The sequence below is a fragment of the Lentzea pudingi genome (genome assembly GCF_014646255.1).
Lineage (GTDB): Bacteria > Actinomycetota > Actinomycetes > Mycobacteriales > Pseudonocardiaceae > Lentzea > Lentzea pudingi.
Genome location: NZ_BMNC01000020.1, coordinates 54538 through 109694 on the forward strand (window position 1 = coordinate 54538; position 55157 = coordinate 109694).

Here is a 55157-nt window from a genome sequence, read left to right on the forward strand (position 1 = left end):
GTGGAACTTCATGGTCCGCGGCCGCGAGGACGTCGTGGGCCTCGACTCGTCGGTCATCCTGCCGCGTGACGTGTGGGTCGCCTCCGGTCACGTCGAGGCGTTCGTCGACCCGCTCGTCGAGTGCGAGTCGTGCCACAAGCGGTTCCGCGCCGACACGCTGTCCGAGGAGTACGCGGAGCGCACCGGCAAGGAGGTCGCCGAGGGCGACGTCTCCGACGTGCCGTGCCCCAACTGCGGCGTGCGCGGCACCTACACCGAGCCGAAGATGTTCAACGGGCTCTTGAAGACGCACCTCGGTCCGATCGAGACCGAGGAGGGCCTGCACTACCTGCGCCCCGAGACGGCGCAGGGCATCTTCACGAACTTCCTGAACGTGCAGACGACCTCCCGCAAGAAGCCGCCGTTCGGCATCGGCCAGATCGGCAAGTCGTTCCGCAACGAGATCACGCCGGGCAACTTCATCTTCCGCACCCGCGAGTTCGAGCAGATGGAGATGGAGTTCTTCGTCGAGCCGGGCACGGACGAGGAATGGCACCAGTACTGGATCGACGAGCGCACCCGCTGGTACACGGACCTGGGCATCTCCAAGGAGAACCTGCGCCACTACGAGCACCCGAAGGAAAAGCTGTCGCACTACTCGAAGCGGACGGTCGACGTCGAGTACCGCTTCCAGTTCGGCGGCCAGGAGTGGGGTGAGCTCGAGGGCATCGCGAACCGCACCGACTTCGACCTCACGACGCACTCGAACCACTCGGGCGTCGACCTGTCGTACTTCGACCAGGCCACGAACTCGCGCTTCAAGCCGTTCGTCATCGAACCGGCGGCCGGTGTCGGCCGCCCGATGATGGCGTTCCTGCTGGAGGCCTACACCGAGGACGAGGCCCCGAACGCCAAGGGCGGCGTGGACAAGCGCGTCGTGCTCAAGCTCGACAGGCGGCTGGCCCCGGTCAAGGTCGCGGTGCTGCCGCTGTCGCGCAACGCCGACCTGTCGCCCAAGGCCCGCGACCTCGCGACGGCCCTGCGCCGCAACTGGAACGTCGACTTCGACGACGCCGGCGCCATCGGCCGCCGCTACCGCCGCCAGGACGAGATCGGCACGCCGTTCTGCGTGACGGTCGACTTCGACACGCTCACCGACCTCGCCGTGACGGTGCGGGAGCGCGACACGATGTCGCAGGAGCGCGTGGCGATGGACCAGCTGGAGTCGTACCTGGCGGCCCGCCTCGTCGGCTGCTAGTCCTTCGAAGGTTCGCGCCCGGCGGTGTTCCGCCGGGCCCGTTTTCGTTCCCGAGGCAACAGAACGCCGTGTTCTCGCGTGAAGAGGACATGAGTGCACAGCGACTGACGCGGATCGGGGTTCCGCTCGCCGTCGCGGGGGCCGTGCTGCTGGCCGGGATGATCGCCGTGGCGCTGACCCTGCCGGTGAAGGGGATCGCGACCTGGTACGTGTGGGTGGCCGTCGCGGCGGTGGCGTTGGGGCCGCTCTGGATCGGGCTGGTCTTCAGCAGGTCGAACGAGCACCAGGTGGGGGCACGCTTCGCGCGTCCCGCGACCATCTCGGTGGTGCTGGCCGTTCTGGCCGGCGCGAACGTGTGGGACCGCTACCTGACGCATCCGGAGACGCCGTTCACCGTGAGCACGGTGGCGTACTGCGTGATCGCGGTTGTGTCGGTGGTGCTGACCGTGGCGGCGTTGCCGGCGCTCGGCCCCCGGCTCACGCCGGAGGAGTTGCGGACGAGGCCCGTCGACGTCCGCGAGCTGCACCGGTGGGGCAGGGGCGCCGCGGTGGCCGGAGCCCTGTCCGGCGTGGGGCTCGTGGTGGCGTCACCGCCTGGCGGCCCGTTGCCCGTCGTCCTCGGCCTGGTCGTGGCCGGCTGCGCGGTGGTCGCGGGGGTGCTGCTGACGCGGGTCGCGGACCTGCGCACCGGCTACCGCGGTCACCTCGTGCTGGCCGCTCTGCTGGTGGTCGTGCTGGTCAGCGCGGTCTTGGCGGGGCCGGTCGGGTACCTCGTGCTGACCTCGTCCGTGGTCGGGGGGATCTCGTACGGGGTGCTGTTCCTCGTCGCGCTGTTCGTCTTCCTGTCGTGCGGCGGCAGGCTCGCCAAGCTGCTGGGGCAGCACGGCGTCCTGCGGCCAGGTGCGGAGGTGGTGGCCCGGTGAGCGCGCAGGAGGTCAGGCAGCTCGGTGTCGTGCTCGTGGCGGCCGGGCCGGGGCTGGCGCTCGCCGCGTTCGTCGCGGGGATGACCCTGCCGCTGTACGACTTCCTCCGCGTCCTGCTTGCCGGGGAGGGAGTCCTGGCAGCACTCGGGTGTGCGGCCGTGGGAGTGGCCGTGATCAAGGTGCCGGACCTGTCCCGACTGGTCAAGGTGCTCCGCTTCGGGAGCATCGTCCCGTTCGTCACGGGCTTCATCGCCCTGGAGACCCTCTACACGGACTTTCCCGAGGCGGACGGCCTGCTGACGAGCCTGAGCTCGGTCGTCTTCACGGTGGCCGTGGTCGCGTCGACGGGGGCCGTGATGTTCGTCGTGGCGCAGGTGGACCGGAACACGCGGGGAAGCGGCCTGCCGGAGACCTTCATCCCTGGTTCGTAGTCACGAGCAACATCGTGCGGCGTTCTCGCGTGTCCAAGACATGACGGGGGAACGTGGACAGGCGGCGGCAGGGGTGGTGCTGCTCGTCTGGGTGGTGGTGTTCGCGGCGGTGGCCGACGTGGCGAACCCGCGGGTGCTGCTGGCGTCCGCGGTGAGCGGCGGGCTGGTGTGCGCGTGCGCGGCGGTGGGCGGGGTCGTGGCGACACGGGTGACCGGTGAGGAGTCGGCTGCCCGGCTGCGACACGTGTTCGTGGTGCTGGAAGGGGCCGCGTTGGTGCTCTTCTTCCCGTTCTGCTGGTTCGGCTTCGGCGTCGAACCCGTCGGGAGGCCGGGCACCTTCGCGGCGGGGGCCGTGCTGGTGCTCGCGGTGCCGGTGGTCGCGGCGCTGGTGATCGTCGTGAGGCGGAGCTTCGTCGTGCACGAACTCGTGCCGGACACCGGTGGGGGCGCGCCGGTCCAGCGGATCCGGGTGCTCGCCACGGTGCTGGTCACGGTCGGGCTCGCGCTGTCGGCCGGCGTGGTGGCGGTGGCGGCGGTCGCGACCGAGCACCAGGTGGTCCTGCTGGTCGTCGGCCTGCTGGTGACGTTGATGCCGGTGCTGCTCGGGGTGCGGTTGATGGATGTGGCAGACGTGCACTCGGCTCGCCGGCGCAACGCCGGCAACTATGTCGTCGTCCCCGCCGCGGCCGGGATCGCCGTGTTCGACTTCTCGGCCACGACGGGGCCCGCGGGGACGTTGTTCGGGGTGATGGCGTTCGGGGCCGTGGTGCTGCTCGTGATCGCGATCCTCGTGCTGCGCGACTTCACCGGCGAGTGGGACCGGCCGTGGCGCGACGCGGGGAAGGTCAGCCGTTGACGCCCAGCTTCCCGAGGACGGCCGTGGCGACGGCGTTGATCGACTGCCGGGCCGTGGTCCACGAACCCGTCGGGCTCGTGGTGAGGACGGCGACGGCGTAGCGGTTGTCGAGCACGCCCGCGCTGTGCAGGTAGACGTCGCTCGGCAGGTAGTACATCCAGCCCTGCTTGGCGTAGACGCCGGTGATGCCGAGCAGGCCGAACGCCTGGTCGAAGCCGTCGGCGGCGGTGGCGGGGGCGGACGACAGCGCCGCGACGACCGCGTCGCGCTCCGGCGAGCCGAGGATGTAGTGGTAGAGCCGCACCATGTCGTTCGCGGTGATGACGACTTCTCCCCACTGTGAGGGGTCGTCAGGGGCGGTGAGTACCTGTAAGTCCTGCTTCGGCGGCCACGCGGCCGATGGCGTCCATGCCGTCGAACCTCGTCCACAGCACGTCCATGGCGTTGTCGTCGCTCACGCTCAACGCGCGGTGGATCAGGTCCTGGTCCTCGTCGGACAATTGCTGCTGCAACGCGTCCACGGCGAGGATCAGCTTCGACAGCGACGCCGAGTAGAACGGCTTGTCACCCTGCTCCGACACGACCTGGTCCGTCCGCAGGTCCAGCACCGCGATGCCGACGTCGGACGCGCCGCCCGCAGCGGCGACAGCCGATACATCAGCGGCTGACATATCGGCTATCGCCGAACTGGTGTCCGACGTATCAGCGTCTCCGGGATCCAGCGAGCCCTCTCCGGTGTCCAGCACGTCGGGGCCACGCGAGATATCAGCCGCGGGCTTGCCGTGCGCGAGACACGGCGACGCCTCCGGCACGACGAAGACGGCCGCCACGAAGAAGAGGATCAGAGCCCAGCGCACACGTCAAAGGTCCGTCTCACAGGAGCCTGGTGTCGAGCTTTTCCTCCTGTGCGGTTGCTGAAGAATCGTCCCTGACCACCACGTATGCGCCGGAACCGGGACGTTCCGTCACCGCCTCGACGAGTTCGGTGCCCCGATAGAGCAACCCGACGCCGTCGTCGGTGCAGTACGTCGCCGGCAGCACGCCGGAGGCCACCGCCTCGTGGATCTTCGGGCGGCGCTGCTCCTCCGAGTCGTAGTGCACGCCGTTGCCGTAGGGCAGGAACCCCAGGCCGTTCGTGACGATCCGGAGGTCCGGGCCGAACGAGTCCGTCGCGCCACCCGCGTGCCAGCAGATCGAGCCCGCCGACACGCCGCTGAGCACCACGCCCGCCTCCCACGCCGTGCGGAAGACGGCGCCGAGGCCGTGCACTTCCCACACCGCGAGCAGGTTCGCCACCGAGCCGCCGCCCACCCAGATGACGTCGTGGGACAGCACGTAGTCCTCGAGGTCGTCGGTCGGCGGCATCGTGAAGAGGTTCAGCACCGACACGTCGACGCCCGCGACCCTGCCCGCCTCCGCCATGTTCGCGTTCATCGCCCGCTGGTCGCCCCCGGCCGTGCCGACGTGGCACAGGCGCGGCGCCCGGCCCTCGACCCCGGACAGGTCCAGGGCGAAGTGGATCAGCTTGTCGAACTCGGCGAAGGTCCGGCGCCCAGAGCGCAGACCTCCCGACGTGGCGAGGATGGTGGGCTGCTCAGCAGGCATGACGATGATCCTCGCAGGGGCGTCAACGCGACAGCCGTCCGTCTGGGACCATGCATGGTGTGCGCACCACGCCCCTGAAGCCACTCGCCAGGATTCGCCGAGTCGTGCTGCGCCTCGTCTTCGGGGCGTTGGTCATCGGCGTGCTCGTGGGCGCCGGTACGGCGTTCCGCGTGTGGCAGGTCGCGCGCGTGGACGACTGGACGAAGGCCGACATGGCGGTCGTGCTCGGCGCCGCGCAGTACAACGGCGTGCCGTCCGACGTGCTCGCGGCCCGGCTGGAGCACGCGCTCGGCCTCTACCAGGAGGGTGTCGTCAGCTACATCGCGACGACCGGCGGCCGCCAGCCCGGTGACAACTTCACCGAGGGCCAGGTCGGCAAGTTGTGGCTGGTCGAGCGCGGTGTGCCGGAGGACAGGGTGCTGCAGGTCGGCGAGGGCGCGGACACGCTCGGGTCGCTGCGCGCCGTCGCCTCGGTGGCCAAGGAGCGCGACCTGAAGACCGCCGTGATCGTCAGCGACCCGTGGCACTCGCTGCGCGCCCGCACGATGGCCGAGGACGCCGGTCTGCACGCGTGGACGTCCCCGACCCGCAGCGGCCCGAACGTGCAGACGCGACAGACGCAGTGGTTCTACATCAAGCGCGAGACCGGAGCCTTGCTCTACTACCGCCTGATGAAGGCGCACGCCGGCGTGTTCGAGGAGCTCAACCTCCCTAAAATCGGCTGATGGGATACACCGGCCACGACGCGGAGCGCCTGCTCCCCGAAGACCCGAAGAGCGCCGCGCTGCCGGGTGCCCGCACCGACACGCGCACGCCGTTCTCCCGTGACCGGGCCCGCGTGCTGCACTCCGCGGCGTTGCGCAGGCTCGCCGGCAAGACCCAGGTCGTCGGTCCCGGCGAGGGCTCGGAGGTCACCGGCGTGCCGCGCACGCGCCTCACGCACTCGCTGGAGGTCGCGCAGATCGGCCGCGGCATCGGTGAGGAACTGGGTTGCGACCCGGACATCGTCGACACAGCCGGACTCGCGCACGACATCGGGCATCCGCCGTTCGGGCACAACGGCGAGAGGGCGTTGAACGAGCTCGCCGGTCCGTGCGGCGGCTTCGAGGGCAACGCGCAGACGTTCCGCATCCTCGCGCGCCTCGAACCGAAGACAGCGCACGGGCTGAACCTCACGCGCGCGGTGCTCGACGCGTCGACGAAGTACCCGTGGACGCGCACGCCGGGCACGGTGAAGTTCGGTGTGTACGACGACGACCTCGAGGTGTTCGAGTGGATGCGTGCGGGTGCGCCGGAGCGTGAGCGGTGCATCGAGGCGCAGGTGATGGACTGGTCCGACGACGTGGCGTACTCCGTGCACGACGTCGAGGACGGCGTGCTGGCCCACCGCATCAGCCTCGGCGCGCTGGCCCGTCCCGACGAACGCGGCGCCATCGCATCGCTCGCCGCGAAGACGTTCTCCGACGAGTCCGTCGCGACGCTCGAGGCCACCGCCGAGGAACTGCTGAAGCTGCCGGTGATCGCGTACTGGACGGACCGCGAGTACGACGGCTCGCTCGGCGCGCAGGTGGCGTTGAAGAACCTCACCAGCGAACTGGTCGGCCGCTTCGCCTCCGCCGCCGTCACCGCGACCAGGGCCGTGCACGGCGACGGCGCGCTGACGAGGTACAACGCCGCGCTGGAGGTCCCGAAGCAGGTCGCGGCGGAAGTGGCGCTGCTCAAGGCGATGGCCGTCCGGTACGTGATGAGCGACCCGGCGCGCCTGGCCATGCAGGCGACGCAACGCGACCTGATCACCGACCTGGTGGGCCGTCTGCTGGAACGCCCCACGCTGCTCGACCCCGCGTTCCGCCCGGTGTTCGCGGCCGCTTCGTCCTACGCCGCACGGCTTCGCGTCGTCGTCGACCAGGTCGCGCTGCTCACCGACGCACAGGCCGTGGCCTGGCACCGCGCATCGGCGTAGCTTCGATGCCATGGCGGACGAGTCGAGACCGCCGGGCCGACCGTGGCCGTGGCGGAGACCGAGCAGGGAAGCCGTGCCCGTGGGCTTCGACGACCAGGGGGACGACGACGGTTCGGCCGGTGTGCGCGAACCGAGACACCCCAAGCCTTTCGGGCCGATGGGAGGAGCGGGAGAACGGCCCGTCCCGGACGATCCGATCGTGATGGCACTGCCAGATCCGAGGCAATGAGGAGTTTCTGTGACCGATCAGGCCGACTTCGCCCTCAACCTGCACCGCGTCGCCGTACCTGATCCGTCCTCGAACGCGTGCTGGTCACCGTTCTCGGTGGCCAGCGCGCTCGCGCTGGCCCGGGAAGCGGCCCGCGGCGAGACCCGTGCCGAACTCGACGGGCTGCTGGCCGGGTTCGACGCCTCGGACTCGCTCGACGTCCCCGAACTCGCTGTCGCCAACACGCTGTGGGCCGACGACGACCTCACGATCGACCCCGGCTTCTCGCTCGCCGGTTCGGTGCGGCGCACCGCCTTCTCCGATCCCGCGACCGTCCGCAAGCTCGTCAACACCGACGTCGCCGAGACCACCCGCGGCCTCATCACCGAACTGCTGACGGACCCACCGCCCGCCGACGCCGCCGCGATCATCGTGAACGCGCTGTACCTCAAGGTCGGCTGGCTGAACCCGTTCACCGACACCGCGCGGAAGCCGTTCCACGCGCCCGGCGGCGACGTGGACGTGCCGACGATGACGGTCACCGAGAAGTTCCGCTACGCCCGCCACGACGGCTGGCAGACGATCGTGCTGCCCGCCGACTCCGGCGTCGAGACCGTGATCCTGCTGCCGGACGAGTCGCTGGAGCAGCCGCTGCCGGCGTCCGTGCTCACCGCCTCGGCCTCCACCCGGCTCGAGCTCTCGCTGCCCCGGGTGGACGTGCGGGCGCGGTTCGCCCTCAAGAACACGTTGCGGCGGTTGGGAGTCGAGCGCATGTTCGCCCGCGACGCCGACTTCTCCGGCCTCTCGCCGGACGAGCGGATGTTCGTCGACGACGTGGTGCACGAGGCCGTGCTGCGGCTGGACGAGCAGGGCCTCGAGGGCGCGGCGGCCACCGCCGTCACGTTCCGCACGGTGTCGTTCGAGATCCCGGCGGACCCGGTGGTGGTGAAGGTGGATCGGCCGTTCCTGCTGGCCGTCCGGCACGCGCGGTCCGGGGCGATCTACTTCCTCGCGCAGGTGGCCCGTCCGTGATCGACTTCGCGCTGGACCTGCACCGCGTGGCCGTACCCGATCCTGAGGTGAACGCGTGCTGGTCGCCCGGCGGCGACGTCGAGGTGCCGACCATGAAGCCGGCGGCCAGGCTCGACCACGCCAGGACGAGAGGTGCGGGACGGAGGTACTCGAAGGACCCGATCGTCGTGGAGGTCGACCGGCCGTTCCTGCTCGCCGTCCGCCACGCCCGCTCGAAGGCGGTCTTCTTCTTCGCGCAGATCGTCCGTGACCGCGGCGGCAGCGAGCCACTGCCCACAGTGGACGTTGCGGTCGCGGGGAAGGTTGCTCATCCGTAACCACTTCCGGGCACCATTCGCCCTGTAGGGCGGGCGTTTCGCACGGCGTGATCATGATCATGGCTTTACCGTTCCAGTCATGACCCAGCACGGTGCCGGCGAGCAGCTCGTCGTGCTCGCCGCGGCGGGCGCCACGCAGATCACGTGCTTCAGCGGCGTCACCGTCCCCGTCCTGCTCAGAACCGAGTGCTACGCGAAGGCGCTGGCCAGGGCGCTGGGCTTCGCGCCGACGCCGGACCTGCAGCGGGTCGGCGTGCTGCCGCAGTGCGTGTTCTTCATCCACGAGTACGCGCTGCGCACCGTGGTCGGCGGTGACCGGTTGATGGAGGACCAGGTCCTGCACCTGCTGTTCCACGCGGCGTCGATCAGGATCGTGCCGGCCAGCGCGGGCGGGGCGGCGGCGGTCGGGCTCGACTACGCGCTCATCCAGTACGAGCACGAGCCGCCGCTGGTCTACCTCGCCAACTGGACGCTGGCCAGCGACGAGGCGACCGTGGAACGGGCCGTGGCCGTCTTCCAGCGCATGCACGCCGTCGCGCTCGACAACGAGAAGTCCCGTGACGTGCTCATGGAATATGTGGCCGTGTACGACCGCTAAGGCGTGTTGCGGCGCAGGAACAGCCGCATCCCGTCCTCGCCGGGCAGCGCGCACAGCAGCAGTTTGACGTTCTGGTGCCGCACCGGAACCGCACACGAGTCGCCTGCCAGCAGCGTTCCCGCCAGGAGGCCGGCCGACTCGTGGTCGATGTCCAGCACGAAGTCGTTGCTCATGGATGGACCCTATGAGCAGAGCGCCTCGCGCCCCAGTCACCCAAAGGTGTTGTCACGTTCCGGCGGGCTGCCTCGTCCACAGGGCATGACGAGGATCAAGGGAGTCACGAAGAAGGACGCGGGCCTGCTGCTGAAGGCCGTCTACTGGTTCGCGCGGCGGCAGTTCGGCGCGGTGCCGGAGCCGGTCACGGTGATGGCGCACCACCCGAAGCTGCTGATGGCGAGCGGCCGGCACGAGCTGGCGGTCAAGAAGGCGATCCACGGTCCGTTGTTCGAACTGTGCGTCTACCGGACGGCGGTGAAGCTCGGCTGCTCGTGGTGCGTGGACTTCGGCGCCATGCTGATGAAGCACGATGGCCTCGATATCGAACGCCTCAAGCACATCGACTCCTACGCCACCTCGCCGCTGTTCACCGACCTCGAACGCAAGGCACTCGCCTACGCCGACGCCATGACCGAGACGCCCGTCACCGTCACCGATGAGCAGGTCGCCGAGCTGGAGGAGCTGCTGGGGCGCAAGGAACTCGTCGCGCTGACCTACCAGGTCGCGCTGGAGAACCAGCGGGCGCGGTTCAACAGCGCGTTCGACATCAAGGACCAGGGTTTCACCAGTGGCGACGCCTGCCGCGTACCGATGGCCCAGACGCTCCGTTCGCGTACGCAGGCCGAGCAGGAAGGCTAGAGTTCCCCGGCGAAACACCAAGCCATGCACACCTGGGGAGCAACGCCATGCCGGTCGACCGGTTCAAGTCCACCTGGGAGGACCTCGGGCGGGAGGACCCGCTGTGGGCGGTCCTCACCGATCCGGACCGCCGGCACGGCGGGTGGGAGCTCGACGAGTTCCTCGCGACCGGGGTCAAGCCCATCGCGGCGGTGCGCGAGCTCGTCGAGAAGAACGGGCTGTCTTTCGGGGAACGGGTGATCGACCTCGGGTGCGGCGCCGGACGCCTGTCCAACGCGCTCGCCGCGCACGCGCACGAGGTCGTGGGGGTCGACGTCGCGCAGTCGATGGTCGACGAGGCGAACCGGATCAACCGGATCCCCGACCGGGTCAGCTTCGTCGCGTACGACGGATATCGGCTGCCCTTCGCCGACGAGTCGTTCGACTCCGCGCTCAGCCTCATCTCGCTGCAGCACTCGCCGCCCGCCCTGCAGCTCGCGGCGCTGGTCGAGCTGCAGCGGGTCGTCCGGCCGGGCGGGGTGCTCGTGTTCCAGCTGCCCTGCCGGCCCACCAGGCGCGACGAGCTGACGGCGGAGGGCATGCGGGCCGGCATCGAGCTGGTCGACGTGCCCACTCCCGTCGGTGCCGGTCAGGCCGTGACGGTGCGGGTGCGGCTCACCAACGTCAGCGCGCACACCTGGCCGTCCGGTCAGCAGATCAGGCTCGGCAACCACTGGCTCCGCGGCGACGAGCCGGTCACCTGGGACGACGGGCGCACCGACCTGCCGCACGACCTCGCGCCCGGTGCCGCCGTCGAGCTGGCGCTGGAGGTCGTCGCACCGCAGGAGACCGGGGAGCACCACCTCGAACTGGACGTCGTGCAGGAAGGCGTCACCTGGTGGGCCGCGGTCGGCAGCACGCCGGTCCGGACCGGCGTGGTCGTGGTGCCGGAGGCCGTCGCCGTCGAGGCCGCGCCCGAGCGGGAGATCGTCATCGAGGCCCGGCAGGCGCCCCACGAGCGCAAGGACGGCGGCATCGAGATGTTCGGCGTCGACTCGAACCTCGTGCGGCTGCTCTTCACGCACTGCGGCTCGCAGGTCGTCGACATCGTGCCCGACGACATGGCCGGCGACGACTGGGAGAGCTTCACCTACGTGATCCGCCGCGGCGAGTCGATCTGACGTGGAGAAGATCGCACTGACAGGTGCGCAGGAGACCATGCTCGCCACGCTCTACGGCCGGGCGCTCGACAGCGAGCGCCCGGCGTCCGTGCTGCGCGACACCGAGGCCAGGCGTGCCGTGGACCGCATCGACTACGACTTCGCCAAGACCGGGATGAACACGACCAGCGCGGTCGGCGTCGCCATCCGCGGCAGGGTGCTGGACGACTGGACGCGCGAGTTCCTGCGGCGCACCCCGTCCTGCACGGTGCTGCACCTGGCCTGCGGGCTCGACACCCGCGTGCATCGGATCGAACGGCCGGACAGCGTGCGGTGGGTCGACGTCGACATGCCGGACGTCGTCGCGTTGCGGCACAAGCTCTTGCCCGAGCCGCGAGGTGACTACCGGCTGGTGGCGTCGTCGGTCACCGAGGACGCGTGGCTCGCCGAGGTGCCCGCCGATCGCCCGGTGGTGGCGGTGTTCGAGGGCCTGTCGATGTACCTGACGCAGGCCGAGGGGCACGCGTTGATCAGCAGGATCACCAGCAGGTTCGCGAGCGGTGAGCTGTTGTTCGACGTCTACGGCTCGTGGGGGATCAAGCTGCAGAAGCTCGTGCCGGCCGTGCGCAACGCCGGCGCGACGTTGCACTGGGGCGTCGACGATCCGCGTGAGATCGAGGCGCTGCGCGCCGGACTGACCACTGTGGACCAATGGCGCAGCGTGGACCTGCCGCACCTGGACGCGTTGCCCAGGTCCGGCAGGATCCAGATGAAGGTCGTCAGCGCGATCCCGAAGCTCCGCGACGTCGGGAAGCTGCTGCGACTGCGTTGGTGAGCTCTGGGGTGGTAGGTCAGATGTCCAGGACGAAGTCGAACTTGGCGGTGTAGCGGTTGCCGACGAGCGGGCCGAGCTCCACCTCGCACTCGCGGTCGAGGTAGGCGTCCCGCCGGTTCAGGTAGGGCACGTTCATCCCGTACGCCCTGAGGTTGTCCGGGAAGAACAGCTGCGTGGTGAGGATCCGGCCGCCGCGCGGCTGGGCCTTGACGTGGATGTGCGGTGTGCGGCCCGGGTAGTCCTTGGGCACGATCGTCTCCAGCACGTACGCGCCGGAGGCGTTGGTGAACTGGTGGCCGCGCATCTTGAACGTGGTGTTGTCGTACACACCCCGGTCGTCGGACTGCCAGAAGTCCAGCAGCGCGTTGGGGATCGGCTTGCACTTCATCGTGTAGACGAACCCGGTGATGCTGAGCACGATCCCGGTGACGCCGGGCGTGCGCAGGTTGGTGCGCTGCGGGGAGTTCCGCTTGAAGTAGGGACCCTCGATGTTCGACGGGGTGTCGTCGTCATCGACGCAGGTCGGGGTCAGGGGGAGAGGCGCGCTGCGCGCCGTGGTGGTGCCGGCGGCGGTCAGTGCGACCACTGCGGCCGCACCGGTCGCCAGGAACGCCCGGCGTGAGGGGATGTCGTGTTCGGGCATGGTTCGAACTCCGGTGGTCGCGACCCGCGGCAGGGGGCTTGGGCAGCGCGTCGGACGTTAGCCCCGAAACGATCCCGGCTCCAGTTACGGTCCAGACCAATAACGCGTCAGAACACGACGTGCGTGAGCTTGTCCGGGTTCGCGATGTCGTAGATGGCCGCGACCTTGCCGTCGTGCACCGTGAACGCCGTCACACGTGACGTCACTTCGCCGTACGCCGGCATGAGCACACCGATGTCGCCGTTGACGAACATCGGCCGGTGCTCCTCCGGGTAGCCGTACTTGCGCATCAGGCCGAGGAAGAAGCGAGCGACCTTGTCCGCGCCGGAGACCGTGTTGACCGCGGTGCGCACCTTGCCGCCGCCGTCGCCGATCAACACCGCGTCCGGGTGCAGCAACGCGAGCACGCTGTCCAGGTCCCCGCTCGCCATGGCCCGCAGGAACTCCTCCAGCACCTCCCGCTGCTCGGCCAGCGCGGCGCGGGGTGGCGGCTCGGCGTCGGCGACGGCCTTGCGGGCGCGGGAGGCGTGCTTGCGCGCGGCGGCCTCCGAGACCTGCAGCACGTCGGCGATCTCGTTGAACGGCAAGGAGAACGCGTCGTGCAGCACGAACGCGACGCGCTGGTCGGGCGTGAGCCGGTCGAGCACGACGAGGGCGGCCATCCGCACCCCGTCGGCCTGCACGACGCTCGCCAGCGGGTCGTCCTCGCCGGTCGTGAGCAGCGGTTCCGGCAGCCACGAGCCGACGTAGGTCTCCCGGCGCACGGCGGCGGAGCGCAGCCGGTCGAGGCAGATGCGGCTGACGACGGTCGTGAGCCAGCCGCGCGCGTCCTGCACCCCCTCGGCCTTCGCGAACCGGGGCCACGCCTCCTGCACGGCGTCCTCGGCGTCGGCGAAGCTGCCGGTCAGCCGGTAGGCGACACCGATGAGGTGCGTCCGGTGGAGTCCGAAGACGTCGGCGGTGGTCACGGTCGGCAGTTTGCCAGGGGATTAGACTCGGGCGTGTGGCAGGACGCATCAGGGAGAGCGACATCGCATTGGTGCGTGAGCGCAGCCGCATCGACGAGATCGTCGGCGACCACGTTTCGCTGAAACGGGCCGGCGGAGGCGCGCTCAAGGGGTTGTGCCCGTTCCACGACGAGAAGTCGCCGTCGTTCAACGTGCGCCCGTCGCACGGCACCTACCACTGCTTCGGCTGTGGCGAGGGCGGCGACGTGATCTCCTTCGTGACCAAGATCGAGCACCTGTCGTTCGTGGAGGCCGTCGAGCGGCTCGCGGACCGGGCGGGCATCCAGCTCGTCTACGAGGGCGGCGGCGCCACGATCCAGCGCGACCGCGGCACTCGCAGCAGGCTCATCGAGGCGCACAAGGCCGCCGCCGAGTACTACGCCGAGCAGCTCGCGACGCCGGAGGCGCAGCAGGCGCGCGAGTTCCTGGCCGAGCGCGGGTTCGACGAGGCCGCGGCGCGCCAGTTCGGCTGCGGGTTCGCCCCCGGCGGCTGGGACAAGCTGACGAAGCACCTGCTCGGGCGCGGGTTCGAGCTGCAGGAGCTGATCAAGTCGCAGCTCACCAAGGAAGGCCGCCAGGGGCCGATCGACCGGTTCCACCGGCGGTTGCTGTGGCCGATCAAGGAGATCAGCGGCGACGTCGTCGGGTTCGGCGCGCGGCGGATCTTCGACGACGACCCGATCCAGGCGAAGTACCTCAACACCAGCGAGTCGATCATCTACAAGAAGTCGCAGGTGCTGTTCGGCCTCGACCAGGCCAAGCGCGAGATCGCCAAGCGCAAGCAGGCGGTCATCGTCGAGGGCTACACCGACGTGATGGCGATGCACCTCGCGGGCGTGCCGACGGCCGTCGCGTCCTGTGGCACGGCGTTCGGCACGGACCACATGAACGTGCTGCGCAGGCTGCTGATCGACGACGACGTGAACGGCGAGGTCATCTTCACCTTCGACGGCGACGAGGCGGGCCAGAAGGCCGCGCTGAAGGCGTTCGAGGGGGAACAGCACTTCTCCGCGCAGACCTACATCGCGGTCGCGCCCGACGGCATGGACCCGTGCGAGCTGCGGCAGGCCAAGGGCGACGTGGCGGTGCGCGACCTGGTGGCGCGGCGCACCCCGTTGATCGAGTTCGCGATCAAGGCCCAGCTCAAGGCATACGACCTCGACTCCGTCGACGGCCGCGTCGAGGCGCTGAAGAAGATGGTGCCGTTCGTCGGGCAGATCAAGGACAGGGCCAAGCGCGACGGCTACGCGACGCGCCTCGCCTGGTGGGTGGGCTGGGACGACGAGGCGATGGTCGTGCGCCGGGTGCGTCAGGTCTCGAGCGGCAAGGGGCCGGTCGCCACCCCCCAGCGGGCCGACCCGAACCAGATGGCGCTGGGCGTGGAGGTCGACGGCCCGGCCCGGCCGAACCCGCGCGACCCGAAACTGATCTTCGAGCGCGAGGTGCTCAAGATCGCGCTGCGGCTGCCCGAGTACGCGGGGCCGTTGTACGACTCGCTGCCGGACGAGTCCTTCACGGACCCGGCGTACGTGGCGCTGCACAGGGCCATCCGCGAGGCCGGTGGCGCGTCCTGCGGGCTCGAGGGCTCCGCGTACCTCGACGCGATCTCGCAGGGGTGTTCGCACGCGTCGGTGCGGTCCGTGATGACCGAGCTCGCCGTGGAACCGTTGGCCGTCAAGCAGAACGACGAGTTCCGCTACGTGTCGATGGTGATCGCGCGGCTGCAGGAGGTCCAGGTCGGCAAGCAGGTCGAGGACGTCAAGTCACGTCTGCGGCGGCTGTCCCCGATCAAGGACGCCGACGAGTACCGGGCGCTGTGGGGCGACCTGGTGGCGCTGGAGGAGTACCGCAAGGCGCTCCTGCAGCAGAGCGCGGGAGTGCTGTAGTGGGGTTGTTCCGGCGGTTGTTCGGCAACGGTGCGCCGGACGGGTTCACGGGCGTGCTCGAACCGGAGGAGACGGTGATCGCGCACGCGGCCGTGCAGTCCGGCGGGCACCTGGTGGTGACGTCGTTCGGGCTGTGGGTGCCGGGTGCCGAGCCGCGTCGGATCGGCTGGCACCTGGTCAGCAAGGCGAAGTGGGAAGGCGCGCTGCGGTTGGTGGAGGCCGCGGAGGTGTCCACCGAAGGGCCCGTCGTCCTGCTCGAAGACCTTCCCGCACACCGGTTCGCGCTCGAGAACCCGGAACGCGTCCTGCGGGCGATCAGCCAGCGCGTCGAGGGGTCGATCCGTGCGCGGGAACGCGTCGAGTCGCCCGGTGTGTGGATCCTGCAGCGCAAGATCCCCGGCCAGGACGGCGTGGTGTGGCAGGCGCGCGGCGACGCCGGCGTCGACCTGGCGTCCGTGCGCGAGGCCGTGCGGCCGTTCGCCGCGAGGCTTGCGGGCTAGCAGTACGCGTGTACTGTTAGGCGTATGTGGGATCCGGCGCAGTACCTGGCCTTCGCCGATCACCGGGCGAGGCCGTTCTACGAACTCGTGGGGCGCGTGCGGGCTGCTGAGCCACGTCGCGTCGTGGACGTGGGCTGCGGGCCAGGCAACCTGACCTCGTCGCTGGCGCAGCGGTGGCCCTCGGCCGTGGTCGAGGCGTTCGACTCGTCGCCGGAGATGGTCGAGGCGGCGCGCACGGCCGGTGTCGACGCCCGCGTGGACGACGTGACGACGTGGAAACCGTTGCCGGACACCGATGTCGTGGTGTCCAACGCCGTCCTGCAGTGGGTCGCGGAACATCCTGCGATCGTGTCTGGATGGCTTTCGGCGCTGCCCGCCGGCGCGTGGCTCGCGTTCCAGGTCCCCGGCAACTACGCGGACCCGTCGCACCGCCTGATCCGTGAGGTGGCGGGCGAGGGGTTGGCGCACGTCTTCCGTGCGGACAAGCCGGTTCTGGACCCCGTGGAGTACGCGGACCTGCTCGGCGACTGCTCCACTGTGGACGTCTGGGAGACGACGTACGTGCAACGGCTGTCCGGCGAGGACCCGGTGCTCGAATGGGTGATGGGCACGGCTTTGCGGCCCGTGCGGGCGGCACTGTCCTCAACGGACTGGGACGCCTACGTGGCGGAACTGGCGCCGCGGCTGCGCGAGGCGTACCCGCAGCGAGCCGACGGCACCACTTGGTTCCCTTTCAGGCGGATCTTCGCGGTCGCCCGGGTGTGAAGCCCGTCACGTCCGCGGCATCGTCGCGGGCGGCGTGAAGGTCTTGCCGTTCTTCTCCTCCTGATGCTTCCAGGGAGCCTTCTCGGCCGCCTTGCCCGCGGCATCCGCGGCCTTACCTGCGGCATCAGTGGCCAGATCCTTGGCCTGGACAGCGGCTTCGAACGCCTTGTCCTTCGCCTGGGCCGCCGTCTTGCGCACCGTCGGGTTCGCGGTGAAGCGGTGCCAGAGGCGCACGATCTGCTCGTAGCGCTCCCGTCCGGCCTTCGCGCCGAGCACGTAGCCGATCGCCGCACCCGCCAAGATGCCCTTCATGTGGCGTCTCCTCTCGCATCGTGCCTGGTCAGAGCCTATCAAGCCGCCAAGTGGGGGGTGCTTGCAAAACCCCTTTCGCGACTCATGTAGAGTTACCCACTGTCAGGAGGAACCAAGCCTGACAGGGCAGAACAACAGAACATTCCCCCATAGCTCAATTGGCAGAGCATGCGACTGTTAATCGCAGGGTTACTGGTTCGAGTCCAGTTGGGGGAGCTACCACTCAGACCCTAGTCCACCGGACTGGGGTCTTTTGCTTTGTGCGGGTGTGCGTTCAGCTTGAGGGCATGGCCCGCTTCGCGAACCTCCGCCGCATCTCGTCGCTCGACCCCGTGGCCGACCACGAGGAGATCATGCGCATCTCGGCCGGCCTGGAGTTTCCGTGGGACTACCAGAAGTCGCTGGAGATGGCGTTGTTCCGCACGTACTGCGTCCCGACGATCTCGGGCCTGCTGGAACGCACCGGGGAGTTCGAACGGCGCCCGCAGAAGCGCTACGACGACACCGCGATCCTGATGGCCGAGCTCGTCGAGCACGGCTACGACTCACCGCGCGGCCGCGAGGCGCTGCGCGTGGTCAACCGCCAGCACGGCCGTTACGACATCTCGAACGACGACATGCTCTACGTCCTCTCGACGTTCATCTTCGACCCGATCGAGTGGCTTTTGCGGTACGGCTGGCGTCCGCTGACCCGCACCGAACAACTGGCGGGCTTCCACTTCTACCGCGCGGTCGGCGCCCGCATGGGCATCCGCGAGATCCCGTCGGACTACGACGAGTTCCTGGCCTTCAAGACGGCCTACGAACAGGAGCACTTCGTGTTCGCGCCGTCGAACCGACGCATCGGCCAGTACACCCTCGACCTCTTCTGCTCCTGGTACCCGTCCGCGGTCCGCCCCGCGGTCGCACGGGCCGTGGTCGCGATGCTGGACCCGGCGATGGTGCGGGCGTTCGGGTTCGCGAAGCCGCGTGCGTGGGTGAGCGCCGCGGGCAGGCGTGCGTTGCGCCTGAGGGCTTTCGTCGTGCGCCGGCTACCGGTGCGCAAGACCCTGAAGCTCACGAGCGCCCCGAACCGCACCTACCCGGGCTATCCGCGCGGCTACCGGCCGTCGGACCTGGGCGCGACCTCCAGCACGGCCCGCTGACCGTTGAGCACGAAGCCCATGGCCTTCAGGAACTCCCTGCCGGGCTCGAAGCCGTCGAGCCGCACGTGCACCCGCGTGACGTCCGGGAAGCGCTCGGCCAGAGCCCTCGCCATCTCCCGCCCGATACCCCACCGCCGCAGGTCCTTCGGCACCAGGAAGAAGCCGATGCTCGCCTCACCCGGCGCGGGGTGGTGCAGCACGAGGTCGACGAACCCGATCATGCCCTCCGCCTGCGCGACCAGCAGGTGTTTCTGCTCGAACGCGGCCCCCTCCGGCAACGCGTAGAAGAGGCTCTGCACGTCACCGGGCCCGGACGGATGCCCGGTGGCGGCCTGGAACCAGTCGTCGCAGTCGGCGAACAACGCCAGCACCCCGGGCTCGTCCGCCGGGCTGAAGTCGCGGAGGGTCAAACGCACGCGTCCACCCTATGTGTCGCTCGCCACGGGGGTGCGCAAGGCCCGTTCGGCGTGATCGGTATCCTCCACCACGCAGCGTTAGCGGGTCGGGGTCCGCTGCTGCGAGGGGGCAGTAGCTCAACCGGTCAGAGCAGCAGACTCATAATCTGTCAGGTTGTCGGTTCGAATCCGACCTGCCCCACCAGATCACTCGGTGTGCGGACCGCTCCGCCCGGCTCGGCGAGCCGGAAGCGCGAGCCCTCTTCGCCCAAATCGAGTGCAGCCGCCCCTTCTCGCTGCGTACTGTGCGCGAGACGAAAAAAGGGGGGTGCGGCATGACGAAGCTGAACCAGATCATCGCGGTGGAGAAGAGTGTCAAGGGAGGCACGCTTCGGGACCTCACCGACGCGCACCACGGGCTGCAGAAGCCCGCGTTGCTGGCCGGCATCTCCCGGACGTACCAGCCGAAGGACGAGGACGGCGAGGTGTTGCCGCCGGAGTCCACCCGTGTGCAGGTGAAGGCCGAGGACGTGCTGCGGCGGACCGCCACCGTGATGGCCCGGCTCTTCGACGTGACGGCGACCAAGGACTGGGCCAACTGCGTCGCGAAGGCCGATGTCGTGGTCGACGGGCAGACGGTGTTGCGCGACGTGCCCGTGTCGTACCTGCTGTTCCTCGAGAAGCAGCTGACGGATCTGCACACCTTCGTGAAGAAGCTGCCTCTGCTGGACGCCGCCGAGGACTGGAACTTCGACGAGTCCGCCGACTACTGGCGCACCGAGCAGGTCCGGACGATCCGCACCAAGAAGGTGCCGCGCAACCACGTCAAGGCCGAGGCCACGGAGAAGCACCCGGCGCAGGTCGAGGTGTACTACGAGGACATCCCGGTGGGGTACTGGACCACGGTGAAGTTCTCCGGTGCGCTGCCGGCCCGGCGGGTCAACGAGCTCGTCGACCGGGTGGAGAAGCTGCAGCACGCGGTGAAGTTCGCCCGCGAGGAGGCCAACAACATGGAGATCACCGACCAGCGCGTCGGTGACGTGGTCTTCGACTACCTGTTCCGCTAGGTCCAAAGACTCCCCCGCTGGAGCGCGGGGGAAGCGTTCCCGACACGGGAGCGCGAAAGCTGAAACTGAACGTCAGCCTGAACCACTCGGTCACAAGTGGGGGTTCGATTCCCTCTCCCGGCACCACCTCGCCGGGATAGCCCAAACGGCAGAGGCAGCCGAGATCAAGCTCAGACTCTCGCTCCAGCTTCAGCATCACCGCCGAACACCAGATCGCCCGGGAACGGACAAGACTCGCCGAGGTGCAGGTTCGAATCCTGCTGGCCGCTCTGCTCGTGCGGCCGTAGCTCAACGGAAGAGCGCGGCGACCTAAGGACTGATCCGTCCCTTAAAAGTCGCTGGTGTGCGCAAATGGGCGGACCAACGGGGCCCTGGACTGGACATGTCCGGGGCCCCACCTCCTTCTAGGCCCGCAGGCCTTCGGCGTAGATCGACAGGAAGCGCCGCCACTGGTCGGGGGAGTCGCGGATGACCTGGGCCATCGCCCTCGTCAGCGTGGCCAGGTCGGCGATCGAGTAGTCGGCGCGCAGCACGCCCGCCGCCAGGGCGCGGCCGATCAGGACTTCCGCGTGGCCGGCGCCCCGGTGGCAGGCCGCGACCACCTGCGGGGCGTCCGGCAGGGCTCGGGTCAGCACGTCGTTGAGGCCGCGGTCCTCCGCCTGCAACGCGTAGAGGTCTTCGAGGTAGCCGGCGAACGCCTGCCACGGGTCCTGCTCGGCGAGGGCCTTCTCGCCGATGACGTCCAGTGCGGCGAGGCGTTGCGGGAAGATCGACGCCACGAAGTCGTCGCGGGTCGGGAAGTGCTTGTACAGCGTGCCGATGCTGACTTCCGCGCGCCGCGCGATGTGTTCCAGGGGGACGTCGAGGCCGCGTTCCGCGAACAGCTCCGTGGCTGCTGCCAGCAGCTTGTCCCGGTTGCGTGCCGCGTCCGCACGCAGGGGCCTCGACGCGGTGACCATGCGCGGGATCCTACTCGGGCGTTAAGTCGAGGGTGACCTCAACTTTTGTGGTAGCGTCGGCGGGCGTAAGTCGAGGGGTGCCTCGAATTAGTGTTCGGAAGGTGGAAGTCATGTCTCCCAAGGTGGTTGTGCTCGGGGTCGGGCCCGGGCTCGGCATGTCCATCGCGCACCGGTTCGGGCGTGAGGGCTACGACGTCGCGCTGATCTCCCGCAGCGCCCGGCGGCACGAGGAGTACCTGGAGCAACTGGTGGGGGTCGAGGCACGGGCGTTCGCCGTCGACGTGCGCGACCGGGTGCGGCTGATGTCCACTTTGGACTCGATCGGCCCGGTCGACGTCGTGTACTACGGGCCTGGCGCCACCGACCTGAGCGAAGCGCCGGAGGACATCACGGTCACTACGGCAGCCGACGCGCGCGTCGCCCTGGAGTGGCTCTACCCGGCGATCGACGTCGTGCAACACGTGCTGCCGTCGGTGACGGAACGCGGTGGTGGCCTGTTGTTCGCCGGTGGGCTGAGCGCGGTGCGGCCCATGCCGATGCTCGGCGCGCTGGCGCTGTCCGCCGCCGCGCTGCGGAACTACGCGCTGACGCTCAACGCGGCGTTGGCCGACAAGGGTGTCTACGCGGGCACGCTCACCATCGGCGGTCTGGTCGAACGCGGTGACATCCACCAGGCGGTGCGGGCGCACCCTGAACGGTTCGGGGAGGTGCGGACGCTGAACCCGGACGACATCGCCGAGACCGCGTGGCAGATGGTCGTGAAGCGGGACCGTGCCGAGGAGGTGTTCTCGGTGCTCTAGAGGTACGAACCCGGGGTGTGACCGAGCGAGCGGCGGGACACGTCGATGAACGCGCTCGCGGTGGCGAACCCGCATTGCGGCGCGACGGCGGTGACGGGCTGGCCCTCGGCGAGCCTGGGCGCTTCGCTCTTCGATGCGGGCTCGAGCCCCGATGACTACCGTGGGGCGGGTGCGAGTGGCTACCTGGAACGTGAACTCCGTCAAGCAACGCGTACCCCGCCTGCTGCCGTGGCTGGATCAGCGGCAGCCGGACGTCGTGTGCCTGCAGGAGACCAAACTGGCCGACGACGCCTTCACCACGTTGCTGGGCGACGCCCTGAAGGAACGCGGCTACGAGTTCGCCCTGTTCGGTGAGACGCAGTGGAACGGCGTTGCCCTTCTCTCCCGTGTGGGCCTTGAAGACGTCGCCGTAGGTGTGGCCGGCGCACCGGGCTTCCCACACGTCGAGGCACGCGCCGTAGCCGCGACGTGTGGCGGCGTGCGCGTCCACTCGCTGTACGTGCCCAACGGCCGTGAGCCGGAGTCGGACCACTACAAGTACAAGCTGGAGTGGCTGGCCGCCCTGCGCGATGTGCTGGACGCCGGTCCCGAGGACGCGCTGGTGTGCGGTGACATCAACATCGCGCCGGCCGACGCCGACCTGTTCGACCCCGAGGCCTACGTCGGCCACACCCACGTCACCGAGCCGGAACGCGCCGCGTTGCAGGCCATCGAGGCGTTGGGGTTCCACGACGTCGTGCGCGATCGGTGGCCGAACGAACGCATCTTCAGCTACTGGGACTACCGCGCCGGCATGTTCCATCGTGATCTCGGTATGCGCATCGACCTGATCCTCGCGTCGAGTTCCGTCGCGCCGCGGACCAAGGCGGCGTGGATCGACCGGCATGCGCGCAAGGGGACCGGGCCGAGCGATCACGCGCCGGTGATCGTGGACCTGGACGAGGCGCCGGACGGGGACATCGGGCCCGTGGTGCCGCCGCCGTCGTCGCCGGGCGCGAAGAAGAAGGTCAAGCTTCCGCAGGCGAAGTAGCGGGTGGCCGCAGCGTCACGGTGAACGCCGCGCCGCCCTCGGGCGCGGGCCCGGCCACGATCGTCCCACCCATCCGCGTCACCAGCCCGTGCACGAGCGCGAGCCCCACGCCGGTCCCCACCGGCCGGGACTCCTGGTACCGCGCGTGCAGCACGCCGCGGTCGAACGCCACGGCGTAGTCCTCCGCGGCCAGCCCCGGCCCGCCGTCGCGGACCTCCAGGACGGCGGACAGGGCGAGCACGACCGGATGGCCGGCCGGGGTGACGCGCAAGGCGTTCTCCATCAGGCCGTCGATGACCTGACGCAGGCGCCGGGCGTCCGCGCGGACCACCGGTGAGGCCGAGACCTCCAGCGTGAAGTGCACTCCTCGGGCGTGGCAGCGGGCGTGCCACACCTCGGCGGCCGAGCGGACGACGGGCTCCAGGGCGACGGTGGCCATGTCCAGGCGGAAGTCGTCAGCGCCCAGGCGGGCGAGGTCGAGCAGGTCGCTGACCAGGCGGTCCAGCCGACGGGCCTCGTCCAGGATCACGGTGCCGACCGGGGCCACCTGTGCGCCGGAGACGACGCCGTCCGCCAGGGACTCGGCGAAGCCCGTCACGGCGGTGAGCGGCGTGCGGAGTTCGTGGGAGACGGAGAGCAGGAAGTCGCGTTGCCGGGATTCGCTGCGTTGCAAGGCATCTGCCAGCGAGTTCACCGCCTGGCCCACCTCGGCCAGTTCGTGCGTGCCGGAGATGGGGACGCGCAGGTCCCGGCGCCCGGCGCTCATCGAGTGGGCGACCGACGCCACCCGGCGCAGCGGGCGGGCCAGGAACGAGCCCAGGGCCAGGCCGGCGAGGACGGCCACGCCGAGGCCGACGCCCAGGGCGGCCATGACGTTGCGGATCAGCTTGCGGTAGGTGCCGGTGGTCTCGGTCTCCTGGACCAGGGCGAAGCCGCCCGCCCCCGACGGACGGGCCTCCACGTTCAGACGGCCGCTCGCCCCGGACACCGCGGAACCCGACAACACCTTGCGGTAGTCGACGGCGCGCACCGCTCGCACGGCCGCGCGGTCGGAGCCCGTGACGTCGCCGGACGCGGTGATCCGGACGATCGCGATGTCCTGGCCCTCCAGGATCTGCTCGACGCGGTTGTTCGAGATCTGGCCCGCCACCACGTCCGCCTGCGAACGCAGGAACTCGCGGCTCACCTGCTGCGACGTCGAGAGCACCAGGCGGATCGACACGAAACCCGCCACGGCCACCGCCACGAACGCGACTCCCAGGCACAGCAACGCGATCCGTCCCGCGAGGTTCACGACGCGTCCGCCGAGTAGCCGACGCCGCGCACTGTCCGAATTGGACTCAATGCGCCGAACTTGGCGCGTAGCTGGGCTATGTGAACATCAACGGTTCGTGTGCCTGCCACGGACGAGTAGCCCCACACCGCGGACAGCAGCTGCTCGCGCGAGAACACCTGCCGTGGGTTCTTCATCAGATGGGAAAGCAACCCGAACTCCGTCGACGTCAACGAGACCTCTGAATCACCGGCGAACGCACGCCGTTCGCCAACATCGAGCCGTACGGAACCCACCTGCAGAACATCCGACACGGCGCCAGAAGAGCGACGCAGGACCGTCCGCACGCGCAGAGCCAGTTCGCGCGGGCTGAAGGGCTTGGTGATGTAGTCGTCGGCGCCCAGTTCCAACCCGAGCAGGCGGTCCACCTCGTCGTCACGGGCCGTCACGAACAGCACCGGCGTCCAGTCGCCGGCCGCGCGCATCGCCCGGCACACCTCGATGCCGTTCAGCACGGGCAGGCCGACGTCCAGCACCACCGCCACCGGCGACAGCGAGCGGACCGCGGCCAGTGCCGCGTCCCCCGAGGACTCCAGGTGCACGCCGAAGCCGTCGCGCCGCAGGTACAGCGCCACCAGTTCGGCGATCGCCGGTTCGTCCTCCACGACGAGCACCAGGCCACGTTCCACGCGTTCACCCCGGCTGGTTGAGGTCCGACTCGATGCTGCTCAGCGTTGATTCCACATCATCGAGGTCCGACGCCGGAGCCTCACCCCGGCACGCCGTCAGAGCGAACAGCAGGACGACGGCGGCGGCCCACCTCACTTCGATCCGCAGTGCTCGGACTTGAACTTCGCGACCCGCTCGCCGGACTTCGCCAGCTTCACGAGCTGGGCGTCGCGCAGCTTCAGCCGCGCGTCCAGCACGTCCGCGCGCGCCGTGTTGCCGTTCTTGCGGGCGTCCGCGGCCTTCTGCTCGATCCACTTCTTCGAGCCCAGCGTCTCCGCGGTGCCGTTGATCTTGTCCGTCAGCGCCTTGACCTTGGCCTCGACCCGCGGCACCCGCTGTGAGCAGATCTTCTGCACCTTCTCCGGGCTGATCGTGATCGGTTCCTGTGCCGACGCGGTCCCCGCACCCAGCAGCAGCATCCCGAGCACGAGCCCACCGATTCGCGAAATGTCCATGGCACAGAACGATGACCGGCCACGGTCAGAACGAGGTCCGCCGAATGTTCGGGTTCTGCAAAGATCAGTGCCGGGACGTCAGCGCCTCGACGTCAGCGCAGGGCGATCCCGTGCAGTGCCGCCACCTGCACCATCGGGCGCATCCGGTCCCACACCCGCTCCGACCGCAGCTCCTCCGCCGCGTTCACCGCCCGCATCCCGACGGCCCGGCCCTGGTCGAGGTCGCCGTCGAGGAAGTGGCACGAGGCCAGCGAGATCAGGCAGAACGTCCAGCTGCGCGCCATCGCCGGCCCGAAGCCCTCGATCGCCGACAGCAACGCGGGAACGGCCACCCGCGTGTCGCCGAGCTCCGTGTGGACCATGCCGGTCATCGCCGTCAGGTCGGTCTCGTCGTGGAACCGCGCCCAGTCCGGCACATGTGCCAGGTCCGCGCACGCGAACGAGTCCTTCGCCTTCCCCAACGCGCGCAACGCCTCGGCGGATCGAGCCTGACGGGCGTACGCCCACGCCTCGTTCGAATACATGATGCTCGCCGCCAACGGTGCGAAAGCGCCCCTTCTGAAATAAGCCAGCGCATCACCCGGTGCGCCGTGATGCAGGTGCACGCGCCCACGCCGATAGACGATGTTGGTCGTCAGGTCTTCGTCGTGACGCGCGAATTCCAGCGCGCGGTCGAAATGGTGGTACGCCGCTCCCACCTGGCCGCTGTCGAACGACGTCCACCCGGCGAGGTTGTGCAGGTCCGCGACCGCGGACAACAGGCGTGCCCGCACGGCGTCCGACGCTTCGGCGGCCAGCAGCTGCTGCGCCCAGTAGATCCGCACGACGACGGCGTCGCGGCACGCCCCTCCGCCGTACCGGTAGTCCACCGAACGCAACGACCGGGTCTGCGCCTCCAGCTGTTCGACATCGCTCGCACCGATGCGGCTGGAGTGCGGGGGAGGGAAGTACGCAGGATCCGCCATGGAATACACCTCTGCGCCGCCGTTGGAATCCGAGCGTAGGGCTCCGGAGAGCGGCTGAGAAGGGGTTCTTCCTCGGCTGGAATTCGGCGGAAACGGCGATTGAGCAGGTATTAATGCGGGTATGCACGGCCGGGTCCAGGCAGCAGGCTCTACTCATGAGGCGACGCACGCACCTGCGGCTGGTGACCTCCTCCGAAGTCGAGGACACGACTCTGACAGCGGTTCTCAAGGCCGAGGACCTGGCCCAGCCACTAGGCCTCGACCCTTGTTCACGGGTGACATGCGCCCTGCACCGGTGCTGGCTGCACCAGTGCGTGGACGCGGTGGACGCGGCCTCGGACCGCCAGGTCCACAGGGCTTATCGCACGAGTCTGGCGGCGACGCACGGCCAGTAGAGCGGTCCGGTAGAACGACCCGAAAGCGTTAAGTCTGGTGGGTGAAGACAGCAGCCTCTGAGACGTAGCTCGGAGGCCGCTGGCTGTCCTCCGGCACGTCGAGCAACGCCCAGATGATGTGCCGCCCACCTCCGGCCGGCGTCTCACCCATCGTGAAGTTGCAGACGGCGATCGACGCGACGTTGCGGCGCATGATGTGCCACTGCTTGAGGTCGAAGCGTGCGGTCGTGCGCACCGCAACGGACAACTTGTCCCCACGCATGCGCAGCAGCAGCGCCATGGGGCTGTCGTCCTCGATGTGCGACACGAGTTCCACGGCCACCTGCGGCGCGACGTCGAGCATCGACTGGACGCCCCACCGCTCGCAGGCGCGTTCGGTGATCCGCTCGGCAACGTGCGGCAGGCAGCGGCACGTCGGCAGCGGCGCGTCCACCCGGTCCTCGTGCTTGTGCCGCACCACCGCGGCCACGGCGGCCGAGGTCGTCGAGTGCAGCGGGATGTGCCGGGGCAGGCCGCGCGACTCCAGCGTCGAACGCAGCTCGTGATCACTGACGACGAGGCTCAGCGAGATGCCCGGCCACCGCGCCGCGGACAGCCACACGACGTCGAACAGCACCAGCAACGCGGGGGACTCCGCGACCAGCTCGTCGAGCTCCACCACCACGCCGACGAGCTCCTTGGTGGCGTAGTCGAGCAACACGTCCTGCGCGCGCATGTACGTCGTCCAGTCGAGGCGTCCGCTGAACCGGACGACGACCACGCCGTTCTGCTCCCGGACGTCCACGCCGAGGCTGTCGCAGGCCATGAGTCCCCCTCTCGCAGGCGTGTGCCAAGCCTTCAAGGTTGGAGTGGTGACCGCGTGCTCCCTAGGGGGTAACTACCCGTGTTTCGCCATTGGTGCCTCCGGGGGACCGCGTTGCAGCGGGAGATCGCGCGCACCTAGGGTGCCGCTGTGGGCGGTTCGCTTTCCCCAGGTCGCAAAGGTAATTTGCCTGCTGACACAACTACTTTCGTCGGCCGCAGGCACGACGTCACCGAGGTGCGGAGACTGCTGGCCGAGTCCCGCCTGGTCACCCTGACGGGTGTCGGTGGCGTCGGGAAGACGCGGCTGGCGTTGCGTGCTGCCGCCGAGACGAGCAGGGCGTTCCGCGACGGGGTGTGGTTCGTCGAACTGGGCGGCGTCACCGACCCGGAACTGGTCGTGCACACGGTCCTCGAACAGCTGGGCGTCCACGACGACACCGTCCGCATGCACCGCACCGTCCTGGTGGAACACCTGCGCGACCGGCAGATGCTGATGGTCCTCGACAACTGCGAGCACGTCGTCGAGGAGACCGCCGACCTGGTGGGAGCGTTGCTGCGCGGGGTCCGGGGTCTGCGCGTGCTCGTCACCAGCCGCGAACGCCTGGGCGTCGACGGCGAACACCTCTGGCAGGTCACGCCGCTGCCGCAGGACCCGGCGCTCGCGCTGTTCGCCGAACGCGCCGCCGCCGTCGAACCCGGTTTCGTCCTCGACGCGCACAACCACGCCAAGGTCAGTCAGATCGTCACGCTGCTCGGCGGGATTCCGCTGGCCATCGAACTGGCCGCCGTGCGCATGCGCGTGCTCAGCCTCGACCACCTGTCGTCCAGATTGGACAACACCTTCCGGGTGCTCGTGGAGGGCAAGCGCGGTGGCGACCCGCGCCACCAGACGCTGCACGCCGCCGTGGACTGGAGCTTCCACCTCTGCACGCGGTCCGAGCAGGTCCTGTGGGCACGGGCGTCGGTGTTCTCGGGCACGTTCGACCTGGAGGCGGCGGAACGGGTCTGCTCCGGCGACAGCGTCGCGGCCGAGGAGGTCATGCACTCGCTGATGGGGCTGGTCGACAAGTCCGTGGTGGTGTCCGAGCAGCAGCCGTCCGGCACCCGGTTCCGGCTGCTGGAGCCGTTGCGGCAGTACGGCCTGGAGAAGCTGCGCGAGGCCGGCCGTGAACAGGTGACGCGCGAACGGCACCGCGACCACTTCATCGACTGGGCCGAGCGCCGCGAGAAGGAGTGGTTCGGCCCCGCCCAGCCGCAGATCTTCAGCCTCACTCGCCTGGAGCACGCGAACCTGCGCTCCGCCCTGGACTTCTGCTTCGACCACGACGGCGACCACTGCGTGCACCTGGCCAGCACGCTGTGGTTCTACTGGGCGGGCTGCGGCATGCTCGGCGAGGGCAGGCACTGGCTCGACCGGGCCGTGGCGAGCGCGAAACCGGGCCCGTCACGCGCCAAGGCGCTGTGGGTCAACGGCTACGTCTCGACACTGCAGGGAGACCTGCCCGCGTCGACGCGGATGCTGGACGAGTGCCTCGAGTACGCGGTCGAGTCCGGTGACGGGGCCGCGCTCGCCTACGCCACCCACCGCATCGCCTGCACGCACCTGATCGGTGACGACCTCGACCTCGCGGACAGCGGGTTCGAGGAGGCCATGCGCCTGTACCGGGGCCAGGGCACGGTCAACAGCCACACCATGCTCGCCGGCATCGAACTCGCGATCTCGGCGACGTTCCGGCACGACTTCGCCGCCGCCGAACGACTCTGCGTCGAGGCCAAGGCCGTCGGCGAGGAGCACGGCGAACTGTGGGCGCAGGCGTACGCGATCTGGGTGCTGGCGCTGTGCGCGTGGGTCAGCGGCGACTTCGCGCTCGCCGACCGGCTCGGCCGCGAGTGCCTGCAGATCAAGCGCTCGTTCCACGACCTGCTCGGCATCGTGCTCGCGCTCGAGGTGCTCGCCTGGATCTCCGCCTCCCAGGGCGACGCGGAGCGCGCGGCCACGCTGCTGGGCGCCACCAACGAGATCTGGCAGTCGGTCGGCTACCCCATGTTCGGGTCGCGCTACTTCGGGGCTCCGCACGGCGAGTGCGAGTCGGCGACGGTGTCCGCGTTGGGTGAGCAGGAGTTCCGTGCCGTGTTCCGCAAGGGCATGGACCTCGAACTGGAGGACGCCATCGCGTTCGCCATCGGGGAGGAGGCGGTTCGGGAGGAGGCGCCGGTGGTGACCTCGACGCCGTTGACGCGGCGGGAGCAGCAGGTCGCCGACCTCATCGCCGGGGGGATGTCGAACAAGGAGATCGCGGCTCGGCTGGTGATCGCCCGGCGGACCGCGGAGGGGCATGTGGAGCGGATCCTGCAGAAGCTCGGGTTCACCTCGCGGGCGCAGATCGCCACCTGGGTGACCGAGCGTCGCAACTGAGAAGTGCGGCGCTCGCCGGAACACTGTGCGTCCACATCGGACTGGTGGGCGCCTCCGGCGGAGATCGGCAGCGGCGACCACGGCCCGCCCGTGCTGCCGTTCGCGCCGCCTCGCGGACGGCCCCGGTACGGTGCACGTCACCTGAGCCGAGGGAGACAGGGTGGGTCGCACGCCTTTGGACGCGCCCGAGCGTCAGCAGGAGGTCTTCGCCGCGGTGCTCGGGGTGCTGGCGGAGGTCGGGTACGCGCGGTTCAACATGGACCTCGTCGCCGGCCGGGCGCGCGCCAGCAAGGCGAGCCTCTACCAGCGCTGGCCGTCCAAGGCGCGGCTGATCACGGACGCGCTGAAGGCGAACCTGCCGCGGCTGTCGCAGCCGGACGAGGGCACGTTCGCCGAGGACGTCCGCCAGATCCTGCTGGCGTGGGGCGAGCCGATGCCGTTCGACACCGCCGGCATCTTCCTCGGGCTGCTCGAGGGCAGCCGTCAGGACGCCGATCTCGCGTACCTGCGCGAGGAGCACGTCGACCGCGCGTACACCGAGCACCTGCGGGTCGCCGTGCAGCGGGGGAAGGCGCGCGGTGAACTGCCGGAGCGCCTCGACGCCGAAGTCCTCATCACCGCGCTGATCTCGACCTTCGTCCTCCGGTCGGAGGAAGAGGGTGTCATCGAGAGCATCGTCGACGGCCTGCTGAGACCGTTGATCAGTACATTTCGGGCCAAATAACTCGTCAGCTCGTAGTCGTTGCGCTACGTTCGGTCATGAAGTCAACAGAACAGTTCTGTTCTATTGAGGGGGAATCCCGTGACTGAAGCTGCCGTCTGCCCGGTCCCGCACGAGAACCGCACGCACCCGCTGGGTCCGCCCGCGGGCTTCGAGGAGGCCATCAGCGCGGGCCCGGTGAGGATGCTCTGGCCCAACAGGGTGGAGGCCTGGGTCGTCAGCAGCTACGCCGGGGTGCGGCAGGTGCTCTCCGACCCGCGGTTCAGCGCGAACAAGGACGGCCAGCCCGAGATGCGCACCGAGGGCGAGCAGGTCCTCGGCCTGCCGGAACCGGGCAACATGAACGTGATGGACGGCGCCGAGCACCTGCGTCTGCGCCGGCCGCTCGCGCGGGCGTTCATGGTCAAGCGCCTGAACGAGATGCGCCCGCGCATCCAGGAGATCGTCGACGAGCACCTCGACGCGATGGAACGCGCGGGAGCGCCCGCCGACCTGGTGTCCTCGGTCTGCCTGCCGGTGCCGTCACTGGTGATCGCCGAACTGCTCGGCGTCCCGCCGGAGCACCAGGAGCTGTTCCAGGCCACGACCAGGGAGATGTTCGGCAAGAACGGCTCGCGTGCCGAGTACGAGGCGAAGGCCGCCGAACTGGGCGGGGTGCTCATGAAGGTCGTGGAGGAGAAGAAGGCGTCGGGCACCACCGACGACCTGATCGGCCTCATGGTCAACGACACCGACTTCGACATGGACGAGCTGCTGTTCCTCGCCATCGGGCTGCTCGCGGCGGGCCACGAGACGACGTCGAACTTCTTCGGCCTGTTCACCCTCACGCTCTTCGAGAACCCGGACCAGCTGGCGATCCTGAAGCGCGACCCGAGTCGTGCGGACGTCATCGTCGAGGAGCTGATGCGGTACACGGTCGGCAGGCTCGGCGGCGCGGGGCTCGCGCGCAGGGCCACCGAGGACGTCGAGGTCGACGGCGTCACGATCCACGCGGGCGACTGGGTCGCGGTGACGTTCCACGCCAACCTCGACGAAGAGCTGTGCCCGCACGCCGGTGAGCTCGACCTGGAGCGCAGGGCGGTGTCGCACCTCGGGTTCGGGTTCGGCCCGCACCAGTGCCTCGGCGCGAACCTGGCCCGCGCGGAGCTGCAGATCCTGCTCCGCACGCTGTTCACGCGGTTCCCGGACGTGCGCCCGGCGGTTCCCCTGGTGGAGATGGACTTCCGCGAGGACATGATCACCTACGGCGCGGCGACGATCCCGGTGGTGTGGTGACGTGACGGTCCGGATAGACCAGACGAGGTGCATCGGTTCGGGTCAGTGCGTGCTCGCCGCCCCGGACGTGTTCGACCAGTCGGACGACGACGGGCTCGGCCTGGTGGTCGTGGCGGAACCCTCCGCCGAGCTGCTACCGGGCGTTCGTGACGCAGTGGACAGGTGTCCCGCGCAGGTGGTCACCCTGGAGGAGTGAACCGATCGGCCGAACCGGTGAGGAGTCGTCACGGGAAATGGATTCAGTTCCCGTGCGCTGACACCTCGTTGGCCCCTTTCCGATCACCACGACCGTCCGAAATCGTAGGCGCGACCACCACGGCGTTGTGGCGGTCGCGCCGACGTGTCCCGGGAGAGTCGAAAGACCCTTCCCGACCAGGCCCTGCAGCGGGATGGTGTCGGCGCGCGGTGAGTACCGGCGGTGTGTAACGGGTATTCGTACAACGAGTGCGCGGCGCACGTCAGGAGGGCCAACCATGTTCAACGGCGATGCGTTTCGAGATCGCGTGGACAAGACCGACGTGCGGCATGTGGAAACTCTGACGAGTGCGTTGCGGGCGCTCGACCACGAATACGGCGGTGGTGCGTGCCGGGACGCTTGCGTCGCCTTGTTGAACTGGGCGAACCCGTTGCTCGACACCAGTTCGTCCGGTCCGGTGCTGCACCGGCTCCAGGTCGCCATCGCGGACCTGCACAACCTGGCTGGCTGGGCGTCGTTCGACATGGGCCTGCTCGAATCGGCGCACCTGCACTTCGGCCGTGCGATGAGCCTCGCGCGCGCATCGGGCAACAGCGCGCTGGAAGCGAACATCCACTACCGCATGGGCCGCGTGCACCTGCACTACGACCTGGCCGAGGACGCTTTGTCGTCGTTCCAACGGGGTCTGCCCGTCGCGCAGGCCAGCGGGTCCACCTTGGCCGTGTCCATCCTGCACGCCAACGAGGCGTGGGCGTTCGCGAAGATGGGCGCGGAAAGGCAGGCGCTGCGCCAGTTCGCGCGTGCCGAGGACGAGTTCGAACGGTCCGTGGCCGAGGACGCGCCGCCGTGGGCGCGCTTCTTCGACCTGGCCGACCTGGTGTCCATCGGCGGCATGGTGCACACCGAACTCGCGCGCACGTGCGACGTGAAGTACGCGCGGTCGGCGATCCCGCTGCTCACCAGGGCGATCTCCTCCGACGGTGAGAACGCGTCGCGCAGCCAGTCGTTCCGGCTGGCCGCGCTCGCCGTGAACCACCTGGTGCGGAACGACCCCGAACAGGCGCGGGACGTCGGCGAACAGGCGATCGCGCTGTCCGGTCCGATCAGCTCGGCCCGCACCCGCGACCGCATGCGGCCGTTGAAGCAGGAGGCGGAACGGTTGCGGGGCAATGAGGCCGCGGACGACCTGGTGTCCCGGCTGGGGAAGTTCATGACGTCGTCGCGGGGCGCGGCCTGACCGGAGGCGCCACCGGGACCCGAGGAGAGGTTTGGGCTTCGGGCCCCGGCGGCACCGTCTGAAGAGGAGCGGCGCCCGCCTGGGGGGCCACGACGCCGCTCCAGCCTGTGCGTCAGCAGTCGAGTCCGGAGAACGACGCCGCGGGGGCCGCGAAGGTTGTCGTCCTCATGGGCGAGAAGCATCACGCGGCCCGCTGACATTTCGCTGACACCTGGGGTTACCGGCTGGTTAGGATCGGGCCCATGCAACGGCGGTGGGGGTTCAGAGTTCTCGGATCGTTGCAGGTCATCGACTCTGGCCGCGTCGTGGAGCTGCGCTCGGCCAAGCAGCGTGTCCTGCTCGCCGCGTTGCTGATGAAGGCGAACGCACCGGTGTCCTCGTACGAGCTGATGGAACATCTCTGGGGCGAAGAGCCGTCAGGTGCGGCGCGCGCGACCCTGCAGACGTACGTCATGCGGTTGCGGCAGGCGCTGGACGACCTGGCCGACCGCAAGCTGGTCCGCACGTGGCCCACCGGCTACTCGATCCACCTGGAAGACGACCAGCTCGACCTGCTGACGTTCCAGCGGCTGCGCGCCGAGGCCCGCCGCGCGCCCGACCTGGAGACCGAGGCCCGCCTGCTCGGTGAGGCCGCCGCGTTGTGGCGCGGCCCGGCGCTCGACCAGGTGTCGTCGCTGCGGATGGAACAGACCGACGTGCAGCGCCTGAACGAACAGCGCTGGGAGGTGCTGGAACGCCGCAACGACGCCGAACTGCAGCTGGGCCGGCACGACCAGATCGTCGACGAGCTGCGCTCGCTCGTCGCGGAACACCCGCTGCGCGAACGCTTCTGGTTCCAGCTGATGCTCGCCCTGCACCGCACCGGCCAGCAGGCGCAGGCCCTCGACGTGTACCGGCGGGCGAGCGACGTGCTCGCCGACGAGCTCGGCATCGACCCGAACGCCGAGCTCCGCGCGCTGCACATGGAGGTGCTGGCGGGCTCGTCCGCGCCGGTCGCCGTCCAGTCCGGACCCTCGTGGCTGCCGCCCGCGGTCGGCGACTTCTCCGGGCGCGCGGCCGAGGTGGCGCGGTTGACGGCCGGGTTGCGCGCCGGTGGGACGTGGACGATCACCGGACCCGGCGGTGTCGGCAAGACCTCGCTGGCCGTGCACTGCGCCCACGCCGTGCGCGACGGGTTCCCGGACGGCCAGCTGTACCTGAACCTGCGCGGTGGTGAGCAGAAACCCGTCGAGCCCGCCGCGGCACTGGACCGCCTGTTGCGCGGCCTGGGTGTCTCGGGCGGCGCGATCCCGTCCACTGTGGAGGATCGGGTCGCCCTGTACCGGGACCTGTTGTCGGACCGGCGGATCCTCGTCGTGCTGGACAACGCCGTCAGCGAGGCCCAGGTCCGGCCGTTGCTGCCGGGGACCACGTCCGGTGCCGCGCTGGTCACCTCCCGGGCCGCGCTGGCCGGTCTCGAGGCCGCGCACGTCGTGCTGCTGGACGTGCTGCCCTCCGCCGACGCGCTGGCGTTGCTGCGGGCCGCGGTCGGAGAGGCCCGGTGTGCCGCCGAACCCGGTGCGGCGCAGGAGATCGTGACGTACTGCGGCAACCTCCCGCTGGCGTTGCGGGTGGCGGCGGCCCGGCTGGTCGCGCGCCCGCACTGGCAGCTCGCGAAGCTCGCCGGCCGGCTCTCCGACGAACGCCGCCGGTTCGACGAGCTGTCGCTGGGCGATCTCGACGTGCGGGCTTCGCTGGCACTGTCCTACGACGGGCTGGAGGAGTCGCACCGGACCGCGTTCCGGTTGCTGTCACTGGTCGACACGCCGGACTTCCCGGCCTGGGTGGCATCCCCGTTGACGGGGCTGGACCTCGACGACGCGGAGGACCACGTCGAGGCGCTGGTCGACGCCCGGCTGGTCGAGTACGCGGGACGCGACGGCCTGGGACAGGTGCGCTACCGGCTGCACGACCTGCTGCGCGCCTTCGGCCGGGAGGCCGCCACCGAGGAGCCGGCCGTCGCGCTGCGGGCGTTGTTCGAGCAGTGGCTGGACCTCGCGACGCGGGCCGACGTGGAGCTGCCGCACCAGGGCATCCGGCCGGAACCCCTTGCGCTGGAACGGTTCGACCTCGGCGACGCGGCCGACTGGTTCGACGCGGAGTGGCTGAACGTCCACGCCGTGATCACGCAGGCCGCCGCGCTGGGCCTGGGCCCGCTGGCCGCCGAGCTCGCGATCAGGTCGGCGGCGTTCTGCGACCTGCGGGCGCGGTTCGACGACTGGGAGCAGATCAACGCCCTGGGACTCTCCTGCGCACCCGCCGCGCGCCGGCCGATGTTGCTGCAGCAGCGCGCGATCCTGCGGGTCCGGCTGCACGACTACAGCGCCGCGTTCGCCGACTTCCAGGCCGCGCAGGAGAGTTTCGCCGCGGCCGGTGACACGTGGGGCGAGGCCTACGCCCGTTACGGCATGGGGTGGATGCACGAGTGGAGCGGGCGATCCGCGGAGGCCCGCGAGGCTCATCGTGAGGCCATGACCCGGTTCGTGGCCTCCGGCAATCCGCACGGCGAGATCGAGGTGCTGTGTTCCCTCGGTGCGATCGAACGCCGAGCCGGCGGGCTGACCGCCGCACAGGACTACCTGGAACGGGCCAGGCGGCTGGCCGCGCGGATGGGGGACGAGCAGAGCGAGCTGTCGGCGGCACTGGAGCTGGGGCGGTTGCACCAGTTCACGGGACAGTTGGACGACTCCGCCGCGTTCCTGCGGTCCTCGCTGGCCGCGGCGCAGAAGCTCGGGGACCCGGACCTGGCCGCCAACATCCGGTTGTTCCTCGCGGACACGCTGGTCCGGTCCGGCCAGGACTCGCTGGCCGAGGAGCAGTTGCGGCAGGCCTGGGAGTTCTTCGACGAGCACGACGACCGGCAGGGCCGGATCTGGGTGTGGCGCCTGAGGTCCGGGATGGCCACGTCCGCCGAGGCCGCTCTGGAACTGGCCTCGATGGCCATGGAGCAGGCGCGGAAGATGGGGTCGCCGCCGGAGTTCGGGCGGTCGTTGCGGGTGCTGGGCAACGCGCTGGAGCGGTCCGGACGGCCCGAGGAGGCGCGGGAGCACTGGCGGCTGGCCGAGGAGACGCTGACGGCGGCGGGGTTCCAGGCCGAGGTCGACGAGCTGCGGCTGACGACGTCCTGATCCCGGGTGCTGCCGGACCGCCAGGCGACGGTACCGATGTCGCCTGGCGGTCCGACGTGCGGAGGATCAGCTGACCGTGATCGCGCCCGCCGGGCAGAGGCCCGCCGCTTCCTTCGCGGTGGCCTCGTGCTCGGCGTCCGGGTGCTCGACGAGGAGCAGCACCGTGCCGTCCTCCTCGCTCTGGTCGAACAGGTCCGGGTCGGTCAGGACGCACATTCCCGAACCACAGCACTTCGTCTGGTCGACGGAGATCTTCATGACGACCACGCTACTGGCAGCGAGTGCACCCCGTAGATGCCCATGTCGGTGCGCAGCGGCACTTCCGAGGGGTCGACGTCGAGACGCAGGTCCGGGAACTCCTGGAACAGCTTGCCGAAGCCGATCCGCATCTCGATGCGGGCCAGCTGCTGCCCCAGGCACTGGTGGATGCCGTGCCCGAACGCCAGGTGCCCGCTCGCCGGGCGGCGCAGGTCGAGCTCCTCGGGGTTGCCGGGGAACTTCTCCGGGTCGCGGTTCGCCGCCGGCACATGCATCACCACCGTGTCACCGGCCTTGATGAGGTGACCGTCGATCTCCACGTCCTCGCTCGCGGTGCGCGTCGGTCCGAAGTGGATGATCGACAGGTACCGCATCAGCTCCTCGACGGCGTTGTCCACGACGTCTGGTTCGTCCTTGAGGATCTTCAGCTGGTCCGGGTGCTGCAACAGCGTGAACGTGCCGAGGCCCAGCATGTTCGCCGTCGTCTCGTGCCCGGCGATCAGCAGGAGCAGCGCCATGTTCGACGCTTCCTCGTCGGTCGGCTCACCGGTCGCGAGGAGGTCGCTGATCATGTCGTCGCCCGGGTTCTCCTTCTTGCGGGCGATCAGCTCGCGCATGAACTCCTGGATGCGCGCGAAGGCCGCCATGGCCTCCTTGAACGTCGAGTCCAGGCTCAGCAGCTTCGTCGTGTCGTCCTGGAACCGGGCCTTCTCCTCGTACCCGACGCCGAGCAGCGCGCAGATCACCAGTGACGGCACCGGAAGCGCGAACTCCTTCACGAGGTCCGCGCGGCCGTCGAACGTGCGCAGGTGCGCCAGCTGGTCGTCGACGATCTGGCCGATCCACTCGGACAGCTGGTTCATCCGCCGGACGGTGAACTGGCCCTGCAGCATCTTGCGCAGCCGCGTGTGGTCCGGCGGGTCCTGGTTCAGGAACATGCCGGGCTCGGCCTTGCGCTTGTCCGACTCCTCGGGCTGCTCGCCCTGGAAGCGCAGGTCGATCAGGTGGTGCTTCTCGGGGTCGTTGGTGAACTTCGGGCTCCCCAGGACCTCGCGCACCTGGTGGTGCCCGGTGACGAGCCAGCCGACGTGACCGTCGGGGAACTTCAGCCTGCTGACGCGGGCCTGCTCGCGGATCCGCGTGACCTCGGCGGGCGGGTCGAACGGGGTCTGGCGGATCGTGGGCAGTTTGTCGGAGATCAGTTCGGTCATCTCGCACACCTCCCGAGTGCTCGGCAGAAGACCTATTTCGAAGCTACAGAAGTTTCATTAGTTCATGAAGGTGAATCCAGGACCACGGACCGCCACGAGCCGAAATCTGTCCGCATCTGCCGGTCGTGGGTCGCGACGGCCACGGCGGCACTGGTCTGCCGCAGGGCCTCGGTCAGCTCGTCGACCAGGGTGATCGACAGGTGGTTGGTCGGCTCGTCGAGCAGCAGCACGTGCGGTGCACTGCTCAGCAGGATCGCCAGCTCCAGGCGCCTGCGCTGTCCAGTGGACAGGCGGCCGACCGGACGCACCAGGTCTTTCCCTCTGAGCAGACCGATGTCCTCCACCCGCGAACAGAGCTCGACCGCGGTGGCGTCCTCGTTCTCGAACGCCGACTCCTGGGCCAGCAGGGCGACCCTGCCGACGTGGTGGACCGTGCCGTGGGCAGGCTTGACGCGGCCGGCGAGCACGTTCAGCAACGTCGACTTGCCCGCCCCGTTCGGTCCGGTGACCAGCAGCCTCTCTCCCGCGCTGAGCGAGATCGGCTCGGTGAGGTTCAGCCTGCCGGGTACGTCGAGCGGGGTGGCGTGCAGCAGGTCTCCGCTCGCCTCCAGCTCCGGCGGCGTGAAGCGCAACGGGGGCGGGGGAGCACCGACACGCTGGTCGCCGAGCTCTTCGAGCCTGCGAGCCACGTTGCGCATCTTGTTCGCCGCACGCGTCGTGCGCTGGTGCTTGCCCGTGCCCTTCGGAGGGCGCCAACCGTCCTTCAGGCGGGCCTGGGCGCGGTCGACCTTCTCGGCCAGCTCGTCGTGCTCGGCCTCCTCCTGGGCGAACCGCTGCTCCCACCGTTGCCGCTCGGCGCGCTTGGCCTCCTTGAACGCCCGGTAGCCGCCGCCGTGCAGGTGCACCTCGCCGTCCGGGGACGGGTCGAGGTCGAGCAACTGGGTGCAGACCTCGTCCAGCAACGTGCGGTCGTGGCTCACGAGCACCACGACGCCGTGGTGCTCGTGCAGGCGTTCGGTCAGGAACGCCAGCGCGCCCGCGTCGAGGTGGTTGGTCGGCTCGTCCAGCAGCAGGACGTCGGCGCGTTCGGCGAGCAGGCACGCGAGCCGCACGCGGTAGCGCTGGCCCACGCTGAGCCGCTGGAGTGCCGCGGACCTGTCGTGGTCGGCGTCGAGGGCCTTGAGCGCGATCTCGGCGCGGCGCTCGGCGTCCCAGGCCTCGATGTTCTCGGCGTGGGACAAGGCCTTCTCGTAGCGCTGCTCGTCGAACGGCGCTGCGGCAGCGTCCAGTTCGGACAGTGCCTCTCGGCTCTCGCGCAACGCCTTCGCCAGCAGGTCGCCCACCGTTTCGCCTTCGTGGAACGGCATTTCCTGTCGCACCAGGCTCAACGAGCCGTGCCGGGTGACAGTTCCCTGGTCCGGCACCAGGTCTTCGGCGAGCAGGCGGAGGAGGGTGGTCTTGCCGCGGCCGTTCTCGCCGATGATGCCGAGACGCTGGCCCGCGGAGACCGTCAGCGAGATGCCGTCGACGACGGGCCCGGCCTCATAGCCCTTGGTGAGGTCTTGGGTCGTCAAATGAACATGCGAACGCACGGGGATCCTCTTTTTGGGTACGCGAAATCAGGACGTGTTGCGTGGTGGCACACGTCCGTGATCAGAGGTAGAAGACCCCGTACCCGAATCCCATGAAACCCACGGTACTTACGGCCGCAACGCCTTTTCCACAGCGTTCTTGAGGTCCAGCACGCTTTCCTCGGTGCCGGGAGTCGGTCCGACCGTGCTGCCGCCGCCGACGAGCCGGTAGAACAGCAGCCCCTCCAGGAACGCCGTGAGGTGCGCGCCCGCCCGTTCGGGATCCTCGTGGCCCAGCATCGTCGCGAGCGCCGTGGCCTGCTCGCGCGGGGAGTGGACGAGGATCGACTTCAGCTCGGGGTGGTGGGTGGCCTCGAGCATCGCCGCGTACCTCGCGAGCGTCCTGTTCCGCTCGACCAGCCAGCTGTCGAGCGTCCTCGCGATGCTGCCCGCGACGTCGTCGGGATCAGGCACCACGTCGAGCCGTTCCTGGTCCGCGAGCCGCTCGACGAACCCCTCGACCAACGCCTTGCGGGTGCGGAAGTACGCGCTGGTGGAGCCCTCCGGCAAGCCCGCCCGCCGATCGACCGCGCGGTGGGTGAGCCCTCGCATGCCCTCCTCGGCCACGAGCTGGATCGCGGTGTCGGTGATGAGGTCTCTGCGCACTGTGGTCCCAATCTCTCTCTACAGCTGTAGTCTACAGGTGTAGTTTCCTCTACATCTGTAGAGGAGGAACGATGAAGGCGATCGTGGTGGGTGGCGGCATCGGCGGGCTGGCGACGGCGGTGTCGTTGCGCCGCGTCGGGTGGGAAGTCGTCGTCTACGAGCGTGCGGCCGCGTTCGGCGAGATCGGCGCTGGTGTCGGCGTGATGCCGAACGCGCTGCGAGCGCTGGAGTGGATGGGCCTCGACGACGAGATCCGGCAGCTGGGCACGCCCCGTGTGTCGGGAGGCGTCCGGGCCGAGGACGGGCGCTGGCTCGTGCACATGCCCGACGTCGGCCAGGAGAAGGTCATCGCGATGCACCGCGCCGACCTGCACGGCGTCCTGCTGCGCGCGTTGCCGCCGGAGATCCTGTTCACCGACGTCGAGGTGACCAGTGCCGACGACCTGGACGCCGACCTCGTGGTGGCGGCGGACGGCATCAACAGCCGTCTGCGCGCGGAACTGCTGCCCGGCGCGCCGGGGCCCGAGTACGCGGGGGCGACGGCGTGGCGAGGCGTGGCGCCGGGGCCCTGCGACCTGCCCATCTCGCAGACGCTCGGTCCGGGTGCTGAGGCGGGCGTCCTGCCGTTGGGAGACGGCCGGGTCTGCTGGTACGTCGCGGCGGTCGCGCCCGCCGGGGCGGACCTGGACCCGGTGTCGTTGTTCGGCCGGTGGCACGACCCGTTGCCCGAGTTGCTGGCGTCGACCCCGGACGTGCTCCGGCACGACATCCACCAGCTGCCCTTGCTGCCGACGTTCGTGGGGGGACGGGTCGCGTTGCTCGGCGACGCGGCGCACGCGATGACGCCGTACCTGGGGCAGGGCGCGTGCATGGCGCTGGAGGACGCGGTGACTTTGGCTCTGTGCAACGGTGATCTCGCGCGCTACGACGCCCTGCGACGGCCGCGCACGCGGTCCGTCTGGAAGGGATCGCGGATGGCGGGCAGGTTCGGGATCGAGCTGCGGTCGCCGATTGCCTTGGCGTTGCGGAACTTCGCGTTCCGCGTGATGCCACCCTCGTTGGCAGTCCGGGGGATGACGCAGTTCTCCTCGTGGGAGGTGCCGGCCGAAGTTCACTCGAACGGGTCGAATCCAGTGGTGAACTGAATCACCGGTCAATGTTTGGTCTCGGCCAGATAACAGTCGAAAACCACCCTTTGTCCCACGCTTTGTCACCCGGTTGCGGTATCAAGTAATCGCTGTGCGTATCGGCCGTGCGTCAGTGATCCAGATGGCGTAACGCGACAGGCGGTTTCCGCCCCACGAAAGCGCAACTACGGTCGCTCGCCATGACCCCCGTCCCGACTGATGTGTTGCCCCGTTCCCTCACGGCGCTTCCCCCGGCGCAGGTCGAGAACACCGGCGAGATCGACATCGCCGAGGCTGAGGACTTCGTCCGACAGCACCACGCCGAACATCCGGACCTCGGTCCAGTCGAGGCCAGGCTGGCCGAGGTGCACGCGGAGATCGCCGCGACCGGCACCTACCGCCACACGACCGCCGAACTGACCTTCGGCGCGCGGGTGGCCTGGCGCAACAGCTCCCGCTGCATCGGCCGTCTCTACTGGCGGAGCTTGAAAGTGCGCGACCAGCGCGAGGTGTCGACCCCGGCCGACGTGGCCGCGGAGTGCGTCGAACACCTCCGCGTGGCCACGAACAAGGGCAAGATCCGGCCCGTCATCACGATCTTCGCCCCCGCCGAGCCCGGCACGCACGCGCCGCAGATCGTCAACGAGCAGATCATCCGCTACGCCGCCTACCGCGGTTCCGACGGCGGAGTGCTCGGCGACGCGCGCAACCTGGCACTGACCGAGCTCGCGCTCAAGCGCGGCTGGACACCGCCCGCCACGCGCGGCCCGTTCGACGTGCTGCCGCTCATGGTGTCCTGCAAGGGCCAGGAACCCGCCCTCGTCGAGATCCCCGCCGACGACGTGCTGGAAGTCCCGCTGTCGCACCCCGACTTCCCCTGGCTGGGAGCGCTCGGCGTCAAGTGGCACGCCGTGCCCGCCATCAGCAACATGCGCCTGCGCATCGGCGGCATCGACTACCCGTCGGCGCCGTTCAACGGCTGGTACATGGGCACCGAGATCGGCGCCCGCAACCTGGCCGACCACGACCGCTACGACCTGCTGCCGTACCTCGCCAAGCGAATGGGCCTGGACACGTCGTCGGAGGCGACGTTGTGGCGCGACCGAGCCCTGGTGGAGCTCAACCGCGCCGTCCTGCACTCGTTCGCGGAGGCCGGGGTCACGATCACGGACCACCACACGGAGTCGCAGAGGTTCCTGACACACCTGGAGAAGGAGGAGGCCGCCGGACGCACCTGCCCCGCGGACTGGTCGTGGATCGTGCCACCCGTGTCGGGCGGGCTCACGCCGGTGTACCACCGCTACTACGACTCGGATGAACTGCTGCCGAACTTCTTCCCCGCCGGCAAGCCCTCCGGGTGCCCTGTCGCACACTGACCGGGTGCAGCTCACCCGCAGTCTGACGCTGACCGACGCCGTGTTCGTCGGGCTCGGCTCGATGATCGGCGCCGGCGTTTTCGCCGTGTTCGCCCCGGCCGCGGCGGCGGCCGGGTCCGCGTTGCTCGTGTCGCTGGTGATCGCCGGCGTGATCGCCTGCTGCAACGCGTTGTCGAGCGCCTGGCTGGCCGCGCGCTACCCGCAGTCCGGCGGCACGTACGTCTACGGCCGCGAACGGCTCGGACGCGTGTGGGGCGACCTGGCCGGCTGGGCGTTCGTGCTGGGCAAGACGGCGTCGTGCGCCGCCATGGCGCTGACGGTCGGCGCCTACGCGGGCTGGCCGAAACCCGTCGCGGTCGCGGCCGTCGTGGCGCTGACCGTGCTGAACCTGACCGGCGTCCAGAAGTCCGCGCTGGCCACCAGGGTCATCGTGATCGCTGTCGTGCTCGTGCTGGTGCTCACGTCCGTCACGGCTCGCGAGGCCGTGCAGCCAGCGGAGTTCCTGCCCGCAGGAATCCTTCCCGCCGCCGCACTGCTGTTCTTCGCGTTCGCCGGCTACGCGCGCATCGCGACGTTGGGAGAGGAGGTACGCGAACCCGCACGGACGATTCCACGCGCCGTGGTCATCTCTCTGTCGATCACGCTGGTCGTCTACGCGGTCGTTGCCGTGGTGGCGTTGAACGCGTTGGGCGCCGGCTTGGCCTCGTCGACCCTGGCCGACGTGTCGCCGTCGCTGGCGCCCGTCATCCGGGTGGCCGCGTGCCTGGCGGCTTTGGGCTCGTTGCTCTCGCTGCAGCTCGGGGTGAGCCGCACCGCGCTGGCGATGGCGCGTGACCGCAGGCTGCCCGGGTTCATGGCCGACCTGCGCTGGGCCGAGATCGCCACCGGGCTCGTGGCCGTCGGGCTGGTGCTCACCGTGGACGTCACGCGCGCGATCGTGTTCAGCTCGTTCTGCGTGCTGCTCTACTACGCGATCGCGAACGCCAGCGCGTGGACGCTCGGTAAGCGCATCGTGCCCGCGGTTGGGCTGGCAGGGTGTTTGACCCTCGCCGGTGCGGTGCTCTGGCAACTGTAGATGTGGCCCAGGTCACCTTTGATCGCGTAACGTGCGTACGGTGAAAGTGGGAACCCCCGCAGAGTCGCGGCCCGCCGAGCGCCGAGTCGCCTGCATACCGGAAACGGTGTCGTCGCTGGTCGACGCTGGACTGACCGTGCACGTACAGGAAGGCGCCGGGCGCCACGCCTACGCCCTCGACGCCGCGTACCGCGCGGCCGGGGCGGCGGTGACGCCCGAGGACCCGACGTCGGAATCCGATGTCGTCGTGTCCGTGCAGCCGCTGACCATCGACCAGGCTTCGACGCTGAAACCTGGCGCCGTCACCATCAGCTTCCTGCAGCCGGCCAATGAACGAGAACTCCTGGAGGTCTACCGCGACCGCCGGGTGACGTCGTTCAGCTTCGACCTGCTGCCCCGCGTGACCAGGGCCCAGAGCGCGGACGCCCTGTCCTCGCAGGCTTTGGTGGCGGGCTACCGGGCCGTCCTGGTCGCCGCCGAACGACTACCGCGCTTCCTGCCGATGTTCACCACCGCCGCGGGCACCGTGCCGCCGGCGAAGGTGCTGGTGCTGGGAGCCGGAGTCGCCGGGCTGCAGGCGATCGCGACCGCGCGCAGGCTCGGCGCCGTCGTCGAGGCGTACGACGTGCGCAAGGCGGCGGGGGAGGAGGTCCGCAGCCTCGGTGCGAAGTTCCTCGAACTCGAGCTGGAGACCCAGTCCGGCGTGTACGCGTCCGTGCAGTCCGAGGAGTTCCTGGAACGCCAGCGAGAGCTCATCGGCGACCACGTGGCGGCGTCCGACGTCGTGATCACCACGGCCGCCATCCCCGGTCGCAAGGCCCCCGTCCTCGTCACGACGGACATGCTCAAGGCGATGGCGCCCGGTTCCGTCGTGGTCGACCTGGCGGCGGAGTCCGGCGGCAACTACGCCGGATCCGTTGCGGGACAGGAGACCTGGGTCGGTGACGTGCTGGTGCACGGTGCGTTGAACCTGCCGTCGTCCATGCCGGTGCACGCGAGCAAGCTGTACTCGCGCAACGTGCTGAACCTGCTCAAGCTGATGATCGCGGACGGGGCCGTGGCGCCGGACCTCTCGGACGAGGTGCTCGACGGCTGCTGCCTCACCCACGACGGTCAGATCCGCAAGGAGTCGCCGTGATCGACCTGTTGACGATCTTCGTGCTGGCCGTGTTCGTGGGCTTCGAGGTGGTCTCGAAGGTGTCCACGATCCTGCACACGCCCCTGATGTCCGGTGCGAATGCCATCCACGGCGTGATCCTGGTCGGCGCGATCCTGATCACGGGGTCCGCCGAGAGCACGCTGGAGCTCGTGCTGGGTTTGGTGGCGGTCTTCCTGGCCACGGTCAACGTCGTGGGCGGGTTCGTGGTGACCGACCGAATGCTGGAGATGTTCAAGCGATGACGGTCCAGCTGATGTACCTCGTCGCGTCGGTGTGCTTCGTCCTGGCGCTGAAAGGCCTGAGCTCGCCCAAATACGCGCGCTACGGCAACTTCATCGGCGCGTTCGGCATGCTGGTCGCCGTCGTCACCGCGTACCTCCACGGGGTCGTCCACAACGGACTGTGGATCCTGATCGCCATCGCACTCGGTGTCGTCGTGGGCATTCCGGCCGCGCGCTCGGTGAAGATGACGGCCATCCCGCAGATGGTGGCGCTGTTCAACGGTGTCGGTGGCGCGGCGGCGGCGTTGGTGGCGCTGGCGGAGTTCTTCGCGGTGCCGGGCACGACCGTGATGTTCCGGCTGGCGACCGTGCTGACGGTGCTGATCGGCTCGGTCAGCTTCTCCGGTTCGGTGGTCACGTTCCTGAAGTTGCAGGAGCTGATGACGACCCGCCCGGTGTTGTTGCCGGCGGGGCAGCAGCTCGCGATCGCGGCCGGCGTCTCGTCGGTTGCCCTGTGCGCGTTGACGATGGTGGTGCCGAACGGGTTCCTGCTGTGGTTGCTGGCGGTGGTCGGGCTGGCGCTCGGTGTGCTGTTCGTGCTGCCGGTCGGCGGTGCGGACGTGCCGATCGCGATCTCGTTGCTCAACGCGTTCACCGGTCTCGCGGTCGCGGCGTCGGGGTACGTGCTGGCGAACACCCTGCTGATCGTCGCGGGCACGCTCGTCGGCGCGTCCGGCACGATCCTGACCCGGTTGATGGCGCAGGCGATGGGACGCTCGCTCGCGAACATCCTGTTCGGCGCGTTCAAGGCGACGACCGCTGTCGCGCAGGGGGAGGAGCAGCGGACGGTCAAGTCGGGCACGGTCGAGGACGTCGCGATCCTGCTGGGGTATGCGAACAACGTGGTCGTCGTGCCGGGGTACGGGCTCGCTGTCGCGCAGGCGCAGCACGCCGTGCGGGAGCTCGTGTCGCAGCTCGAACGGCGTGGGGTGTCGGTGGCGTACGGGATCCATCCCGTCGCGGGGCGCATGCCGGGGCACATGAACGTGTTGCTGGCCGAGGCGGACGTGCCGTACGAGCAGCTCAAGGAGCTCGACGACGTCAACCCCGGCATCACGTCGGTCGACGTGGCCGTGGTGGTCGGTGCGAACGACGTGGTGAACCCCGGTGCGCGGGACGAGCCGGCCAGTCCGATCTACGGCATGCCGATCTTCGACGTCGACCGCGCGAAGTCCGTGGTGTTCATGAAGCGTTCGATGCGGCCGGGTTTCGCGGGCGTGGACAACGAGTTGCTCTACAACCCGAAGACGACGCTGCTGTTCGGAGACGCGAAGGACTCGCTCACGAAGCTCCTGGCGGCGGTGAAGCAACTGTAGTCAGCAGTTCGGTGACCTCGGCCGCGGACAGGGCGGGCAGCAGCCCGATCACGCCGTCCGCGCCGGCCTGGCGCCAGTGCTCGGCGTCGGTGAGGGTGTGCACCTCGTCGACGCCGAACCGCACGCCGAAGCCGTGCACGGTCGCGATCAACGCGCGCATCGCCTGGTGCAGCGGGGAGTCCGGGCTGGGAGCGGGCGCGCGGGTGATCACCGAGCGGACCGGTACCTCGGTCAGCACGGCCAGTTCGTCGTGGCCACCGCGGAACCCGTCCAGCGCCGTGACGATGCCGCTGTCGTGCAGCACCAACGCGTTGTCGTCGCCGGCCAGCACCGACGAGATGTCGAGTGCGATCCGCAGCCGTTCGGGAGGGAGACCGGTCTCGTCCAGCGCCCGTTTGACGTCGGCGACCAGGTCCTCGTCGCGGGACTGCAAAGCGCCCAACGCGACGTGCAGCGTGGGCGCCCCGTCACCGAACTCCTCCACCCATCTCGCGGCCTGCGCGCACGCCTCGCGCAGCAACCACCTGCCGATCGGCAGCGACAGGCCCGTCGAGTCGGCCAGCGCCATCGTGTCGTTGTGGCTCAGGTCGTCCCAGTGCAGCCGGGCGACGGCGCCGAGCACCTCGCGCGTCTCCAGGTCGTGCACCGGTGCGTAGACGATCTCGATCTCGCCGTGCTCCCACGCGCCCGGCATGGACGCGGCCAGCGCGTACTTGCCGCGGCGGCGCGCGTCGTCGTGCGGGTCGTGCAACGCCCACTGCCGCTTGCCGCGCGCTTTCGCTTGACGCAGCGCGGCGTTGGCGCAGCGCATCAGTTCGGCGGCGGTCGCGAAGGCCGGTGGGCGGTCGACCACGCCGATGCTCGCCGACAGCGCGATGCCGTGATCGTCCACAAAGGTCGGTTCGTTGAGCGCGTCCTGGATCTCCTCGACGGTCGAGGTGACGTTGTCCGCGACCGTCATCAACGCGAACTCGTCGCCGCCGATGCGCGCCAGCACCGCCTTCTTCTCGGCGGCGAGCCTGCCCAGCCGGTTCGCGACGATCTTGAGCAGCTTGTCGCCGGTCTCGTGGCCCAGGCCGTTGTTGACGACCGAGAACGCGTCCAGGCCCAGGTGGTACAGGGTGATCGGCTTGCCGTCGAGCTGCCGTTCGACCTGGGAGATGAAGTGCTGGCGGTTCGACAGGCCGGTGAGCGAGTCGTGCAGCAACTGGTGGTCGAGGTTGCGCTGCAACAGGTGCAGCTCGCTGATGTCCTCGACCATCGTCACGTGGTGCGTCGGCCGCCCGTCCGCGTCGCGCAGCACCGAGACCACGAGGTGCACCCACACCGGCTCGCCGTCCGCGCGGATGAGCTTGCGCTGGTCGCGGAACCGTTCGAGGTGGCCCTCGCTCAGCTTCCGGTACGAGGAGCCCAGCGCGGCCAGGTCCTCGGGGTGGTAGAAGTCGCGCAGGTCGCGGTTCGTGAGGTCGAAGCCGGACCCGAGGCCCACGATCTCGGCGAGCGTGTCGTTCGCCTCGACGCACCTGCCGGTGAGGTCGGTGATCACGATGCCCAGTGCGGCGGAGGCGAACACCTCCTGGAACCGCGCCTGGCTGACCTTCAGCGTGCGTTCGACCCGCTGCTTGGCCCGCACTATCGCGACCTTGATCTGCTCCTGCTGGTCGAACGCGTCCATCCGCATCGCCTGCGCGTACGCGGAGCTCAGCCGGGCCAGCACGGGTAGTTCGAACGTGGGTGAGAGGACCTCGATGGTGGCGTGCAGCGAGTCGGGCCCGGTCGCGTGCAGTGACACCAATCGATGGGCAACCGATTCGGGTGACTCTCGCAGCTCACGCAGCGAATCGAGCAGGGCCTGCTCGATTTCGGCGTGGGACAGCGGGATGTACGCGGTCGACGTCAGCGCGTGCATCCAGCGGGCGGCGAGTTCCGGAAGTTCCATCCTGTGCACAGAGCGTACGGATCCAGTGCCTAACGGCCAACAACGACAGGCGTGCTCACAGCTTTTTGCCGACGGCCGCGTAGATGCCCGCCTTGTCCGGATCGTCAGTGTTCGTGAGCTCGGGCCGCCACAGCGGCGTCGGCACGATGCCGGGCTCCACCAGTTCGAACCCGGCGAAGAGGGCCTCGATCTCGCTCCTCGTGCGCGGGTACATCGGGTTCTGGCTCTTCTTCATGACCTCGACGATCCCGGCCATCTCCTCGGGCTGCAGGTCGTGGGTGAACTGCGAGACCGCGAGGTAGCTGCCGGAGGGCACGGCGTCGCGGTACGCCGCCACGATCGCGTTCGGGTCGGCCTGCGGCGGCACGAAGTGGAAGACGCCGGCCGTGAGCACCCCGACGGGCTGCGAGAAGTCGATCAGACCGCTGTGCCGTGCCGCCTGCAGCACCGCCTCGGGCCTGGTCATGTCTTCCTGGATGATCGTCGCGCGCGGGTCGTGCTCCAGGATGAGCTGGCTGTGCGCGACGGCGACCTCCTCGAAGTCCACGTAGACGACGTGCGCCTCCGGATCGGCCTTCTGCGCGATCTCGTGCACGTTGCCGACCGTCGGGATGCCGGAGCCGAGGTCGAGGAACTGGCGGATACCGCTGTCGATCATGAACAGCACGGCCCGCCGCAGGAACGCCCTGTTGAGCCGGGCGATCGCGCGGGCGTTCGGCTGGGCCTGCAGGAACTTCTCCGCGAGCGCCCGGTCGGCCGCGAAGTTGTGCCCGCCCCCGAGCAGGTAGTCGTAGAGGCGCGCGGCGCTCGGCCTGCCCGTGTCGATGCCTTCCGGAACCCAGTTCACCCGTTCAGCCATGCGTCCAGGCTACTGAGACGACACCCGTGCGCGGCAGTGCAGGGGCCCTATCGGAGCAGCAGAACCACTGCTGTCACTGGAAAGCGTGAACCAGCAGCGTCGCCACGGCGACGCCCAGTGCCGTCCCGAGCCCTCGCGCGACGTTGACGAGCCCGCTCCCGACCCCCGCCGAACCCTCCGGCAGCACGCCCATCACGCGTTTCGTGCAGGCCGGCGCGATGATCCCGAGCCCGACCCCGGCGACCACGAGCTGAACCACCAGTGGCACGGGCAGGAGCAACGCCGTCCCCGCGATCACCGCCCCGACCGCGATGCCGGGCCTGCTCAGCAACGTGGCCGCGATCGCGAACCCGAGCGGCAACGCGGCCACCGTGAGTCCTATATGTGCCAACGGTTGTTGCAGGGTGAACGGCAGCAACGTCATGGGCGCGAACAACGCGGCGTAGGTGAGCAGCACACCCGCGAGCCCCGGCAACACCTTCCACGTCGGCTTGCCCTTGTCGCTCCTCGTCTTCGTGCGGGGCAACAGGTAGTGCCCCGCGATCATGGCCACGACGCCGATGGGCACGTTGATCGCGAACACGGCCTGCCACCCGAAGTTCTCGGTGAGGTACCCACCGAGCAACGGCCCCGCCGCCAGCCCGGCAGCCTGCGCCGCGGCCTGCACCCCCAACGCTCTTCGTCTTTGCGCGGGCGCCACCGCTGTGGTGACCAGTGCGACGCTGTTGGCCTGCAGCATCGCCGCCCCCACGGCCTGCGCCACCCGAGCCGCGATGAGCGCGTCGAACCCCGGCGCGTACGCACAAGCGATCGACGCGCCGGTGAACAACGCGAAGCCGTAGATGTAGACGATCTTGCGCCCGACCCGGTCGGCGATCCTGCCCATTGGGACGAGCAGACCCACGAGCGTGATCAGGTAGCTGAGCGAGATCCACTCCGGATCAGCGTGGAAGTGCGCACTCATCGCGGGGAACGCCAACGTGACGATCGAGGCGTCGAGCTGCCCCATGAACGCACCGAAGCAGACCGTCGCGATGACCAGCCAAGGCGCGTACGACCGACGCGCGATCCACGCCGGTCTGGGCGACTCCGTGACGAACCAGTTCATCGTGAGCAGATTATATCTGACACCGAGCTATTGCCGGGAGTTCAGTATCATTTCCGCATGTCAGACGAAGCCCGCACGCTCACCGACGTCGTCACTCGCCTGCGCCGGGCGTTGCGGACGAGCATCCGGGCCGACTGGCCGTGGGAATCCCTGCCGATGGCGCAGGTAGAACTGCTGCAGACCCTCGCGGAACGCCCGCCGATGAAGGTCGGCGACCTGGCCGCCGCACTGCGCCTGGCCCCCAACACCGTGTCCGGCCTGGTGTCCCAACTGATCGACTCGGGCCTCGTCGTCCGCGGCGGAGACCCCAAGGACCGGCGGGTAGCACGACTATCCGTCTCACCCCGTGGACACGAACAACTGCTCGTCTGGCAGCGCGAACACGAGAAGCGCATCGGCGCCGCACTGGGCAAGCTGGAGTCCTCGGAACGGGAGGACGTCGTGCGCGCGTTGAAGGCTCTGGACCACCTGGTGGAGCACCTTGCCGAACCCTCGGCCTGAGTCCCGGCCGCTGGCCTTCGTCTCACTGGTGTCGCTGGGCGGCGGGCTCGGCGGGGTGGCGCGGTATGGGCTGTCGGTGCTCGTGCCGGGGGCGTGGGGGCTGTTCCTGATCAACGTGCTGGGGTCGTTCCTCATCGGTGTGTTGATGGGGACCGTGCCTCGGCCGTTGGTGCGGGCGTTCTTCGGGGTCGGGGTGCTGGGCGGGTTCACGACGTTCTCGTCGTACGCCGCTTCCTGGTCTTGGGCGCTTCTGGCCACGCCGGTTTGTGCTGTGCTGGCGGCGTTTCTCGGGTTGCGGGTTGTGCGATGACAGTTCTGGTGGTGTTCCTCGGTGCTGCGCTCGGGGCTCCAGTTCGGTACTTGCTGGACCGGTTCGTGCAGTCGCGGCACTCGGTGGACTTCCCGTTCGGGACGTTGGCGGTCAATGTCGTCGGGTGCCTGTTGATCGGGTTTGTCGTGGGGACGTCCTGGATGCCGTTGCTCGGGGTCGGGTTCTGCGGTGGGCTCACGACCTACTCGACGTTCAGCTACGAGACGGTGAAGTTGTTGGAGGCGGAGAAGTACCGCGCTGCCTTGCTGAACGTTCTGGTCAGCGTCGCTCTGGGAGTGGGAGCGGCGACTCTGGGATTGGCGCTATCACGCTGATGTCGCCCCCCGACCATGCGCTGACGGATGCGCGCACAGGTTCAGGGAGGGCGATCTGAGCCGCTATCCGAAGACGTTGAACTCTCTTCTGGTCCAGCGGCTGAGCAGCATGGAGACCTTCTCGGCCATGCCGTGCGGTCGATGAGAGGGACGTCGACCGGGATCGTCCAGGACGAAGAGCCCGGCGAGTTCACCGGACAGCAGGAACGAGGGAGCGTCGAACTCGAGATAAGGCAGGTACAGCAGGCACATGAGTTCGACGTCGAGACCTTGTCGAGGCTTGAGTCGTGGAGCCCAGGCGGGGTCGTACGTGCGTCCCCAGCTCTCGCGGGTGATCCACGGCCAGACAGAAGCCTGCACGATCTGGCGAACCAGTTTCGACACGTCTCTCGAAGCGAACGACGAGGCTTCCGGAGACAACAGGATCACCGCCGGCGCCGGGACGATGTGGCCCAGGTACGTGAAGTTCTCGAACAACACGCGTGGGCCGTGCTCCTGCACGAGCTGAGCGAGTCCGCTCAGACCGTCCGAACCCAGCCACGGTCTGGTGCCCGGCCTCGGCGCCCCGGCTTCGGTGACTTCGAGGTCCGGAGTGCCGACCATGCCGCGGAAGAAGCTCGCGAACGCGCTGTGGTCCTCCTGGTGGAGCCTCGCGGACTCCTCCAGCAGGGCTCGCCGGGCGAACCTGGTGTTGGCCGGAAGGCTGTGGCGCAGGCAGACCTGCAGCGGCACGTCCTCCAGCACCGGCTGGAAGACGGCCGAGTAGGTCACCCGGCTGTCCACCGGCACGGACATGGCCTCGTGCAGGCAGGCGCGGGCGATCCGGTCGACGACGTCCGGTCGCGGTGTCACGTGCTGCAACGCGTTGGCGGCGAAGCTCGTGTGACCGTCCGCCAGGGCCAGCGAGAGAACCTGCTCGGCTCCATCGTCCACGTTGCGGTCGTGCAGCTGCAACGCGATGCGGGAGACGACGTCCCACGCGCCCTCGGAGATGTGCGGCCGCAGCGCGCTCCACAGCGAGGACGCGTCGGTGTGCTTGCGCACCATGTGTTCCGCGGCGAAGTACTCCATGAAGGTGCGGTGGGTGAAGCCGAACAACGGCTCGTTCCGCGTCGCGCCCACGTCCGTGAGAATCCAGGCGCGGCCGGTGCAGAACTCGGCGAACTGCTCCGCGGCGGCGGAGGCGTCGTCGGTGTCGAAGGACTTCGACACGAGGTAGTCGGCCAGGAGCCGGACGATGCGGCTGCGCGGGAGCGCTCGGCCGGAACCGGTGCTGTTGAACAGGAACCACGCCAGGTGCTGCACGGCGCCACGCAGACGGCCCTGGAACTGCACCGGCAGGGCGATGCCGCGCATCGAGTCCCAGCGGTCGAAGAGCATCACGGCACAGCGTTCGTAGACCTGGGCGAGGTTGCGCGGCAGGTAGTGCTCGCTGGAGTACATGGCGCACAAAAGGGCCAGTAGCAACGGGTTGCGGCGCAGTTCGGCGATCTCGGCGCTTTCCGCCACGAACGACTCGGCCAGGCGTGACCGGCGAGCCGCAGGGGTGGCGGCGTCCAAGGCGAACCAGCGGCTCACGTAGGCCGTGACCTGGTCCGTGTCGAACTCGTCGACGGTGCCCTGGGTGAACAGCGACTCACTCAGCGGGGCCTCGGAGTAGCCGACCTTCCGGGCGGTGACGACGATCGGCGTCAGCGGGTACTGGTGGGCGAACCCCTCGATCAGCCGCACGACCCGGCGCCGCAGCTCGGGTTCCACGAGTTCGTCCAGGCCGTCGAGGATCACGACCGCGCGGCCGTTGCGCAGCAGGTATTCCACGGCGTCGCGCGGCGGGGAGAGGTTGTACGGGTCGCAGCAGACCTGCTCGAGGTACTTCAGCAGTTCGCGGCCGCCCTGGCGGAACCACGGCGTGAAGTCGCGCAGCACCAGCAGGAACGGGACGCGGTCAGCTGAGAGAGCCAGGTCGTGCGCGAGTTTCGCGGCCAGCGTGGACTTCCCGGCGCCGGGATCGCCGAGCAGCACGGTGCGCTTGCCGGGCAGGCTCAGGTCGTCGACGGAGAGGTCCGGGTTCAGCGTCGGCCGCACGTAGAGCTCGCGGTACGGGACGGTGCGGCTGACGCCTATGTGCGGCAGGCGCATCTCCGCGTGTGCGGCGACGACCTGCGCGCGCAACTGGTCGGCGTAAGCGTGGAAGTCCGTCAGCGAAGGCGCGCGCCGTAGCAGCAGGCGGTTGTGCGTGGCGGCGCTCGCCAGGTGTGCCACGGAGACCGCGGCCGGGGTGTCGAGGTCGTCGGAGCGCAGTGGTTCCGCGTCCGAGAGGGCGGACAGGACCGCCAGCGGATCACCGGCGGCGCCCGCGTGCCTCAGGCCCTGCACGATCTGCTCGCGCAGGTCCGCGGCCAGCGACGAGTCGAGTGACCCGCGCATCGCCCGCCACAGCACGACCTGGCGTGCCACCTCCGCGAAGTCCGGGGACTCGAGGTAGGTCAGCAGCACCGGGTCGACGTCGGGTGGCGGGGGAGGGACGAGCTGGGAGAGCTGGGTGGCGAGCTGGTTCTTGACGGACACCACGATGCGGCCGACCGCCGCGTCCACACTCGCCACCCAGGCCTCCAAACGTTCGTTACGAAACGTCCTTCAGCCGGGATAGCACATCGGGCAGCGCCGCGGTGTGCACGACGCCGAGTCGTTGCGTGGCGCGGGTCAGTGCGACGTACAGGTCCGACGCGCCGCGGGGTGACTCGGTGAGGATTCCGTCCGGGTCGACCACGACGACCGAGTCGAACTCCAGGCCCTTCGCGTCGGTCACGCCGAGCACCACGACCTGGGCCTCCTCCAGCTCGTTGCCCACCGACGAGCTCGGCACCGCGGCGGCGATCGACGACCCGACCGACGGCAGCAGCGCGGCCGGCACGATCACCGCGACCTTGCCGTCGCCCACCGCCGCGACCTCGCGTGCGATCAGCGCGGGCACCTCGGACGACAACGACGACACCGCGGCCACCCAGGGCGCCACGCCGGTCTCCCGCACCGACGTCGGCGGCACCAGGGCGGCGTCGACGGAGGCGAGCACGTCCGCGGCGATCTCCATGATCTCGGCGGGTGTGCGGTAGTTGACCGTCAGCTCCGTGAGGCGCCAACGGTTCTGCACGTATGGCGACAGGACGGAACCCCACGAGGTCGCACCGCCGATGTCACCTGTCTGCGCGATGTCACCGACGACCGTCATGGACTTGCTCGGGCAGCGGCGCATCAACGTGCGCCACGCCATCGCCGACAGTTCCTGCGCCTCGTCCACGATGATGTGGCCGAACGTCCAGGTGCGGTCCGCCGCGGCACGTTCCGCGGCGGTCTCGTAGCGGTCGACGCCGTGGCGCTCGGCCAGGCGGTACGCGTCCACCAGGTCCGTGGCCGTCAGCATGTCCGGGTCCGCGTCGTCGTCCAGGTCGAGGATGTCGAGGACCCCCTGCGCGTACTCGACGGCCTGGCGGCGCTGGCGTTCGGCGCGGGCCTTGGCCTCCGTGTCGTCCTCGCCGAGCAGTTCGGCGGCCTCGTCCAGCAACGGCACGTCGGCCGGCGTCCAGTCGTCGTGCGAGCGCTGCAGCAGATCGCGTTCCTCGCGGGTGAACTTCGTCATCGCGCGGTTGCGGCGCTTCGGGTTCCGGTAGAGCTCCGAGAGCAGCGAGAACGGCGTCAGCACCGGCCACAGCGACGAGATCGCGGCCTGCACCTCCTCGGACTCGCGCAGCTCACGGCGGATGTCGTCCACGTCCGCCTTGTCGAGCAGGTGCCCGCCGAGCCTCGACACCACCATCCCCGACAGCGACGAGATGATCTCGCGAGCGAACGTGCGGCGGGCCTCGTTGTGCGGACGGCGGGTCCGGCGGGCCCTGCCCCGCGCCTCGGAGATCACGCGCCGGTCCA

The 55157-nt window shown here is 69.4% G+C and carries 58 protein-coding genes and 2 tRNA genes (2 of these 60 only partly in view); 37 read left to right on the plus strand and 23 right to left on the minus strand.

The window, feature by feature from the left end; all coding sequences use genetic code 11:
• The 4 genes from IEY88_RS38825 to IEY88_RS38840 form a co-directional block, all read left to right on the plus strand.
• A protein-coding gene (locus tag IEY88_RS38825; RefSeq protein ID WP_189159985.1) for a glycine--tRNA ligase crosses the window boundary here: on the plus strand, window positions 1-1237 show its 3' portion. The gene continues 149 nt to the left of window position 1, outside the view; only the last 1237 of its 1386 coding nucleotides appear in the window; its start codon lies beyond the left edge, outside the window; its stop codon occupies window positions 1235-1237.
• Between the two features lie 89 nt (window positions 1238-1326).
• Entirely contained in the window at window positions 1327-2160 is an 834-nt protein-coding gene (locus IEY88_RS38830; protein WP_189159918.1) for a hypothetical protein, read from the plus strand.
• Window positions 2157-2591, plus strand: a complete 435-nt coding sequence (locus IEY88_RS38835) for a hypothetical protein (protein WP_189159919.1) — start codon at window positions 2157-2159, stop codon at window positions 2589-2591. The genes IEY88_RS38830 and IEY88_RS38835 overlap by 4 nt, the downstream gene beginning before the upstream one ends.
• Window positions 2592-2631: 40 nt before the next feature.
• Window positions 2632-3447, plus strand: a complete 816-nt coding sequence (locus IEY88_RS38840) for a hypothetical protein (protein ID WP_189159920.1) — start codon at window positions 2632-2634, stop codon at window positions 3445-3447.
• Here the strand turns inward: IEY88_RS38840 and IEY88_RS38845 are convergent.
• From IEY88_RS38845 to IEY88_RS38855, 3 genes are read right to left on the minus strand one after another with little or no spacing between them, the layout of a single operon-like run.
• Window positions 3437-3754, minus strand: coding sequence for a hypothetical protein (locus IEY88_RS38845; RefSeq protein ID WP_308426050.1), 318 nt, complete (start codon window positions 3752-3754; stop codon window positions 3437-3439). The genes IEY88_RS38840 and IEY88_RS38845 overlap by 11 nt on opposite strands.
• A 43-nt stretch (window positions 3755-3797) precedes the next feature.
• A complete protein-coding gene (locus IEY88_RS38850; protein ID WP_189159921.1) occupies window positions 3798-4304 on the minus strand; it encodes a serine hydrolase in 507 nt (168 codons plus the stop codon).
• Between the two features lie 16 nt (window positions 4305-4320).
• A complete protein-coding gene (locus IEY88_RS38855; protein WP_189159922.1) occupies window positions 4321-5052 on the minus strand; it encodes a Type 1 glutamine amidotransferase-like domain-containing protein in 732 nt (243 codons plus the stop codon).
• Window positions 5053-5111: 59 nt separating this feature from the next.
• On the opposite strand from IEY88_RS38855, the gene IEY88_RS38860 reads away from it, so the two are divergent.
• From IEY88_RS38860 to IEY88_RS38880, 5 genes are all read left to right on the plus strand, one after another.
• Window positions 5112-5777: a YdcF family protein gene (locus tag IEY88_RS38860; protein ID WP_229694166.1), complete on the plus strand. Its 666-nt coding sequence runs from the start codon at window positions 5112-5114 to the stop codon at window positions 5775-5777.
• Window positions 5777-7015: a deoxyguanosinetriphosphate triphosphohydrolase gene (locus IEY88_RS38865; protein WP_189159924.1), complete on the plus strand. Its 1239-nt coding sequence runs from the start codon at window positions 5777-5779 to the stop codon at window positions 7013-7015. The genes IEY88_RS38860 and IEY88_RS38865 overlap by 1 nt, the downstream gene beginning before the upstream one ends.
• A gap of 238 nt (window positions 7016-7253) precedes the next feature.
• Window positions 7254-8255 carry a serpin family protein gene (locus tag IEY88_RS38870; protein ID WP_189159925.1) on the plus strand — a complete coding sequence of 334 codons (1002 nt, stop codon included), beginning with the start codon at window positions 7254-7256 and terminating at the stop codon, window positions 8253-8255.
• The gene (locus IEY88_RS38875) at window positions 8252-8572 is read left to right on the plus strand and encodes a hypothetical protein (protein ID WP_189159926.1); all 321 of its coding nucleotides are present in this window, start codon (window positions 8252-8254) and stop codon (window positions 8570-8572) included. Before IEY88_RS38870 ends, IEY88_RS38875 begins: the two co-directional genes overlap by 4 nt.
• A 79-nt stretch (window positions 8573-8651) precedes the next feature.
• On the plus strand, window positions 8652-9170 hold the full coding sequence (locus IEY88_RS38880; RefSeq protein ID WP_189159927.1) for a Scr1 family TA system antitoxin-like transcriptional regulator: 519 nt from the start codon (window positions 8652-8654) through the stop codon (window positions 9168-9170).
• Here IEY88_RS38880 and IEY88_RS38885 read toward each other — a convergent pair.
• Window positions 9167-9343 carry a hypothetical protein gene (locus tag IEY88_RS38885; protein ID WP_157512840.1) on the minus strand — a complete coding sequence of 59 codons (177 nt, stop codon included), beginning with the start codon at window positions 9341-9343 and terminating at the stop codon, window positions 9167-9169. The genes IEY88_RS38880 and IEY88_RS38885 overlap by 4 nt on opposite strands.
• A gap of 85 nt (window positions 9344-9428) precedes the next feature.
• On the opposite strand from IEY88_RS38885, the gene IEY88_RS38890 reads away from it, so the two are divergent.
• Genes IEY88_RS38890 through IEY88_RS38900 form a run of 3 tightly spaced genes read left to right on the plus strand, consistent with a single transcriptional unit; the run spans window position 9429 to window position 11999 of the window.
• The gene (locus IEY88_RS38890) at window positions 9429-10025 is read left to right on the plus strand and encodes a carboxymuconolactone decarboxylase family protein (RefSeq protein ID WP_189159928.1); all 597 of its coding nucleotides are present in this window, start codon (window positions 9429-9431) and stop codon (window positions 10023-10025) included.
• Window positions 10026-10072: 47 nt separating this feature from the next.
• Window positions 10073-11185 (plus strand): methyltransferase domain-containing protein, encoded by a 1113-nt coding sequence (locus tag IEY88_RS38895; protein ID WP_189159929.1) that lies wholly within the window; start codon window positions 10073-10075, stop codon window positions 11183-11185.
• Window position 11186: 1 nt separating this feature from the next.
• Window positions 11187-11999: a class I SAM-dependent methyltransferase gene (locus IEY88_RS38900; protein ID WP_229694167.1), complete on the plus strand. Its 813-nt coding sequence runs from the start codon at window positions 11187-11189 to the stop codon at window positions 11997-11999.
• A gap of 16 nt (window positions 12000-12015) precedes the next feature.
• Here IEY88_RS38900 and IEY88_RS38905 read toward each other — a convergent pair whose 3' ends face one another.
• Complete coding sequence (locus IEY88_RS38905) at window positions 12016-12642, minus strand: dioxygenase family protein (RefSeq protein ID WP_189159930.1); 627 nt, start codon at window positions 12640-12642, stop codon at window positions 12016-12018.
• 107 nt (window positions 12643-12749) lie between these two features.
• Window positions 12750-13610: a sigma-70 family RNA polymerase sigma factor gene (locus IEY88_RS38910; RefSeq protein ID WP_229694168.1), complete on the minus strand. Its 861-nt coding sequence runs from the start codon at window positions 13608-13610 to the stop codon at window positions 12750-12752.
• A gap of 35 nt (window positions 13611-13645) precedes the next feature.
• Here IEY88_RS38910 and dnaG point away from each other — a divergent pair, with 35 nt between their 5' ends.
• From dnaG to IEY88_RS38925, 3 genes are read left to right on the plus strand one after another with little or no spacing between them, the layout of a single operon-like run.
• The gene (gene dnaG, locus IEY88_RS38915) at window positions 13646-15535 is read left to right on the plus strand and encodes a DNA primase (RefSeq protein ID WP_189159931.1); all 1890 of its coding nucleotides are present in this window, start codon (window positions 13646-13648) and stop codon (window positions 15533-15535) included.
• Window positions 15535-16035, plus strand: a complete 501-nt coding sequence (locus IEY88_RS38920) for a hypothetical protein (RefSeq protein WP_189159932.1) — start codon at window positions 15535-15537, stop codon at window positions 16033-16035. Before dnaG ends, IEY88_RS38920 begins: the two co-directional genes overlap by 1 nt.
• A gap of 24 nt (window positions 16036-16059) precedes the next feature.
• Window positions 16060-16800, plus strand: a complete 741-nt coding sequence (locus IEY88_RS38925) for a trans-aconitate 2-methyltransferase (protein WP_189159933.1) — start codon at window positions 16060-16062, stop codon at window positions 16798-16800.
• Between the two features lie 6 nt (window positions 16801-16806).
• Here the strand turns inward: IEY88_RS38925 and IEY88_RS38930 are convergent, their stop codons facing one another.
• Complete coding sequence (locus IEY88_RS38930; RefSeq protein WP_189159934.1) at window positions 16807-17112, minus strand: hypothetical protein; 306 nt, start codon at window positions 17110-17112, stop codon at window positions 16807-16809.
• A 143-nt stretch (window positions 17113-17255) separates the two neighbouring features.
• Here IEY88_RS38930 and IEY88_RS38935 point away from each other — a divergent pair.
• Both IEY88_RS38935 and IEY88_RS38940 read left to right on the plus strand, forming a co-directional pair.
• Window positions 17256-17328: transfer RNA gene (locus IEY88_RS38935), tRNA-Asn, on the plus strand.
• A 71-nt stretch (window positions 17329-17399) separates the two neighbouring features.
• Window positions 17400-18257, plus strand: coding sequence for an oxygenase MpaB family protein (locus IEY88_RS38940; protein WP_189159935.1), 858 nt, complete (start codon window positions 17400-17402; stop codon window positions 18255-18257).
• Here the strand turns inward: IEY88_RS38940 and IEY88_RS38945 are convergent.
• Window positions 18212-18673: a GNAT family N-acetyltransferase gene (locus IEY88_RS38945; protein WP_189159936.1), complete on the minus strand. Its 462-nt coding sequence runs from the start codon at window positions 18671-18673 to the stop codon at window positions 18212-18214. The two genes, IEY88_RS38940 and IEY88_RS38945, sit on opposite strands and share 46 nt — an antisense overlap.
• A 106-nt stretch (window positions 18674-18779) precedes the next feature.
• Between IEY88_RS38945 and IEY88_RS38950 the strand changes: the two genes are divergently transcribed.
• Together IEY88_RS38950 and IEY88_RS38955 are read left to right on the plus strand one after the other, a co-directional pair.
• A tRNA-Ile gene (locus IEY88_RS38950) sits at window positions 18780-18857 on the plus strand.
• A gap of 130 nt (window positions 18858-18987) precedes the next feature.
• Window positions 18988-19719, plus strand: a complete 732-nt coding sequence (locus tag IEY88_RS38955; RefSeq protein ID WP_189159937.1) for a DUF7873 family protein — start codon at window positions 18988-18990, stop codon at window positions 19717-19719.
• Window positions 19720-20123: 404 nt separating this feature from the next.
• Here IEY88_RS38955 and IEY88_RS38960 read toward each other — a convergent pair whose 3' ends face one another.
• Window positions 20124-20678: a TetR/AcrR family transcriptional regulator gene (locus IEY88_RS38960; RefSeq protein ID WP_189159938.1), complete on the minus strand. Its 555-nt coding sequence runs from the start codon at window positions 20676-20678 to the stop codon at window positions 20124-20126.
• Window positions 20679-20788: 110 nt separating this feature from the next.
• On the opposite strand from IEY88_RS38960, the gene IEY88_RS38965 reads away from it, so the two are divergent.
• Together IEY88_RS38965 and IEY88_RS38975 are read left to right on the plus strand one after the other, a co-directional pair.
• A complete protein-coding gene (locus IEY88_RS38965; RefSeq protein WP_189159939.1) occupies window positions 20789-21478 on the plus strand; it encodes an SDR family NAD(P)-dependent oxidoreductase in 690 nt (229 codons plus the stop codon).
• A 160-nt stretch (window positions 21479-21638) separates the two neighbouring features.
• Window positions 21639-22508, plus strand: coding sequence for an exodeoxyribonuclease III (locus IEY88_RS38975; RefSeq protein ID WP_229694169.1), 870 nt, complete (start codon window positions 21639-21641; stop codon window positions 22506-22508).
• On the opposite strand, the gene IEY88_RS38980 is transcribed toward IEY88_RS38975, so the two are convergent.
• The 4 genes from IEY88_RS38980 to IEY88_RS38995 form a co-directional block, all read right to left on the minus strand.
• On the minus strand, window positions 22486-23802 hold the full coding sequence (locus tag IEY88_RS38980) for a HAMP domain-containing sensor histidine kinase (RefSeq protein WP_189159941.1): 1317 nt from the start codon (window positions 23800-23802) through the stop codon (window positions 22486-22488). The genes IEY88_RS38975 and IEY88_RS38980 overlap by 23 nt on opposite strands.
• Window positions 23799-24470: a response regulator transcription factor gene (locus IEY88_RS38985; RefSeq protein WP_229694170.1), complete on the minus strand. Its 672-nt coding sequence runs from the start codon at window positions 24468-24470 to the stop codon at window positions 23799-23801. Before IEY88_RS38985 ends, IEY88_RS38980 begins: the two co-directional genes overlap by 4 nt.
• Before the next feature lie 132 nt (window positions 24471-24602).
• The gene (locus tag IEY88_RS38990) at window positions 24603-24965 is read right to left on the minus strand and encodes a hypothetical protein (protein ID WP_189159942.1); all 363 of its coding nucleotides are present in this window, start codon (window positions 24963-24965) and stop codon (window positions 24603-24605) included.
• Window positions 24966-25057: 92 nt separating this feature from the next.
• Window positions 25058-25930: an NsdA family TPR-like regulatory protein gene (locus IEY88_RS38995; protein ID WP_189159943.1), complete on the minus strand. Its 873-nt coding sequence runs from the start codon at window positions 25928-25930 to the stop codon at window positions 25058-25060.
• A gap of 155 nt (window positions 25931-26085) precedes the next feature.
• Here IEY88_RS38995 and IEY88_RS39000 point away from each other — a divergent pair, with 155 nt between their 5' ends.
• Window positions 26086-26325 carry a hypothetical protein gene (locus IEY88_RS39000; RefSeq protein ID WP_189159944.1) on the plus strand — a complete coding sequence of 80 codons (240 nt, stop codon included), beginning with the start codon at window positions 26086-26088 and terminating at the stop codon, window positions 26323-26325.
• Between the two features lie 28 nt (window positions 26326-26353).
• Here the strand turns inward: IEY88_RS39000 and IEY88_RS39005 are convergent, their stop codons facing one another.
• On the minus strand, window positions 26354-27130 hold the full coding sequence (locus IEY88_RS39005; protein WP_189159945.1) for an STAS domain-containing protein: 777 nt from the start codon (window positions 27128-27130) through the stop codon (window positions 26354-26356).
• Between the two features lie 183 nt (window positions 27131-27313).
• Between IEY88_RS39005 and IEY88_RS39010 the strand changes: the two genes are divergently transcribed.
• The 6 genes from IEY88_RS39010 (at window position 27314) to IEY88_RS39035 (ending at window position 36141) form a co-directional block, all read left to right on the plus strand.
• The gene (locus IEY88_RS39010) at window positions 27314-29545 is read left to right on the plus strand and encodes an ATP-binding protein (RefSeq protein WP_189159946.1); all 2232 of its coding nucleotides are present in this window, start codon (window positions 27314-27316) and stop codon (window positions 29543-29545) included.
• Between the two features lie 160 nt (window positions 29546-29705).
• Window positions 29706-30269, plus strand: coding sequence for a TetR/AcrR family transcriptional regulator (locus IEY88_RS39015; protein WP_189159947.1), 564 nt, complete (start codon window positions 29706-29708; stop codon window positions 30267-30269).
• 78 nt (window positions 30270-30347) lie between these two features.
• Window positions 30348-31541 (plus strand): cytochrome P450, encoded by a 1194-nt coding sequence (locus IEY88_RS39020; protein ID WP_189159948.1) that lies wholly within the window; start codon window positions 30348-30350, stop codon window positions 31539-31541.
• A gap of 1 nt (window position 31542) precedes the next feature.
• Window positions 31543-31737 (plus strand): ferredoxin, encoded by a 195-nt coding sequence (locus IEY88_RS39025; RefSeq protein ID WP_189159949.1) that lies wholly within the window; start codon window positions 31543-31545, stop codon window positions 31735-31737.
• Window positions 31738-32014: 277 nt separating this feature from the next.
• Window positions 32015-32974, plus strand: coding sequence for an NsdA family TPR-like regulatory protein (locus IEY88_RS39030; RefSeq protein WP_189159950.1), 960 nt, complete (start codon window positions 32015-32017; stop codon window positions 32972-32974).
• A gap of 242 nt (window positions 32975-33216) precedes the next feature.
• The gene (locus IEY88_RS39035) at window positions 33217-36141 is read left to right on the plus strand and encodes an AfsR/SARP family transcriptional regulator (RefSeq protein ID WP_189159951.1); all 2925 of its coding nucleotides are present in this window, start codon (window positions 33217-33219) and stop codon (window positions 36139-36141) included.
• 66 nt (window positions 36142-36207) lie between these two features.
• Here the strand turns inward: IEY88_RS39035 and IEY88_RS39040 are convergent, their stop codons facing one another.
• The 4 genes from IEY88_RS39040 to IEY88_RS39055 all read right to left on the minus strand — a co-directional run bounded on the left by IEY88_RS39040 (window position 36208) and on the right by IEY88_RS39055 (window position 39847).
• Window positions 36208-36399: a ferredoxin gene (locus IEY88_RS39040; RefSeq protein WP_189159952.1), complete on the minus strand. Its 192-nt coding sequence runs from the start codon at window positions 36397-36399 to the stop codon at window positions 36208-36210.
• The gene (locus IEY88_RS39045) at window positions 36396-37610 is read right to left on the minus strand and encodes a cytochrome P450 (protein WP_189159953.1); all 1215 of its coding nucleotides are present in this window, start codon (window positions 37608-37610) and stop codon (window positions 36396-36398) included. Before IEY88_RS39045 ends, IEY88_RS39040 begins: the two co-directional genes overlap by 4 nt.
• A 62-nt stretch (window positions 37611-37672) precedes the next feature.
• Window positions 37673-39184: an ABC-F family ATP-binding cassette domain-containing protein gene (locus IEY88_RS39050; protein ID WP_229694171.1), complete on the minus strand. Its 1512-nt coding sequence runs from the start codon at window positions 39182-39184 to the stop codon at window positions 37673-37675.
• A gap of 126 nt (window positions 39185-39310) precedes the next feature.
• Window positions 39311-39847, minus strand: a complete 537-nt coding sequence (locus IEY88_RS39055) for a TetR/AcrR family transcriptional regulator (protein WP_229694172.1) — start codon at window positions 39845-39847, stop codon at window positions 39311-39313.
• A 71-nt stretch (window positions 39848-39918) separates the two neighbouring features.
• Here IEY88_RS39055 and IEY88_RS39060 point away from each other — a divergent pair, with 71 nt between their 5' ends.
• The 6 genes from IEY88_RS39060 to IEY88_RS39085 all read left to right on the plus strand — a co-directional run bounded on the left by IEY88_RS39060 (window position 39919) and on the right by IEY88_RS39085 (window position 46181).
• Window positions 39919-40992 carry an FAD-dependent monooxygenase gene (locus IEY88_RS39060; RefSeq protein WP_189159954.1) on the plus strand — a complete coding sequence of 358 codons (1074 nt, stop codon included), beginning with the start codon at window positions 39919-39921 and terminating at the stop codon, window positions 40990-40992.
• Between the two features lie 182 nt (window positions 40993-41174).
• The gene (locus IEY88_RS39065; protein WP_189159955.1) at window positions 41175-42350 is read left to right on the plus strand and encodes a nitric oxide synthase oxygenase; all 1176 of its coding nucleotides are present in this window, start codon (window positions 41175-41177) and stop codon (window positions 42348-42350) included.
• Between the two features lie 4 nt (window positions 42351-42354).
• The gene (locus tag IEY88_RS39070; RefSeq protein ID WP_268241287.1) at window positions 42355-43425 is read left to right on the plus strand and encodes an APC family permease; all 1071 of its coding nucleotides are present in this window, start codon (window positions 42355-42357) and stop codon (window positions 43423-43425) included.
• A gap of 40 nt (window positions 43426-43465) precedes the next feature.
• Window positions 43466-44563 (plus strand): NAD(P) transhydrogenase subunit alpha, encoded by a 1098-nt coding sequence (locus tag IEY88_RS39075; protein ID WP_189159957.1) that lies wholly within the window; start codon window positions 43466-43468, stop codon window positions 44561-44563.
• Complete coding sequence (locus IEY88_RS39080; protein WP_211335646.1) at window positions 44560-44826, plus strand: NAD(P) transhydrogenase subunit alpha part 2; 267 nt, start codon at window positions 44560-44562, stop codon at window positions 44824-44826. Before IEY88_RS39075 ends, IEY88_RS39080 begins: the two co-directional genes overlap by 4 nt.
• Window positions 44823-46181, plus strand: coding sequence for an NAD(P)(+) transhydrogenase (Re/Si-specific) subunit beta (locus IEY88_RS39085; protein WP_189159958.1), 1359 nt, complete (start codon window positions 44823-44825; stop codon window positions 46179-46181). The genes IEY88_RS39080 and IEY88_RS39085 overlap by 4 nt, the downstream gene beginning before the upstream one ends.
• Here IEY88_RS39085 and IEY88_RS39090 read toward each other — a convergent pair.
• From IEY88_RS39090 to IEY88_RS39100, 3 genes are all read right to left on the minus strand, one after another.
• Window positions 46147-48120 (minus strand): putative bifunctional diguanylate cyclase/phosphodiesterase, encoded by a 1974-nt coding sequence (locus IEY88_RS39090; RefSeq protein WP_189159959.1) that lies wholly within the window; start codon window positions 48118-48120, stop codon window positions 46147-46149. The genes IEY88_RS39085 and IEY88_RS39090 overlap by 35 nt on opposite strands.
• Window positions 48121-48175: 55 nt before the next feature.
• On the minus strand, window positions 48176-48979 hold the full coding sequence (locus IEY88_RS39095) for an SAM-dependent methyltransferase (protein WP_189159960.1): 804 nt from the start codon (window positions 48977-48979) through the stop codon (window positions 48176-48178).
• Window positions 48980-49052: 73 nt separating this feature from the next.
• Window positions 49053-50087, minus strand: coding sequence for an MFS transporter (locus IEY88_RS39100; protein ID WP_189159961.1), 1035 nt, complete (start codon window positions 50085-50087; stop codon window positions 49053-49055).
• 57 nt (window positions 50088-50144) lie between these two features.
• Between IEY88_RS39100 and IEY88_RS39105 the strand changes: the two genes are divergently transcribed.
• The 3 genes from IEY88_RS39105 to crcB are packed head-to-tail and all read left to right on the plus strand — an operon-like array spanning window position 50145 to window position 51233.
• The gene (locus tag IEY88_RS39105; protein WP_189159962.1) at window positions 50145-50588 is read left to right on the plus strand and encodes a MarR family winged helix-turn-helix transcriptional regulator; all 444 of its coding nucleotides are present in this window, start codon (window positions 50145-50147) and stop codon (window positions 50586-50588) included.
• Entirely contained in the window at window positions 50569-50898 is a 330-nt protein-coding gene (locus IEY88_RS39110) for a fluoride efflux transporter FluC (protein ID WP_229694173.1), read from the plus strand. The genes IEY88_RS39105 and IEY88_RS39110 overlap by 20 nt, the downstream gene beginning before the upstream one ends.
• Window positions 50895-51233, plus strand: coding sequence for a fluoride efflux transporter CrcB (crcB, locus tag IEY88_RS39115; RefSeq protein WP_189159963.1), 339 nt, complete (start codon window positions 50895-50897; stop codon window positions 51231-51233). The genes IEY88_RS39110 and crcB overlap by 4 nt, the downstream gene beginning before the upstream one ends.
• 63 nt (window positions 51234-51296) lie before the next feature.
• Here crcB and IEY88_RS39120 read toward each other — a convergent pair whose 3' ends face one another.
• Together IEY88_RS39120 and IEY88_RS39125 are read right to left on the minus strand one after the other, a co-directional pair.
• Complete coding sequence (locus IEY88_RS39120) at window positions 51297-53837, minus strand: NACHT domain-containing protein (protein WP_189159964.1); 2541 nt, start codon at window positions 53835-53837, stop codon at window positions 51297-51299.
• Window positions 53838-53856: 19 nt separating this feature from the next.
• On the minus strand, window positions 53857-55157 hold the 3' portion of the coding sequence (locus tag IEY88_RS39125) for a HelD family protein (RefSeq protein ID WP_189159965.1). It continues 931 nt past the right edge of the window; 1301 of the gene's 2232 nt are visible here — the last part of the coding sequence; its start codon lies off the right edge, out of view; the stop codon is at window positions 53857-53859.

Bases quoted from the DNA above. Each gene is read 5' to 3' on its own strand.
- IEY88_RS38830 (WP_189159918.1), top strand. From the start codon at position 1,327: ATGAGTGCACAGCGACTGACGCGGATCGGGGTTCCGCTCGCCGTCGCG.
- IEY88_RS38840 (WP_189159920.1), top strand. From the start codon at position 2,632: ATGACGGGGGAACGTGGACAGGCGGCGGCAGGGGTGGTGCTGCTCGTC.
- IEY88_RS38845 (WP_308426050.1), bottom strand. From the start codon at position 3,754: ATGGTGCGGCTCTACCACTACATCCTCGGCTCGCCGGAGCGCGACGCG.
- IEY88_RS38855 (WP_189159922.1), bottom strand. From the start codon at position 5,052: ATGCCTGCTGAGCAGCCCACCATCCTCGCCACGTCGGGAGGTCTGCGC.
- IEY88_RS38865 (WP_189159924.1), top strand. From the start codon at position 5,777: ATGGGATACACCGGCCACGACGCGGAGCGCCTGCTCCCCGAAGACCCG.
- IEY88_RS38880 (WP_189159927.1), top strand. From the start codon at position 8,652: ATGACCCAGCACGGTGCCGGCGAGCAGCTCGTCGTGCTCGCCGCGGCG.
- IEY88_RS38885 (WP_157512840.1), bottom strand. From the start codon at position 9,343: ATGAGCAACGACTTCGTGCTGGACATCGACCACGAGTCGGCCGGCCTC.
- IEY88_RS38890 (WP_189159928.1), top strand. From the start codon at position 9,429: ATGACGAGGATCAAGGGAGTCACGAAGAAGGACGCGGGCCTGCTGCTG.
- IEY88_RS38895 (WP_189159929.1), top strand. From the start codon at position 10,073: ATGCCGGTCGACCGGTTCAAGTCCACCTGGGAGGACCTCGGGCGGGAG.
- IEY88_RS38905 (WP_189159930.1), bottom strand. From the start codon at position 12,642: ATGCCCGAACACGACATCCCCTCACGCCGGGCGTTCCTGGCGACCGGT.
- IEY88_RS38925 (WP_189159933.1), top strand. From the start codon at position 16,060: ATGTGGGATCCGGCGCAGTACCTGGCCTTCGCCGATCACCGGGCGAGG.
- IEY88_RS38930 (WP_189159934.1), bottom strand. From the start codon at position 17,112: ATGAAGGGCATCTTGGCGGGTGCGGCGATCGGCTACGTGCTCGGCGCG.
- IEY88_RS38940 (WP_189159935.1), top strand. From the start codon at position 17,400: ATGGCCCGCTTCGCGAACCTCCGCCGCATCTCGTCGCTCGACCCCGTG.
- IEY88_RS38955 (WP_189159937.1), top strand. From the start codon at position 18,988: ATGACGAAGCTGAACCAGATCATCGCGGTGGAGAAGAGTGTCAAGGGA.
- IEY88_RS38960 (WP_189159938.1), bottom strand. From the start codon at position 20,678: ATGGTCACCGCGTCGAGGCCCCTGCGTGCGGACGCGGCACGCAACCGG.
- IEY88_RS38965 (WP_189159939.1), top strand. From the start codon at position 20,789: ATGTCTCCCAAGGTGGTTGTGCTCGGGGTCGGGCCCGGGCTCGGCATG.
- IEY88_RS38990 (WP_189159942.1), bottom strand. From the start codon at position 24,965: ATGGACATTTCGCGAATCGGTGGGCTCGTGCTCGGGATGCTGCTGCTG.
- IEY88_RS38995 (WP_189159943.1), bottom strand. From the start codon at position 25,930: ATGGCGGATCCTGCGTACTTCCCTCCCCCGCACTCCAGCCGCATCGGT.
- IEY88_RS39000 (WP_189159944.1), top strand. From the start codon at position 26,086: ATGAGGCGACGCACGCACCTGCGGCTGGTGACCTCCTCCGAAGTCGAG.
- IEY88_RS39005 (WP_189159945.1), bottom strand. From the start codon at position 27,130: ATGGCCTGCGACAGCCTCGGCGTGGACGTCCGGGAGCAGAACGGCGTG.
- IEY88_RS39030 (WP_189159950.1), top strand. From the start codon at position 32,015: ATGTTCAACGGCGATGCGTTTCGAGATCGCGTGGACAAGACCGACGTG.
- IEY88_RS39035 (WP_189159951.1), top strand. From the start codon at position 33,217: ATGCAACGGCGGTGGGGGTTCAGAGTTCTCGGATCGTTGCAGGTCATC.
- IEY88_RS39040 (WP_189159952.1), bottom strand. From the start codon at position 36,399: ATGAAGATCTCCGTCGACCAGACGAAGTGCTGTGGTTCGGGAATGTGC.
- IEY88_RS39045 (WP_189159953.1), bottom strand. From the start codon at position 37,610: ATGACCGAACTGATCTCCGACAAACTGCCCACGATCCGCCAGACCCCG.
- IEY88_RS39060 (WP_189159954.1), top strand. From the start codon at position 39,919: ATGAAGGCGATCGTGGTGGGTGGCGGCATCGGCGGGCTGGCGACGGCG.
- IEY88_RS39065 (WP_189159955.1), top strand. From the start codon at position 41,175: ATGACCCCCGTCCCGACTGATGTGTTGCCCCGTTCCCTCACGGCGCTT.
- IEY88_RS39085 (WP_189159958.1), top strand. From the start codon at position 44,823: ATGACGGTCCAGCTGATGTACCTCGTCGCGTCGGTGTGCTTCGTCCTG.
- IEY88_RS39090 (WP_189159959.1), bottom strand. From the start codon at position 48,120: ATGGAACTTCCGGAACTCGCCGCCCGCTGGATGCACGCGCTGACGTCG.
- IEY88_RS39095 (WP_189159960.1), bottom strand. From the start codon at position 48,979: ATGGCTGAACGGGTGAACTGGGTTCCGGAAGGCATCGACACGGGCAGG.
- IEY88_RS39100 (WP_189159961.1), bottom strand. From the start codon at position 50,087: ATGAACTGGTTCGTCACGGAGTCGCCCAGACCGGCGTGGATCGCGCGT.
- IEY88_RS39105 (WP_189159962.1), top strand. From the start codon at position 50,145: ATGTCAGACGAAGCCCGCACGCTCACCGACGTCGTCACTCGCCTGCGC.
- crcB (WP_189159963.1), top strand. From the start codon at position 50,895: ATGACAGTTCTGGTGGTGTTCCTCGGTGCTGCGCTCGGGGCTCCAGTT.